At 64.4% G+C, this 52,207-nt stretch carries 43 protein-coding genes and 2 tRNA genes; 20 read left to right on the forward strand and 25 right to left on the reverse strand.

From position 1 onward, the window contains the following. Nucleotides 1-176: 176 nt before the first annotated feature. Nucleotides 177-1,451: a lytic murein transglycosylase gene (locus tag EDF71_RS02050; protein WP_243854125.1), complete on the forward strand. Its 1,275-nt coding sequence runs from the start codon at nt 177-179 to the stop codon at nt 1,449-1,451. Nucleotides 1,452-1,468: 17 nt separating this feature from the next. Beyond that, on the forward strand, nt 1,469-1,789 hold the full coding sequence (locus tag EDF71_RS02055) for a heavy metal-binding domain-containing protein (RefSeq protein WP_133854951.1): 321 nt from the start codon (nt 1,469-1,471) through the stop codon (nt 1,787-1,789). A 212-nt stretch (nt 1,790-2,001) separates the two neighbouring features. On the opposite strand, the gene pbpC is transcribed toward EDF71_RS02055, so the two are convergent. The 4 genes from pbpC to argH all read right to left on the reverse strand — a co-directional run bounded on the left by pbpC (nt 2,002) and on the right by argH (nt 12,897). Then, on the reverse strand, nt 2,002-4,269 hold the full coding sequence (gene pbpC / locus EDF71_RS02060; RefSeq protein ID WP_133854952.1) for a penicillin-binding protein 1C: 2,268 nt from the start codon (nt 4,267-4,269) through the stop codon (nt 2,002-2,004). Then, nucleotides 4,266-10,235 carry an Ig-like domain-containing alpha-2-macroglobulin family protein gene (locus tag EDF71_RS02065; RefSeq protein WP_243854126.1) on the reverse strand — a complete coding sequence of 1,990 codons (5,970 nt, stop codon included), beginning with the start codon at nt 10,233-10,235 and terminating at the stop codon, nt 4,266-4,268. Before EDF71_RS02065 ends, pbpC begins: the two co-directional genes overlap by 4 nt. Before the next feature lie 175 nt (nt 10,236-10,410). Further along, nucleotides 10,411-11,397, reverse strand: a complete 987-nt coding sequence (locus EDF71_RS02070; protein ID WP_133854953.1) for a Bug family tripartite tricarboxylate transporter substrate binding protein — start codon at nt 11,395-11,397, stop codon at nt 10,411-10,413. 42 nt (nt 11,398-11,439) lie between these two features. Further along, nucleotides 11,440-12,897 (reverse strand): argininosuccinate lyase, encoded by a 1,458-nt coding sequence (gene argH / locus EDF71_RS02075; RefSeq protein WP_116927565.1) that lies wholly within the window; start codon nt 12,895-12,897, stop codon nt 11,440-11,442. A gap of 122 nt (nt 12,898-13,019) precedes the next feature. Between argH and EDF71_RS02080 the strand changes: the two genes are divergently transcribed. Together EDF71_RS02080 and EDF71_RS02085 are read left to right on the forward strand one after the other, a co-directional pair. Continuing rightward, the gene (locus EDF71_RS02080; RefSeq protein ID WP_133854954.1) at nt 13,020-14,054 is read left to right on the forward strand and encodes a histidine kinase; all 1,035 of its coding nucleotides are present in this window, start codon (nt 13,020-13,022) and stop codon (nt 14,052-14,054) included. Nucleotides 14,055-14,119: 65 nt separating this feature from the next. Beyond that, the gene (locus tag EDF71_RS02085) at nt 14,120-14,908 is read left to right on the forward strand and encodes a LytTR family DNA-binding domain-containing protein (protein WP_133854955.1); all 789 of its coding nucleotides are present in this window, start codon (nt 14,120-14,122) and stop codon (nt 14,906-14,908) included. A gap of 24 nt (nt 14,909-14,932) precedes the next feature. On the opposite strand, the gene EDF71_RS02090 is transcribed toward EDF71_RS02085, so the two are convergent. Both EDF71_RS02090 and polA read right to left on the reverse strand, forming a co-directional pair. Next, nucleotides 14,933-15,889: a ZIP family metal transporter gene (locus tag EDF71_RS02090; protein WP_133854956.1), complete on the reverse strand. Its 957-nt coding sequence runs from the start codon at nt 15,887-15,889 to the stop codon at nt 14,933-14,935. A 238-nt stretch (nt 15,890-16,127) separates the two neighbouring features. Continuing rightward, nucleotides 16,128-18,932, reverse strand: coding sequence for a DNA polymerase I (gene polA / locus EDF71_RS02095; protein ID WP_133854957.1), 2,805 nt, complete (start codon nt 18,930-18,932; stop codon nt 16,128-16,130). Nucleotides 18,933-18,984: 52 nt separating this feature from the next. On the opposite strand from polA, the gene EDF71_RS02100 reads away from it, so the two are divergent. The 3 genes from EDF71_RS02100 to EDF71_RS02110 all read left to right on the forward strand — a co-directional run bounded on the left by EDF71_RS02100 (nt 18,985) and on the right by EDF71_RS02110 (nt 21,375). Continuing rightward, nucleotides 18,985-19,359 carry a hypothetical protein gene (locus EDF71_RS02100; protein WP_133854958.1) on the forward strand — a complete coding sequence of 125 codons (375 nt, stop codon included), beginning with the start codon at nt 18,985-18,987 and terminating at the stop codon, nt 19,357-19,359. Nucleotides 19,360-19,483: 124 nt separating this feature from the next. Beyond that, nucleotides 19,484-20,440: a homoserine kinase gene (locus EDF71_RS02105; protein ID WP_133854959.1), complete on the forward strand. Its 957-nt coding sequence runs from the start codon at nt 19,484-19,486 to the stop codon at nt 20,438-20,440. A 137-nt stretch (nt 20,441-20,577) separates the two neighbouring features. Continuing rightward, a complete protein-coding gene (locus EDF71_RS02110) occupies nt 20,578-21,375 on the forward strand; it encodes a BPSS1780 family membrane protein (RefSeq protein ID WP_133854960.1) in 798 nt (265 codons plus the stop codon). Between the two features lie 51 nt (nt 21,376-21,426). Here the strand turns inward: EDF71_RS02110 and EDF71_RS02115 are convergent, their stop codons facing one another. Next, nucleotides 21,427-22,560, reverse strand: a complete 1,134-nt coding sequence (locus EDF71_RS02115) for an FUSC family protein (RefSeq protein ID WP_133854961.1) — start codon at nt 22,558-22,560, stop codon at nt 21,427-21,429. Nucleotides 22,561-22,854: 294 nt separating this feature from the next. Beyond that, nucleotides 22,855-25,302 carry a UvrD-helicase domain-containing protein gene (locus tag EDF71_RS02120; RefSeq protein ID WP_133854962.1) on the reverse strand — a complete coding sequence of 816 codons (2,448 nt, stop codon included), beginning with the start codon at nt 25,300-25,302 and terminating at the stop codon, nt 22,855-22,857. Nucleotides 25,303-25,596: 294 nt separating this feature from the next. Here EDF71_RS02120 and EDF71_RS02125 point away from each other — a divergent pair, with 294 nt between their 5' ends. The 7 genes from EDF71_RS02125 to EDF71_RS02155 all read left to right on the forward strand — a co-directional run bounded on the left by EDF71_RS02125 (nt 25,597) and on the right by EDF71_RS02155 (nt 30,849). Beyond that, the gene (locus EDF71_RS02125) at nt 25,597-26,574 is read left to right on the forward strand and encodes a GMP reductase (RefSeq protein WP_133854963.1); all 978 of its coding nucleotides are present in this window, start codon (nt 25,597-25,599) and stop codon (nt 26,572-26,574) included. Between the two features lie 173 nt (nt 26,575-26,747). Further along, nucleotides 26,748-26,823 (forward strand) — tRNA-Lys (locus tag EDF71_RS02130). A gap of 68 nt (nt 26,824-26,891) precedes the next feature. Continuing rightward, a tRNA-Lys gene (locus EDF71_RS02135) sits at nt 26,892-26,967 on the forward strand. A 163-nt stretch (nt 26,968-27,130) separates the two neighbouring features. Then, nucleotides 27,131-27,619 carry a copper chaperone PCu(A)C gene (locus EDF71_RS02140; protein ID WP_133854964.1) on the forward strand — a complete coding sequence of 163 codons (489 nt, stop codon included), beginning with the start codon at nt 27,131-27,133 and terminating at the stop codon, nt 27,617-27,619. Between the two features lie 323 nt (nt 27,620-27,942). Further along, entirely contained in the window at nt 27,943-28,845 is a 903-nt protein-coding gene (locus tag EDF71_RS02145) for a hypothetical protein (protein WP_133854965.1), read from the forward strand. A 20-nt stretch (nt 28,846-28,865) separates the two neighbouring features. Then, nucleotides 28,866-29,408 carry an ATP/GTP-binding protein gene (locus tag EDF71_RS02150; protein ID WP_230772717.1) on the forward strand — a complete coding sequence of 181 codons (543 nt, stop codon included), beginning with the start codon at nt 28,866-28,868 and terminating at the stop codon, nt 29,406-29,408. Nucleotides 29,409-29,610: 202 nt separating this feature from the next. Then, nucleotides 29,611-30,849, forward strand: coding sequence for a multidrug effflux MFS transporter (locus tag EDF71_RS02155; protein WP_133854966.1), 1,239 nt, complete (start codon nt 29,611-29,613; stop codon nt 30,847-30,849). 131 nt (nt 30,850-30,980) lie between these two features. On the opposite strand, the gene EDF71_RS02160 is transcribed toward EDF71_RS02155, so the two are convergent. Both EDF71_RS02160 and orn read right to left on the reverse strand, forming a co-directional pair. Further along, complete coding sequence (locus EDF71_RS02160) at nt 30,981-33,050, reverse strand: DEAD/DEAH box helicase (protein ID WP_133854967.1); 2,070 nt, start codon at nt 33,048-33,050, stop codon at nt 30,981-30,983. Between the two features lie 275 nt (nt 33,051-33,325). Then, entirely contained in the window at nt 33,326-33,946 is a 621-nt protein-coding gene (gene orn / locus EDF71_RS02165; protein WP_133854968.1) for an oligoribonuclease, read from the reverse strand. Nucleotides 33,947-33,982: 36 nt separating this feature from the next. On the opposite strand from orn, the gene EDF71_RS02170 reads away from it, so the two are divergent. From EDF71_RS02170 to rsgA, 3 genes are read left to right on the forward strand one after another with little or no spacing between them, the layout of a single operon-like run. After that, nucleotides 33,983-35,296, forward strand: coding sequence for a M48 family metallopeptidase (locus tag EDF71_RS02170; protein WP_133855024.1), 1,314 nt, complete (start codon nt 33,983-33,985; stop codon nt 35,294-35,296). Continuing rightward, the gene (locus EDF71_RS02175) at nt 35,289-35,633 is read left to right on the forward strand and encodes a 4a-hydroxytetrahydrobiopterin dehydratase (protein WP_133854969.1); all 345 of its coding nucleotides are present in this window, start codon (nt 35,289-35,291) and stop codon (nt 35,631-35,633) included. The genes EDF71_RS02170 and EDF71_RS02175 overlap by 8 nt, the downstream gene beginning before the upstream one ends. Before the next feature lie 5 nt (nt 35,634-35,638). Continuing rightward, nucleotides 35,639-36,622 (forward strand): ribosome small subunit-dependent GTPase A, encoded by a 984-nt coding sequence (rsgA, locus tag EDF71_RS02180; RefSeq protein WP_133854970.1) that lies wholly within the window; start codon nt 35,639-35,641, stop codon nt 36,620-36,622. 12 nt (nt 36,623-36,634) lie between these two features. Here rsgA and EDF71_RS02185 read toward each other — a convergent pair whose 3' ends face one another. After that, nucleotides 36,635-37,615, reverse strand: a complete 981-nt coding sequence (locus EDF71_RS02185; protein ID WP_243854127.1) for a LysR family transcriptional regulator — start codon at nt 37,613-37,615, stop codon at nt 36,635-36,637. Nucleotides 37,616-37,769: 154 nt separating this feature from the next. On the opposite strand from EDF71_RS02185, the gene EDF71_RS02190 reads away from it, so the two are divergent. After that, nucleotides 37,770-38,936 (forward strand): MFS transporter, encoded by a 1,167-nt coding sequence (locus tag EDF71_RS02190; RefSeq protein ID WP_133854971.1) that lies wholly within the window; start codon nt 37,770-37,772, stop codon nt 38,934-38,936. 4 nt (nt 38,937-38,940) lie between these two features. Here EDF71_RS02190 and EDF71_RS02195 read toward each other — a convergent pair whose 3' ends face one another. The 6 genes from EDF71_RS02195 to rpsP form a co-directional block, all read right to left on the reverse strand. Beyond that, a complete protein-coding gene (locus EDF71_RS02195) occupies nt 38,941-39,918 on the reverse strand; it encodes a CobD/CbiB family protein (protein WP_133854972.1) in 978 nt (325 codons plus the stop codon). Between the two features lie 47 nt (nt 39,919-39,965). Then, entirely contained in the window at nt 39,966-40,709 is a 744-nt protein-coding gene (locus tag EDF71_RS02200) for a CoA pyrophosphatase (protein WP_133854973.1), read from the reverse strand. Between the two features lie 90 nt (nt 40,710-40,799). Continuing rightward, nucleotides 40,800-41,183, reverse strand: coding sequence for a 50S ribosomal protein L19 (gene rplS / locus EDF71_RS02205; protein WP_027011119.1), 384 nt, complete (start codon nt 41,181-41,183; stop codon nt 40,800-40,802). Between the two features lie 133 nt (nt 41,184-41,316). Then, nucleotides 41,317-42,093: a tRNA (guanosine(37)-N1)-methyltransferase TrmD gene (trmD, locus tag EDF71_RS02210; protein WP_133854974.1), complete on the reverse strand. Its 777-nt coding sequence runs from the start codon at nt 42,091-42,093 to the stop codon at nt 41,317-41,319. Between the two features lie 39 nt (nt 42,094-42,132). Next, nucleotides 42,133-42,705 carry a ribosome maturation factor RimM gene (rimM, locus tag EDF71_RS02215; RefSeq protein WP_133854975.1) on the reverse strand — a complete coding sequence of 191 codons (573 nt, stop codon included), beginning with the start codon at nt 42,703-42,705 and terminating at the stop codon, nt 42,133-42,135. Between the two features lie 103 nt (nt 42,706-42,808). Then, a complete protein-coding gene (rpsP, locus tag EDF71_RS02220; protein WP_116927508.1) occupies nt 42,809-43,060 on the reverse strand; it encodes a 30S ribosomal protein S16 in 252 nt (83 codons plus the stop codon). A 107-nt stretch (nt 43,061-43,167) separates the two neighbouring features. Here rpsP and EDF71_RS02225 point away from each other — a divergent pair, with 107 nt between their 5' ends. Together EDF71_RS02225 and EDF71_RS02230 are read left to right on the forward strand one after the other, a co-directional pair. Further along, on the forward strand, nt 43,168-43,695 hold the full coding sequence (locus tag EDF71_RS02225) for a GNAT family N-acetyltransferase (protein WP_133854976.1): 528 nt from the start codon (nt 43,168-43,170) through the stop codon (nt 43,693-43,695). A 141-nt stretch (nt 43,696-43,836) separates the two neighbouring features. Continuing rightward, nucleotides 43,837-44,316, forward strand: a complete 480-nt coding sequence (locus EDF71_RS02230; RefSeq protein ID WP_243854128.1) for a TM2 domain-containing protein — start codon at nt 43,837-43,839, stop codon at nt 44,314-44,316. Between the two features lie 18 nt (nt 44,317-44,334). Here the strand turns inward: EDF71_RS02230 and EDF71_RS02235 are convergent, their stop codons facing one another. From EDF71_RS02235 to EDF71_RS02270, 8 genes are all read right to left on the reverse strand, one after another. Continuing rightward, the gene (locus EDF71_RS02235; RefSeq protein ID WP_133854977.1) at nt 44,335-45,270 is read right to left on the reverse strand and encodes an alpha/beta fold hydrolase; all 936 of its coding nucleotides are present in this window, start codon (nt 45,268-45,270) and stop codon (nt 44,335-44,337) included. A 71-nt stretch (nt 45,271-45,341) separates the two neighbouring features. Further along, nucleotides 45,342-46,352: an inorganic phosphate transporter gene (locus tag EDF71_RS02240; RefSeq protein ID WP_133854978.1), complete on the reverse strand. Its 1,011-nt coding sequence runs from the start codon at nt 46,350-46,352 to the stop codon at nt 45,342-45,344. A gap of 31 nt (nt 46,353-46,383) precedes the next feature. Continuing rightward, a complete protein-coding gene (locus EDF71_RS02245; RefSeq protein WP_133854979.1) occupies nt 46,384-47,031 on the reverse strand; it encodes a DUF47 domain-containing protein in 648 nt (215 codons plus the stop codon). A 460-nt stretch (nt 47,032-47,491) separates the two neighbouring features. After that, entirely contained in the window at nt 47,492-48,223 is a 732-nt protein-coding gene (locus EDF71_RS02250; RefSeq protein ID WP_021027916.1) for an ABC transporter ATP-binding protein, read from the reverse strand. Between the two features lie 2 nt (nt 48,224-48,225). Then, complete coding sequence (locus tag EDF71_RS02255; RefSeq protein ID WP_021027915.1) at nt 48,226-49,005, reverse strand: ABC transporter ATP-binding protein; 780 nt, start codon at nt 49,003-49,005, stop codon at nt 48,226-48,228. Nucleotides 49,006-49,020: 15 nt separating this feature from the next. Continuing rightward, entirely contained in the window at nt 49,021-50,097 is a 1,077-nt protein-coding gene (locus tag EDF71_RS02260; protein ID WP_133854980.1) for an ABC transporter ATP-binding protein, read from the reverse strand. Between the two features lie 10 nt (nt 50,098-50,107). After that, nucleotides 50,108-51,037 (reverse strand): branched-chain amino acid ABC transporter permease, encoded by a 930-nt coding sequence (locus EDF71_RS02265; protein ID WP_133854981.1) that lies wholly within the window; start codon nt 51,035-51,037, stop codon nt 50,108-50,110. 435 nt (nt 51,038-51,472) lie between these two features. Further along, nucleotides 51,473-52,207 (reverse strand): FAD-binding protein (locus tag EDF71_RS02270; RefSeq protein ID WP_133854982.1); only part of this gene is annotated, 735 nt, incomplete at its 5' end.

The following is a 52,207-nucleotide window of genomic DNA, read 5'->3' on the forward strand; positions in this document are numbered from 1 at the left end:
GCCGCGCCGGTCTTCAAAACTGTGTACAAGCGTAGTGTGCCGCGCAGCGCCAGCCATAACAAGCCAGCGATAGGCGCTATGGTGCAGCGCATATATTTTTGGGTTTACCCGCATCTTTGCGCCCGGCAAAAACGTAAGCAATGGTCGCGACTTGCGGGTTTACCAGGGCTGCGGCCATGGCAAGCAGGTATATTGCCTGGATGATGTTCCGCCGCCCCCACCCTGCGATGCGCCAGCTCGCCACCGCCGTCAGCCTGGGCCTTGCCGCCTGCGCCGTATTTGCCCAGACCAGCGCACCGCAAGAGCCGCCGAACCTGAGCCAGGCCGAGTTCCAGTCCTGCCTCAGCGAGCTGCGCAGCAGCAAGGCCTTTGCCGCGATCACCCCCGCCACCTTCAACCAGTACACCGCCCAGCTCCAGCCCGATGCCACGGTGCTGCCCCTGCTCAACCGCCAGCCCGAGTTCACGATGCCCGTCTGGGATTACATCGCCGTGCTGGTCGACGAGCAGCGCGTGGCCGAAGGCCGCGCCGCCTACGCCAAGTGGAAGGACACCCTGGACAAGATCGAACAGAGCACGGGCGTCTCCCCGCAGATCGTCATCGGCGTCTGGGGCGTGGAGAGCAACTTCGGCCAGAACCTGGGCGGGCGCTCCCTGGTGCAGTCGCTCGGCACCCTGTCCTGCTTTGGCCGCCGCCAGGCCTATTTCCGGGGTGAGTTCGCCAGCGCGCTGCGCATTCTGCAAGAAGGCCATATTGCCGAATCCAAGCTGGTGGGCTCCTGGGCCGGTGCCTTTGGCCAGACCCAGTTCATGCCCTCGACCTTCTTCCGCAGCGCGGTGGACTTTGACGGCGATGGCCGCCGCGACATCGTCGACAGCGTGCCCGATGCACTGGCCTCGACCGCCATGTTCCTGAAGAACGCCGGCTACCGCCCGGGCCAACCCTGGGGCTTTGAGGTCAAGCTGCCCAGCGGTTTCAGCACCGCCGATGCCGGCCGCAAGAACAAGAAGCCGCTGGATTTCTGGCGCTCGGCCGGCGTCACCTTGGCCAATGGCGATCCGCTGCCGGATTCGCTGCCATCGGCTGGCCTGATGATCCCCGCCGCAGGCGGCCCGGCCTTTCTGGTGGGGCGCAATTTTGATGCGCTCTACAGCTACAACGCCTCGGAAAACTATGGCCTGGCCATTGCCCAGCTGTCCAACCTGGTGGCCGACTCCAAGCAGAGCCAGATCAGCTTTGTCACCCCCTGGCCGACCGATGACCTCGGCCTGTCGCGCGCGCAGAACAAGGAGCTGCAGCAGGCTCTGCTGACCCGTGGCTACGCGATTGGCGAGCCCGACGGCATGATTGGCGCCAAGACGCGCGAGGCCATCAAGTCCGAGCAAAACCGCCTGGGCATGAAGACCGATGGCCGCGCGGGCCAGAAGCTGCTGCGCGCGCTCAGCAACTGATGCGCAGGACTGAAACCATGATCGTCACCACCACCCCCAGCGTTGAAGGCAAGCGCATCAGCCGCTACTGCGGCATCGTCAATGGCGAGGCCATCCTGGGCGCCAACTTTTTCAAGGACTGGTTTGCCGGCATCCGCGACATTGTTGGCGGTCGCTCGGGCACCTACGAGAAAGAGCTGCAAAAGGCCAGAGACATTGCGCTGACCGAGCTGCAGGAGCGCGCCAAGGCGCTGGGCGCGAATGCCGTCGTCGGCATCGACCTGGACTATGAAGTGCTGGGCAAGGACAACGGCATGCTGATGGTGTCGGCCAGCGGCACCGCCGTCGTCGTCGACTAAAAGCCCCGGCCGGTATTGCTGCAGCCCCCTTGCGGGTGGCTGCAGCATCTTTAGGGACCCTCTGCAAACCCTCGCCCGATGGGATGGGCGTGGATCGGGATGAGACGCAAGGCGTCTTTTGCAGTCAATAGCGGGCTATTGACAAGAAAGGCAACGCAGCGAATCGCCCGAGTCCGCGTTCAGACCACGGCAGGGAGTCTTGCAGAGGGTCCTTAGCGCTTGGCCTGTTTAACGCCCGCGCCGCGCACTTCCAGACGGATGCTGTCCAGCACCTCGCCCTGCGCGTTGACCAGCTCGACCTGGTGGCGGCCCGGCCAGGGCAGCCAGGCCCAGCGCGCGCCACGCGCGACATCCTTGCCATCGATGCGCCAGCGCGCAGCGGCTGAATCGGCGACAAACTGCAGGCGCTGGCGATCGGGTGGAATGTCCGGGTCGACCGCGACAATCGTCCCATTGGCGGGGGCAAGAATGCGCACCGCAGGCGGTGCTGCCGAGCCAGTGCCGTCGGCCGATCGCCCGGCAAAGCTGCGGCCGCCCACCATCTCATCAACCCCGGTGGCCTGGCCATCCAGCGCAAAGCGGGGCTGCGCGGTGCCGGCCAGGAACCACTCCTCACGCCGCGCCTCCAGCGCGAATCCGGCGCCTGATTGGCCCGCAGGCGCGGGGCCATAGTCCACCCATTGCTCGCGCAAGCCCGGTGGCGGCTTGGGCGCGCGGCTGGGCTGGCCCTGGTGCAAAAAGGCCATGATGCTGGCCCAGACCGGCGCCGCGCCGCTGGTGCCGCTGACCGAATGCATGGCCTCGCCGCTGGCATTGCCGACCCAGACGCCGACCGTGTAGCGGTCGGACCAGCCGACCGCCCAGTTGTCGCGCATGTCCTTGCTGGTGCCGGTTTTCACCGCCGCCCAGCTGCGCGTGCCCAGCACGCTGTCCATCCCAAAGGTGCGCACGCGGGCATTGCCATCGGCCAGCATATCGCCCACCACATAAGCGGCACCCGCATCCATGGCCTGGCGGAACTGCGGCTTGCCGCCGCGCGCATAGGCCACCGGGCTGTAGCGCCCGCCATTGGCCAGTGCGCGGTAGGCATTGGTCAGCTGCACCAGCGGAATGTCGGGGCTGCCCAGCGCCAGGCTGTAACCAAAATAGCTGCCGCTTTCGCGCATGGGCATGCCCAGGCGCACCAGCTGGTCAAAGAAATCGTCCACGCCCACCATCACCAGGGTGCGTACCGCCGGCACATTGAGCGACGCGCCCAGCGCCGTGCGCACCGACACCCAGCCCTTGAAGCTGCGGTCGTAGTTCTGCGGAATATAGAGGCCGCTGGCCGTCGGAATGCGGGCCGGCGAATCTTCGATCAAGGAAGCAGCCGTCAGCTTGTGCTCGGCAATCGCCTGGCCATAGAGAAAGGGCTTGAGCGTGGAGCCCGGCTGGCGCGGCGCCAGCACCGCATCCACCGCATGTGCCTGGCTCAGTGCGCCCGATGAGCCCACCCAGGCCAGCACCTCGCCGCTGGCGTTGTCCAGTACCAGCACGGCGCCATCTTGCACATTGCTGCTGCGCAAGGCCTGCAGGTGTTGGCCCAGCATATCGACCGCATAGCGCTGCAGCGGCGCACTCAAGGTGGTGCGCAGGCTGGCCATGGTCGCCGGCTTCGCTTTTCCATCCGCGCCTTGCCGCGCCTCGCGCAGCGCAATGCGGCTGAAGTGCGGCGCAATGCCTTCGCTGGCATCAAAGGCGCGCTTTTTCAGCGCAATCTCGGTGAAGAAGACGATCGCTTCGCAGTCCAGCTTGGGATCGCGCCGCATCTCCTTGAGCACACCGCAGGCGCGCTGGCCCACCTGGCCGGGCCGCGCATTGGGCGCGCGCACCAGCGCGGCGGCCACGGCAGCCTCGCGGTCATCCAGGCCATGGGGGGCCTTGTCAAACAGGGTGCGCGACAGCGCATCAATGCCCACCAGCTCGCCCCGGAAAGGCACCAGGTTCAGGTAGGCCTCCAGGATCTGGGTTTTCTGCCAGCGCCGGTCCAGCACCTGGGCGGCCACCGTCTGGCCCACCTTTTGCACCACCGAGCGGCCGCCATTGCTGCGCCGCCAGTCGCCGTCAAGCAGGCCGGCCAGCTGCATGCTGATGGTGCTGGCTCCGCGCGTGCGCTGGTTCCAGAGATTGCCCCAGGCCGCAGCCGTCACCGCCGCCCAGTCCACACCACTGTGCTCGTAAAAGCGCTTGTCCTCGCTCAGCAGCATGGCGGTGCGCAGCGCGGCCGATACATCGCCCAGCGCTACCCAGTCGCCCCGGCGCACCGTGCTGTCGGTGCGCACCCGCTGCAACAGCTCGCCTTCGCGCGACAGTACCCGCGTCTCCGACGAGCTGAAGTCCTGCCGCACCTCGCCAAAGCTGGGCACGGCCTGGGCCAGTGGTGCATGCACCAGGCAGACCAGCGCCAGCAGCCGCCAGCGGGCTATAACTCGCAGCCTCATGGCGCCACGGGCACAACCGTCACCTTGGGATTGGGTGCCATGCCAAACATCTCGGGCGCATACAGCGCCTCGACGCGGGTCGATGGCAGCGCAAACTCACCGGTGTTGTTGACGCGGTAGCTGTACTGCAGGCTGAGCTTGCCCTGTGGCAGGTAGCCATAGTAGGCGCGGTAGCTCTCGAAGGAACGCTCCTCGAAGGCCTTCCAGCCCCAGCCGGTCGATTTCTCGCCGGCAGTGGACAGTGCCGAGTCCCGGCCCAGGCCGCTGCCCAGGATGGTGGCGCCGCCCGGGATCGGATCGGTGATCGCCACCCAGGTCATGTTGGCGCTGGCGTTCACCTCCAGGGTCACACGCAGCACATCGCCCCGGGTGTACTGGCCGGCGGGCAGGTTCTTGTTGGCCTGCTCCACCGCCACCACGGTCTTGCTGATGGTGTAACCGGCCGACAGTGGCTGCTTGAGTGGCACCGCCGCCTGCGACTGCACGGTCAACCAGGGCTTGCCGGTGCCCTTTTGCTGCACCTTCAGGCTCTGGTTGCCACTGGCCCATGGCAGGTCAATGGTGTTGTTCAGCCACTGCGCCACCTGCTCGGTCGGGCCGGGCGTACGCTTGCCGCCTTGTGCCAGCAGCTCGATCGCGTCCTGCGCCTTGGTCACGCGGCTCCAGTCCACGGTGCCGGACTTGCCGGCCATGCTGGCCTCGGTCGTGCCGGTCACGGGCGTGGATTCATAGGTGCGCGAGAAGCGCTCCAGCGCCAGCGCGCCCCAGAGGTTGGCCGTGGTCGTCGTCCAGGCACCGCTCTTTTGGCGGCTGATGAAGCTGCTGGCCAGGCGTGGCATGTCGTCCTTCCAGGCCGGATCGTCCATCACCACCAGCAGGAAACGCGCCAAGGTGGTATCGCCGTTTTGCATCAGCCACCACCAGTAGTCGTTGTTCTCATTGGCGAACAACACCTTGGTGCCCTGGTAGCTCAGGCGCGCGCGCAGGATCTGGTTGGCCTCTTCCAGCAGCTTGCTGCGGTTGGGCACATCCTTCATGTGGCCCAGGATGGACAGCCAGTCCACCACGGTCTGGGTGGGCCAGTCATTGGGCGCAATCTGGATGCTGGTCAGCATGCGCGGCTGCGCCTTGCCATACAGCGCCAAGGCGTTGATGGCGGCGAGCTTGCGCACTTCCAGGTCGGAGCGTGGGCTCCAGAACTTGCGCTCGATACGGCCATCGATGAAGCGGGCCAGCGCGTCCTGCATGCGGCCCAGCGGCGCTGCGGGGATCGCAAAGGCCGGGTCGATGCGCTTCATCTCGAAAGCGGCCTGCAGCAGGTGGGCGGTCAGCGCATCGCTGCCGGTGTTGCTGCTGCCCGGTTGTGGCGGGAAGTAGTTGGCCAGGCCATCGCCATCCAGGTAGGTGGGCAGGCGCTCCATCGTGCTCTTCCACAGCGCTGCATCCTGCATGCCGATGGATTTGCTGGTGGTCTGCTCCAGGCAGGCGTAAGGGTAGGCACGCCACCAGTCACGTACGCCGGGCAGGCCTTCTGCCAGGCGCGGCACCAGCGACAGCTTCAAACCGCCACGGCCGGGCAAGGCATCGGCCGGTGCGCTCACCGGCATATCCAGGCTGCCATCGAGCTGCAGCAAGGTGGCCTGCAGGGTCTCCACCGCCACGGCGGGCACCACACGCTGGCTGACCTTGAGTGCATCCGAGGCATCGCCCTGCTTGTCCTTGGCGCTGATCTCCCAGAGCAGCTCGCCCTGGCGGCTTTGCGACATGTCGGGCGGCGCCGTCACGCTCCAGCTCACGGTGCGGGCCTCATTGGCCGCCACTTCCACCGTCTGCGGCTCCAGCTGCAGCAAGGTGGCCTTGGGGGTCACCAGCACCTGCATGGGCTTGCTGGTGGTGTTGCGCAGGGTGACCTGGGCGTCATAGCGGTCGCCATCGCGCACCAGCGGCGGCAGGCCGCTGATGATCTGCAGCTCCTGCGTGGTGCGGATCTGGGTGGTGCCGGTGCCAAACAGCTCCAGCCCGCTCTCGGCCACGGCCACGATCTTGAAGCTGGTCAGTGCATCGTTGAGCGGCACATCGACCTCGGCACGGCCGTTCGCATCCAGCACCACATTCGGCTGCCACAGCAGCAGGGTGTCAAGCAGCTCGCGGGTCTGGCCATTGCCACCGCCGCCGCCTGCCGCCACGGCCTTGCGGCCGTAGTGGCGCCGGCCAATGATTTCCATCTGGGCGGTGGAGGTCTCCACGCCCCAGGAACGCTTTTGGTACATGGCTTCGAGCAGCGCCCAGGTGTCATTGCTCTTGAGCTCCAGCAAGGCCTGGTCCACGGCCGCCACCGACACGGCAGCGCCCGCAGCCGGCTTGCCATTGGGCAGCTTGGCTTCGATCGTGACCTTGGCGGTGTTGCGGATGCGGTAGCTTTCCTTGTCGCTCTTGACGGTCACGGCCAGCTGGCGGTCGGCAATGCCGACGCGTATCTCGGCCGCGCCCAGGCGGTAGGCGGGCTTGGACAGGTCCACCAGCGCGGTGGGCGCCACATATTCCTTGCCCTCGTACCAGAACGAGGTCCACCATTCACGTGGCGACTTGAAGCCCCAGGTGAAGAAGCTGTACCAAGGCACTTCGCGCAGGCGGCCACGCAGCGCCATCACGCTGACATAGACATTCGGGCCCCAGCCCTCTTGCACCTTCAGGTTGACCGTGGGGTCATCGCCGCGCAAGGTGATCACCTGGCTGGACAGCACGCCTTCGCGCTCCACCGTCACCAGCGCCGTTGCTTCGCGGAAGGGCATGCGCACCTGGAAACGTGCGGTGTCGCCCACCTTGTAGGATTTCTTTTCCGGCAGCAGGTCCATGCGGTCAGTGTCTTCACCGCCAAACCAGAGCTCGCCCTGCTTGGTCACCCAGACCGAGGTCGCGGCCTTGGAGCTGCGGTTCTTGTCATCGGTCGCCTCGGCGATCAGCTCGGTCTCGCCGCCTTCGCTCAGCTGGGTGTCGCAGGCCAGCAGGCCCTTGGCATCGCTCTTGCCGCTGCAGACCACGCCCAGGTCCTTGTAGCTCTCATGGTTCTCGTAGCTGTAGAAGCCGCCCACCATGCGCTTGCGCGTGGAGGTGACCACGCGCGCCACCGCGCGCACCTGCAGCTTGACGCCAGAAACCGGCTTGCCCGACGGCGTCAGCGACAGCGCCTGGAAGCTCAGCTTCTTGTCGGTGGAGGCCCAGTTCTCGGCCTTGATGCCGGCGACCACCGAGGCGGGCCAGATCACGCTGTGGTTGCTGATGGTCTGCACTTCGCCATTCGGGTCGGAGAAGCTCGCCTCCAGCAGCAGATCCTGCGGCGCCACGGAGCTGGGCACCTGCTCGATCTCGGCCTTGCCCACGCCATTGGCATCCAGGGTCAGCGCCAGCTTGTCGGCAATCACGCGGCGGTCATTGCTGTAGTCCTCGCCGTCGTTGCCGGCGCCGGGCAGCTTGCGGCTCAGATAGGGCCGGCCGAACGAGAACGTTTCGTAGTCCTCAAAGCTCACCGCATGCGACTGGATCGCGGCCGAGACCTTGACGGCCTCCTTGGCCGCGGCACCACCCGAGAGGTAGGACAGCTGCACCTGCGCACCCAGCTTGCCGGGTTGCACGATAGGCGCGGGCTGGTCCGGCGTCACACTGCCCTTGAACACCGGCAGACGGTACTCTTCCACCCGGAACGAGCCGGTCTGCATCTCGGTCGAGCCCCATTTGCCCTTGCCGCCCTTGAGCGTGATGTTGTAGGTACCCAGCTTGGCGGACTTGGGAATCTTGAACTCCGATACGGCCGACAGGCCCTGGCCGGGACGCTGCCAGCTCAGCGGCAGCTCAAACTCGTCATTGCTGCCCAGATGGGTGATGACCACCTGGTCGGGCAACTGCTCCTTGCCGGGCAGGCCCAGACCGCCCATGGTCTGGCTGCGGATCAGGTGCTTCATCGACACCGTCTCGCCAGCGCGCAGCAGGCTGCGGTCCAGCACGGTATGGGCGACCACGTCCTGCACCGGGCTGCTGTCGGTCTCCAGGTTGAAGCGCCAGCTCTCGATGCCACGCTGCCAGTCGCTCCAGACAAAGGCCATGTCCTGCTTGCCATCAACCGTGGCGCGCGCGCTCACAAAGTAGGCCGAGCTGGTGTCGCTGTTGGCGCTGGCCTCGCAGCGCACCTGCGCCTGGGTGTCGAGCTTGTCAAAACGGGCCACGCCGTCCTTGTCGGTGGTGCCCTGCACGAGGGTCTTGCCGTCGCAGGTGGAGATGCGCACCTGGGCATTGGCCACCGGCTTGCCCTTGTCCAGGCTGGTCACCCAGGCCATCGCGTTTTCACGCCCCAGCTTGAAGTGCACGCCCAGGTTGGTCACCAGCGCCGAGCTGCGCACATACATCACGCGGCGGGCGCTGTCGTAGTCGGTGTTGAGCAGTGCGTCGCCCAGCATCGGCGAGGCGATCTCGACCACATGGAAACCGGTCTCCAGCGGAATGCCCACCACCTCAAACGGGCGCGGGTCCTTGCTGTCGGTCTTGGGCAGGGCCAGCTTCTTGCCGGCGGCCTGGCCTTCCAGCAGCGACAGCATGCGGGTTTCGACATAGTTCTTGTCGCCATCGGGCAGCACATTGGGCAGCGGGATCTTGCTGTCCTGCGCCGCCTGCTTGCGGCTGATCTGCCAGTTGTCATAGCGCTGCAGCTTGCGGTACCAGCGGATGATGTCGGCATCGCTTTGCAGCTGCAGGGTCGAGACGGTGCCCTTGTCCTCGATCGACAGGCCCTTGATCTGCAGGTCCTGCTCCACATTGCGCAGGGTCACCGGGAACATCGCCGGGCCCTTGTCGCCTTCGGCAAAGCGCTCCACCACGCCAAAGGGCGAGGCGGCAAACTTGGCCAGCGGCGGCATCAGGCCGCTTTCCACCTTCAGCGGGAACAGGTTGGCATTGGCCAGAGGCCGGTCGGATTCGTCCTTGAAGCCCTGGGGCAGCACGATGCGCATCGTCTCCTTCTCGCCGAAGGGTGGCGCAAACTGCAGGCGGTTGACCTCGCTGGCATCCCCGTCATCAGGGAAGCTGGCCTTGACCTTGCCCTTGGAGGTCTCCAGGAAGACGCCTTCAGCCAGCTTGCGGTCCACCGAGGCGCTGAAGAGCACATTCAGCGGCCGGATCGGCAGGCAGCCGGCCTGCGCATTGGCGCGCTCGCAGCTGAACTCGGCCGTGAAGGGTTGGCGCACCTGGTAGTCAAAGCGGCGCTCACGCGTCTGCTTGACGCCGTTGTCCGTGCTCACCCCCGCACCCACCACCAGGCTCATCTGCGCGCCCTCGGGCAGCGCACGCTGGCACTGCAAGGCCACATGGCGGCGTGGCCGCTGCTGCAAGCTATCGCGGCCAAACTGGCTTTGCATGAACTCATCGGACTCCGAGGCGCTGAGGATGCGCACCGGAATGCGCTCACCAATGCCCTTGACCGTGCACCAGGTGCTGGCCTCTACGGTGGAGGTCACGACATCGGCATTGAACTGCAGGCCAAAGAACTGGCGGCTGTCCAGCGCCTGGTAGCTGCCGGGGACAATGCGCGTCACCGAGGGGCCGCCGGTGCCAAAGCTGTACTTGGCAGCGCCCTTGACCGGCTCGCCGGCGGCATCCTTGAGGTTGGCGACCTTTTCGACCGTGCAGCGCACGCCGGGCGGCAGGTCATCGGCCAGGTCAAACACCCATTCGCGGGGGCCTGTCCAGCGGCCTGTTCCCTGGCTCTGGGCCTGTTTGTTGTCGCAGTCCAGCTTGACCGGCGCGGCCGCACGCAGATCGCCCATCGGCACCACGGCCGCATCGAACTTGACCACTATTTGCCGGACCCGGGCCACCTCGCCCTGCGGTGACACCGATGTGATCGTTGTGGCATGGGCCGACAGGCCCAGCGCAGCCCAGCCGGCGCCCGCCAGCCAGCGTTGTAATGTTGTATTCACGGAGCTCTCCCCTAGGATGGTGAGAGCGTACCAAAATTAGCCTGCGCCAGTGTTGGCTGGCCGCCTAGGGCAGCCGGGTGTTTCATTTAGCAACAAGAAGAAGCTATTTATTAGGCTAATAGCTTGCCAAGGCTTTGCCGATGGATGCCTTGCTGTCCAGCAGCGCCAGTGAAGGTCACTGGGGCTGGAAGCCGCTTTCGCGGATGATGCGGGTCCAGACGGCCGAATAGGCACGCTCGCGTGCCAGCAGCTGCTCGGGTGTCATATAGCCCACGCTCAGCCCCATGCCCACCAGCTGCTCATGCACATCGGGGGCGGCCACGGCCTTGGCAACCGCCTGCGATACGGCCTGCACCATATCGGGAGGTGTGCCGGCAGCGGCGTACATGCCGTAATAAGGCATGTCTTCCAGGCCCGGCAGGCCCAGTTCGCTGAAGGTGGGTACATCGGGCAAGGCCTGCTGGCGCTTGCCGCCCAGCACGGCCAGCACGCGGATCTTGCCGGCCTTGTGGCTTTCGATGAAATCCTGTACCGAGCCAATGCCGGCAGGGATCTGGTTGCCCATCATGTCGGCCAGCATGGGCGCACTGCCCCGGTAGGGCACGGACACCAGATCGGTCTTGAAGCGCTGGTTCAGCACCCGCACCAAAAATTCCGGCGTCGATGCCGGCGCTGGAATGCCCACCGCACTCTTGCCGCCCTGCTTTTTGAGCCACTGCAGATAGGCTTCGAACGTGCGCACGCCCAGGCCGTCGGAGACCGCAATCGCATTGACAAAGCTGGCAAAACCAGCCACCGGCACAAAGTCCGCATGCGGGTCAAACCCCGGGTTCTTGACGACCTGGGGCAGGATGGAGATCGTGTGGTCGTGGGTGACGAAGAAGGTCGCACCATCCGCCGGCGAAGCCTTGAGGATCTGGGCCGCAATCTGGCCGCCGGCGCCGGGCTTGTTCTCCACCACGACCGAGGTGCCCAGGCTGTCCTTCATCTTCTCGGCCAGCAGGCGCGCGATCACATCAGTGCCGCCGCCTGGTGGAAAGCCCACCAAGAGCCGCACCGGCTTGCCCTTGTTGTAGCCCGCCGCCCAGCTGGGGCTGGCCAGCCACCCGGCCGCAGCAGCGGCCAGCAGTTGTTGGGAGAAATGGCGGCGGCGCAAGGACATGCTGGGCTTTCAGGAATCGAAGAAGAACCGTTCAAGCAAGGCTTATGCCAGGCGCGTGCGGTGCTTGGCCAGCTGGGCACGCACCTGTACGGGCGCCGTGCCACCCAGGGTGTTGCGCGCGTTCAGCGAGCCTTCCAGGCTCAGTGCCTCGAAGACATTGGCTTCGATATTGGGGTTGAAGGCCTGCAGCTCGGCCAGCGGCAGCTCGGTCAGGTCCACGCCCTTTTGCGAGGCCAGCTTGACGGCATGGGCCACGGTCTCGTGGGCATCGCGGAAAGGCAGGCCCTTCTTGACCAGGTAATCGGCCAGGTCGGTGGCGGTGGCATAGCCCTTCAGCGCAGCGGCACGCATGTTGTCGGCGTTGACGGTGATACCGCCTTCCTTGGCGCCGGTCGCAGGGTTCACCTGGCCGCCGATCATCTCGGCGAAGATGCGCAAGGTGTCCTTCAGGGTGTCGACGGTGTCGAACAGCGGCTCCTTGTCTTCCTGGTTGTCCTTGTTGTAGGCCAGCGGCTGGCCCTTCATCAAGGTGATCAGGCCCATCAGGTGGCCGACCACGCGGCCGGTCTTGCCGCGCGCCAGCTCGGGCACATCGGGGTTCTTCTTCTGCGGCATGATCGACGAGCCGGTGGTGAAGCGGTCGGCAATGCGCACAAAGCCAAAGTTCTGGCTCATCCAGATGATCAGCTCTTCGGACAGGCGGCTGATGTGCACCATGCACAGCGAGGCCGCTGCGGTGAATTCAATCGCAAAGTCGCGGTCGCTGACGCCGTCCAGCGAGTTCTGCGACACGCCTTCCATGCCCAGGGTCTGGGCGACACGCTCGCGGTCCAGCGGGTAGGTGGTGCCGGCCAGTGCAGCGCTGCCCAGCGGCAGCACATTGACGCGCTTGCGCACATCCAGCATGCGCTCGGCATCGCGCTTGAACATTTCCACATAGGCCAGCAGGTGGTGGGCAAAGCTCACCGGCTGGGCCACTTGCAGGTGGGTAAAGCCGGGCAGGATCACATCGACGTTCTTCTCGGCCACTTCCACCAGGGACAGCTGCAGCTCGCCCAGCAGGCCTTCGATCAGGTCGATCTCGCCGCGCAACCACAGACGCACATCGGTGGCGACCTGGTCATTGCGGCTGCGGCCGGTGTGCAGGCGCTTGCCGGCATCGCCCACCAGCTGGGTCAGGCGCGCTTCGATGTTCAGGTGCACGTCTTCCAGGTCCAGCTTCCACTCAAAGCTGCCCGCTTCGATCTCCGAGGTGATCTGTGCCATGCCCTGCTCGATGGAGGCCAGGTCCTGCTCGCCGATGATCTTCTGGGCGCAGAGCATCTGTGCATGGGCCAGGCTGCCCTGGATGTCTGCCTGCCACAGGCGCTTGTCGAAAAACACACTGGAGGTGTAGCGCTTGACCAGATCGCTCATGGGTTCGGAGAACAGCGCCGACCAGGCTTCGGACTTGGAATCGAGCTGGTTGTGCGAAGGAGACGAAGCTTGTGGTGTAGACATGAAGGTCGCAATATTCGGGTTAAGCTGCCAGTTGCGCTGCGGAAACACAGCCTCCGGTGCTGTGCCTGTGGCCCGCCGAAGCCCTGGGCGAAAAACCAGGATTTTATCGACCCTGCACGACCATGCCAGCAACATCAACTAATCAAGCCCCGCGCGAAGCCATCGTCGGCACGGCCTATGTGTTTGATGCCTGCACCGCCAGCGTGATCGGCCGCACCGTGGCCCTGGTCGAGACCGTGGTGGCGATTGCCGCTGCCTTTGGCGCCAACGGCTTGGCCGATTGGTTCTTTCAGCTGGCCCTGCTCACCGCCGTGGTGCTGCCCGCCAGCCTGCTGTGGCTGGTGCTGGCCTGCCAGCAAAAAAAGCAGCTGCAGCGCTGCAGCACGCGGGTGCAGTACCTGGCCGGGGCCGCGCTGGGCGTGGCCTGCGGGCTGCTGGCGGCCATGCTCTACCAATGGGCCACCTTGTCCGCACAAACCGCCTGGCTGGCCAGCGCCGCGGCTGGCGGCTTTTTGGCGGCGATGGTGGTGGTGGGCCTGCAATGGCGTGCCCAGGCCCGCACGCCAGCGGCCACCACCGCGCGCCTGGCCGAGCTGCAGGCGCGCATCCGCCCGCATTTTCTCTTCAATGCGCTCAACAGCGCCATTGCGCTGGTGCAAGACCACCCGCATAAGGCCGAGGCCATGCTGGAGGACCTGAGCGACCTGTTCCGCCATGCGCTGACCGAAAAGCGCGAGGCCTCCACCCTGGCCGAGGAGGTAATGCTGGCGCGCCGCTACCTGTCGATCGAGCAGATCCGCTTTGAAGACCGCATGGCCGTGCGCTGGAACCTGGACTCGCGCGCCGATGCCGCCACCGTGCCGCCGCTGTTTCTGCAGCCGCTGGTGGAGAACGCCGTCAAGCACGGCATCGAGCCCAGCCACGGCCATGGCCGCATCAGCATTGCCACGCGCCGCAGGGGCAATATGGTGCAGATCCAGATCATCAACACCACGCCACGCCCCTTCAGCGCCCCGCAGCCCGAGCGGCGTGCCGGCACCGGCACGGCCATCCTGAATGTGAAAAAGCGCCTGCGCCTGCTCTATGACCTGGAGTACGACTTCAAGGCCACGAGCAAGGACGGCATCTACATGGTGCGCATCAGCATCCCCGCTTGAGCGGGCGCAAATACACGACGGCCGGTGTTGGCAGCCAGGCCCGGCCTCCGCTAGCATAGGCGCCCATGCGAGTATTGATTGTGGATGATGAAGCCCTGGCCCGCAGCCGGCTGCGGCGCTTGCTGGTCGAGATGACACCAGCGCCAACCGCCGTGCACGAGGCCGCCAATGCGCCCGAGGCGCTGCAGGCGCTGGCCAGCGCCGCCGCTTTGGGCCATGCCTTTGATGTGCTGCTGCTGGACATCCACATGCCCGGGCTCAGCGGGATGGAGCTGGCGCGCCAGCTGCAGCAGCAGCCGCCGGCCCCTGCGGTGGTCTTTGTCACCGCCCACCCCGAGCATGCGCTGAGCGCCTTCGAGGTCAATGCCGCCGACTACCTGACCAAGCCGGTGCGGCGCGAGCGCCTGGCGGCCGCGCTGCACAAGGTGGCCCTGGTTGCCCAGGCCCATGCACTGCGCCAGGCCCCTGCTCAGCCCGAGCCCGATCTGGACGCCGACACCCTGCTGATCACCGACCGGGGCCGTACCGAACGGGTGCGCCTGGCCGATGTGCTGTACTTCAAATCCGAGCTGAAATATGTGACCGTGCGCACCGCCACGCACGAGTACCTGTGGTCCGGCAGCCTCAACGATCTGGAAACGCGCTTTGCCAAGCGCTATCTGCGCGTGCACCGCAATGCACTGGTGGCGCCGTCTGCCATCCGCTGTCTGGAAAAAGCCTGTGATGTGGACGACAGCGATGGCTGGCAGCTGCGCCTGTTTGGCATTGCAGATGTGCTGCTGGTCTCGCGGCGTCAGCTGCCGGTGGTGCGGGCCTTGCTGGCCAACAAGGGCAGTGGCCTGCGCGCAGGTTGACCCTACCCTTCCGCTTCTTCTGTCTCAGTGCTTGTGACCGTCGTGGTCACCATGCGCATCCTGCGCGCCATGGGCCTCATGCTGCTCGGCCGGGCCGTGTGCATGGCCATGGTGGTCATGGTCGCCATGCGCCCAGGTGCTGACCGCGCTCACCACCACCATGCCGATGGCCAGCCAGACCACCTGCTGCACCGTCTGCTTGGCCGTCAGCTGGCGCTGCAGCTGCGGGATCAGATCGGCCAGCGCCACATAGATGAAGCTGCTCGATGCAATGGCCAGGAAGTACGGCAGAAAGTCTGCCAGTGAGCTGACCAGGAAATAGCCAACCACGCCGCCCAGCGCCGTCACCGCACCAGCCAGCGACAGCTTGAGCAAGGCGACCTTGCTCTGGCTGCGGCTGCCATTGCCCGACAGCACCACCAGGTCGCCCATATGGTGGGGCACCTCATGGGCCAGCACCGAGATGGCCGCCACAATGCCCAGCCACATATCGGCCATGAAGGCCGACGCAATCAGGATGCCGTCGCCAAAGCAGTGCACGCTGTCGCCGGTCAGCAGCGACCAGCCGCCCGCACTGTTGTTGTGCGTGTGGCCGTGGTGGTGGTGGGCATGGCCATGCTGGCCATCGGCGTGCTCGGCATCTGCATGCTCGCCATGGGCATGGCCGCGCTCTTCGGGCAGTGCATGGCGGTGCTCATGGCCGTGGTGCCACAACTCGGCCTTGTCCAGCAAGAAGAAAAACACCAGACCCAGCAGCAGCACCACAAACAGCGCCTTGGGGTTGATCTGGCTCTCGAAAGCCTCGGGCAGCAAATGCACAAAGGCGGTGGCGAGCAAGGCGCCTGCGGCCAGGCTCAGCAGGTGCTGGGCACCAAAGCGGCTGCCCTGGCCGCCAATGCCTGTGCGCATCAGCGCTGCGGCCACCCACACGCTGCCCAGACCGGCAGCAAGGGTCGCCAGCACGATTGCGATCAAAGTCATGAAACCATCCTTCAGCGGGGCCGGCTCAACAAAAAAATGCCGTCTATCCGGTGCAGCAACCACGCGCCAGCGCAGCCACCGGGCACCCGTGCCCCATCCAACATGCCGCGCATGGTAGCACTTTGTTGCAACGCAGTTGCATTAACCGCCCCAAATCCTGGGCGGATGCCAGGGCTTGGGGCGGTCCATCTGGAACCTCAGCGACTGCCTGCGTCAGGCAGCGCTAAAGGCATCAGCCTCAGTGCGCTTTTTCCCAGTTCGGGCCAAAGCCAATCTCGGCGATCAAGGGCACCTTCAGGTCAGCCACACTGGCCATGATGGCCGGGATCTCCGTGCGCAGCCATTCCTGCTCGGCGGCTGGCAGCTCGAACACCAGTTCATCGTGTACCTGCATGATGACCAGCACCTCGGGCTTGTCCGCGTCGAGCTTGGCCTGCACGGCCACCATGGCCTTCTTGATCAGATCGGCCGCCGTGCCCTGCATGGGGGCATTGATCGCGGCGCGCTCGGCGGCTTTCTTGCGCGGGCCATTGCCGCCATTGATCTCGGGCAGAACCAGGCGGCGGCCGAACACGGTCTCGACATAGCCTTGCGTATGGGCCAGTTCCACGGTCTGGTCCATGTAGCGCTTGACGCCGGGGTAGCGCTGGAAGTACTTGTCGATATAGGCGGCAGCGGCCTTGGTCTCGATGCCCAGGTTCTTGGCCAGGCCAAAGCTGCTCATGCCGTAGATCAGGCCAAAGTTGATGACCTTGGCATAGCGGCGCTGCTCGCTGCTGACCTGGTCCAACGCCACACCAAACACCTCGGCGGCGGTGGCGCGGTGCACATCCAGCCCATCGCGGAAGGCGTTGAGCAACGCCTCGTCGCCCGACAGATGCGCCATGATGCGCAGCTCGATCTGCGAATAGTCGGCACTGGCAATCAGCTTGCCCTCGGGCGCGACAAAGGCCTCGCGGATGCGGCGGCCCTCGGCCGTGCGCACGGGGATGTTCTGCAAGTTGGGGTCGTTGCTGGACAGGCGGCCGGTGACGGCCACCGCCTGCGCATAGTGGGTATGCACGCGGCCATCGCTGGGCAGCGCCATCTGCGCGAGCTTGTCGGTATAGGTGCCCTTGAGCTTGGACAGCGAGCGGTGTTCCAGGATCTTGGCCGGCAGCGGGTAATCCTCGGCCAGCTTTTCCAGCACTTCTTCATCGGTGCTGCGCGCGCCGGTGGCGGTTTTCTTCACCACCGGCAGGCCCAGCTTGTCAAAAAAGATCTCGCCGAGCTGCTTGGGGCTGCTCAGGTTGAACTGCTGTCCAGCGATCTCATAGGCCTCGGCCTCCAGCGCCAGAATGCGGCGGCCCAGGTCATTGCTCTGGCGCGCCAGCTCGGGCGCATCAATGCGCACACCATTGCGCTCGATGCGGAACAGCGCCTCGCTGGTCTCCATCTCCAGCGCATAGATATGCGCGAGACCAGCGTTGGCTTCGATGCGCGGCCACAGCACGCGGTGCACATCCAGGGTCTGGTCCGAGTCTTCGCAGCTGTACGCGGCGGCCTTGTCCACCGGCACCTGGGCAAACGGGATCTGGCCCTTGCCCTTGCCGCAGAGGTCTTCGTAGCTGATGCCCGTGCGGCCGGTGTGGCGCAGCGCCAGGCTGCCCAGGTTGTGGGGGCGGTCGGCCTCCAGCACATAGGACTGCAGCATGGTGTCATGCGCATAGCCTTGCACGCGGATGCCATGGTTGGCCAGCACATGCTGGTCGTATTTGACATGCTGGCCCAGCTTCTTTTTGCTGGCGTCTTCCAGCCAGGGCTTGAGCTTGGCCAGCACCAGGTCCATCGGCAGCTGCTCGGGCACATCCAGGCCTTCATGGCGCAGCGGGATGTAGGCCGCCTCTCCTACCTGCACACTGAACGAGATGCCGACGATGCGGGCCTGCATTTCGTCGAGCGAATCGGTTTCGGTGTCCAGCGCCGTCAACTCGGCTGCCTGCAGCTTGAGCAGCCAAGCGTCCAGATCGGCCTCGGTCAGGATGGTGTGGTAGACCACATCGCGCTGCTGGGCCTCGATGGCGACCTCGGTCACCGCCGCATCGGCGCTGTCGAACAGACCCGCCTGGCCGCCAGGGGCAGCAGCCGCCGCCTTGCCCGCAGCGGACGCTGCTGCAGAACCCAGCGACCGGGCCAGGCCCTTGAAGCCATATTGCTCATAGAAAGGCGCCAGGCCGGTGGCATTCGGCTCGCCCAGGGTGATGCCATCAAAGGCGGGCAGGCCCTGGATGTAGTCGCCCAGCGCGCAATCGGTCTTCATCGTCACCAGCTGGCGGCTCAGCGCCAGCTGGCCGCTGGCGATCGCATCGCGCAGGTTCTGGCCAGCAACGCCCTTGATCGTGTCGGCTTTGGCAATCAACTGGTCGAGTGAGCCATGCTCCTCCAGCCACTTGGCAGCCGTCTTGGGGCCCACCTTGCTGACGCCGGGCACGTTGTCCACCGTATCGCCCACCAGGGCCTGGTACTCGACCATCTGCGAGGGCGGCACTCCAAACTCGGCGGTGACGCCGGCCACATCGCGGCGCTTGCCGTTCATCGTGTCGATGATGGTCACATGCTCGTTGACCAGCTGGCTCAAGTCCTTATCGCCGCTGGAGACGATGACCTGGATGCCCTGCTGCGAAGCCATCTGCGCCAGGGTGGCGATGACGTCGTCAGCCTCGACGCCGGGCACGGCCAGGATCTTCCAGCCCAGCAGCTGCACCACCTCGTGGATGGGGGCGATCTGCGAGCGCAGGTCGTCGGGCATCGGCGAGCGCGTGGCCTTGTATTCGGTGTAGAGCTCGTCGCGGAAGGTGGGGCCGCTGGCATCGAAAACACAGACCGCGTAGTCGGCCTGTATGTCTTTACGCAACGCCTGCATCATATTGATCATGCCGCGAATGGCCCCGGTAGCCGGGCTGGCAGAGTCGCCGGGAACCGCACGAAGATCGGGCATGGCATGGTAGGCACGGTACAGATAGCTGGAACCGTCCACCAGCACTAAAGTAGGAGGATTACGCATATTGACATTGTGCCCGGTACGCAAACACCGGGCGACAACTTACAATTGAGTCATGCGCGCAATTACCACTTCTTTCATCGCCCAGGCCCTGGCACTGGTGCTGGCAGCCCCTGCGCTGGCCCAGCAACCCGCGGCGCCTGCCGAGCAGCCAGCAGCCCAGCCGGCCGCACAGCCCGCAGCCCCTGCCGACGCGGCGCCGGCGAACGACAAGTACAACCAGAAGGCCGAATACATCCGGGTGGAAGACGCGGGCAGCCGCATCGACGAGGTGCGCATTGGCGGCCAGACCCAGAGCATCCATGTGCAGCCCAAGATGGGCAATATGCCCGGCTACGAGGTCAAGCCCACCGATGGCGCCCGCGCCCGCCCCGACGGTTTTGGCGACACGCAGAACAAGAAGCGCGTCTGGAACATCGGCAATTTCTGAGCCGGATACCACAGCAATTAGCCTGTGCTCACGCAGGCTTGCGATAATCGCCTCTTTGCACCCGCCTTGCGGGCCAGGCCAGCCACTGCGGCTGGCCTTGTTTTTGTATTGACGATCTATATCCATGGCTGTTTTCACCGAAGTATCCGACAAGGCTGCCAAGGCCTTGCTCAAACGCGTCCCGCTGGGCGATTTCGTCTCGTTGCGCGGTATTGAAGGCGGTATTGAAAACACCAACTACTTTCTGACCACCAGCCAGGGCGAGTATGTGCTGACCCTGTTCGAGCGCCTGCGCGCCGACCAGCTGCCGTTCTACCTCTACCTGATGAAGCACCTGGCCAAGGCCGGCGTGCCCGTGCCCGAGCCTCAGGCCGATGGCAAGACCGGCGACATCCTGCTGCAGGTCGAGGGCAAGCCCGCCGCCATCGTCGGCAAGCTGCCCGGCAAGAGCCAGCTGGCGCCCCAGGCGGCGCATTGCCAGTCACTGGGCGAGGTGCTGGCCAGGATGCACCAGGCCGCGCTCGACTACCCGCGCCAGCAGCCCAATCTGCGTGGCCTGCCCTGGTGGAACGAGACCGTGCCCGTGGTGCTGCCCTACCTGGACACCGCCACCGCCGAGCTGCTGCGCAGCGAGCTGGCCTACCAGAACCATGTGGCGCAAAGCTCGGCCTATGCGGCGCTGCCACGCGGCCCGGTGCATGCCGACCTGTTCCGCGACAACGCCATGTTCGAGGGCGAGACCCTGACCGGCATCTTTGACTTCTATTTCGCCGGTGTCGATACCTGGCTGTTCGACATTGCCGTGGTCATCAACGACTGGTGCATCGACCTGGCCACCGGCGTCATCGACAAGGCGCGTGCCGATGCGCTGCTGGCCGCCTACCAGGCGGTGCGCCCACTGCAGGCCTGCGAGCGCGAGCTGCTCAATGCCATGCTGCGTGCAGGCGCGCTGCGCTTCTGGATCTCGCGCCTCTGGGACTTCTACCTGCCACGTGAAGCCTCGCTGCTCAAGCCGCACGACCCGACCCACTTCGAGCGGGTGCTGCGTGCGCGCCTGGCCACGCCTTACCAGCTGGTCTAAGAACCTGTTCCAAGCCACCGGGGCAGGCCCGCGCACCCCATGCCCACATGGGTACCTGCGCCTTGGGCGCATGGGTTACAGTGCGCCATCCCCTTTGATTTTTTATCGCTGCAGCCCGCGCTGCAGCGCGCTGGTGCATGAAACTTCGTATCGCCACTGCCCGCCAGGGTGTAACCTGGGTGCAAGACGGCTTCAAAACCTTCAAGACACAGGCCCTGGCCCTGACCTCGCTGTTCTTCCTGTCGATGATGGTGATGTCCCTGATCGGCGCCATCCCGATTGCCGGCACCTTTATCGCGCTGGCGCTGCTGCCCGTCTCCACCCTGTGCATGATGATTGGCGCCGCGTTGACGGCCCAGGGCACGCGCCCGACCTTGCCGGTGGTGCTGGCTGCGCTGCGTGTCGATAAGGAACGGCGCAGCTCCTTCGTCGTGCTGGGCGTGTTCTATGCGCTGTCCTTCTTGCTGGTGCTGGGCTTTTCGGCGTTGTTCGATGGCGGCCAGTTCGCCCGCCTCAACCTAATGGGCGGCGAGATCACGCGCGAGATCGTCGAGCAACCTGCCTTCCAGCAGGCCATGTTTGCCACCATGCTGCTGTACATCCCGCTGTCGCTGCTGTTCTGGCATGCGCCTGGCCTGATCTACTGGCACCGTGTGCCCGCGATCAAGGCGGTGTTCTTCAGCCTGATCGCCTGCAGCCGCAATATTGGCGCCTTCACAATGTTTGGCCTGGCCTGGATGGCTGTGGGCATCGGCTTTGGCATCGGCATGGCCTTGCTGTCGGCGCTGCTGGGTACCCTGCTGGGCGCCTGGGCAGCGGCGGCCATCGCCATTGCTGGCTCGCTGATGCTAGCGACGATGTTCCTGACCTCGGTGGTGTTCAGCTTCCGCGACTGCTTTGAAGCGCCGGAGCAAGCGGACAGCGTCGCGCTCTGAGATTTACTGAATAACCCAAGCCCGGCCTGTGCCCCACAGCCCGGGCTTTTTTCATGGCCGCGGGCCTTCGCCGTGGTGCAGGCGGTGCAGGTGCGCCCGGTCTTCCAGGCTGGACAGTGCCAGCGCAAACAGGATGCCCAGTGCGGCGCCCAGCACGGTATCCAGCACCCGCTCCAGCGGCATCGCCAAAGGCGCCAGCGGCGATGAGGCCAGATGCGTCATCAGCAAGGCCATCGGCGTGACCGTGATCTGGCCCAAGGCGTAGTTGTAGCCAATGCTCACCTCGGTGATGAACTGCAGCGCGACGATGCAGGCGGCGATCCACCAGAATGACGGCTCCAGCGACAAAATCAGACCAGCGACCAGCGCACCCAGCATGGTGCCCACCATGCGCTGCAGCGCGCGGTTCATCGTGATGTGCAGATGGCTGCCCTGCATTACCGCCGTGGCGCCAATCGCTGCCCAGGCTGGATGCTGCCAGCCTGCCGCCTGGGCCACCCAGGCCGCCAGGCCAGCGCCCAGCACAATGCGGCCGGCAGCAGCCAGCTCGGCCGGCCAGGGCCGCTGCGGCTGTGCGGGCAGCTGCACGCGCTGCACAGCCTGGTGGCGCAGGCCATCGGTGGCCCAGCAGACCAGGGCCGCCAACAAGCCGCCAGCCAAGGTGCCCAAGGTCCGCTCCAGCAGCTGCTGCCCGCTGTGCACCGGCGCCAGCGAGGCACCGGCGCCAAACACCACAATCACCGCGCCCGGCCCACCCAGGCGCCAGTGGCTGACCGCCAAGGTGGCCGCGCCAGCCACCAGCGCCAGCACCCAGACCATGCCCTGGGCGGGCAACCCGGCCCAGGACGCGAGGGAGGGCAAAAACACCGCCGCGCACAGCATGGCCGCGCAGATGCCGACGATGCGCATGCGCCGGCCCGGCGCCGCAAAGCGGCCAAACAGCGCCGCCAATGCGCCCAGCCCCAAAGGGCCGACCAGCTGGGGCCAGGGCGACAAACGGGCCACCACCAAGGCCAGCAGCACCGCCAGTGCCGCCTGCATGGCCGCGACCAGAGCAATGTGCAGCGATGGCAGCGGCTGCAGACGGGTGCTGTCGCGCAGCTGGCGCGGCGACAGCAGATGGCACAGCGCCTGGTGGCGGCCAACGGCCGGGGTGGAGATATCGATCTTGCGGGCAGGGGTCATGGGCATCCTCATCGACCCAGCGACTGGCCAACGCGCAGCCTGGCCGGCTCAGCGGCCAGCCAGTGTGGCTGGGATAGGAAAGTGGAGGCTCAGCAGCGGCGAAGCAGCAGGGGCGCCGGCCCCTGCGCGTACAGGGACGGCTCGCGCAGGTCCTGGCAGGGGTGCCAGACCGGGACGCGGCAAGGCTGCGCCTGCCGATGAGCAGCCGATATAGTATCCTATGCAACTATTAAATGCAAGCCCGAGGTTGGTGGCCACTATCCCAGCAACCGCTGCCAGGCTTGCGCTGCAGGCTTACACCACCGTCAGCTTGGCCACCGACAGCGCCAGCCACTTGGTGCCATGGCGCGGAAAGTTCACCTGCGCGCGGGCATCGTCGCCCGTGCCTTCCACTGCCAGCACCTTGCCTTCGCCAAACTTGTTGTGGAACACATTGGCGCCCTTTTTGATGCCATGCGCGGGCTCGGCCTTTTGCACCGGCACGGGGGTTTTGCCCCACATGCTGGGCGCGGAATCGCCATAGCCGCCACCCGACGAACGGCCGCCGCCACCGCCGTAAGCCAGGCTGCCCATGCCACTGCCAAAGCCGGAATGCTTGGGTGTGAGCCATTTGAGCGCGCCTTCGGGCAGCTCATCCAAGAAGCGGCTGCGCACGTTGTAGCGCGTGGTGCCGTGGAGCATGCGCGTCTGCGAGGTGCTCAGGTACAGGCGCTTGCGCGCCCGGGTGATGGCCACATACATCAGGCGGCGCTCTTCCTCCAGCCCGCCGGTGTCTGTCATCGCGTTCTCGTGCGGGAACAGGCCCTCTTCCAGGCCGCCGATAAAGACCACGTCAAACTCCAGGCCCTTGCTGGCATGCACGGTCATCATCTGCACGGCATCCTGGCCGGCCTGGGCCTGGTTGTCGCCGGCTTCCAGCGCCGCATGGGTCAAAAAGGCCACCAGCGGCGACAAGGTCTCGCCGGTATCCGGGTTCACCATGGCCGGGTTGGCCGCATCGGGCAGCGGGGTGTCGAGCAGAGGTGCATCCGAGTCCAGGCCCTGGCTGACCGGGCTTTGCCCACTGGCTGGCACGCCCATGGCCTGCTGCTCGTCGATCGGAATGGCCACGGCATCCTTGCCAAAGCCTTCCTGGGTCACAAAGCTCTCGGCTGCGGTCACCAATTCGCCCAGGTTGTCGATGCGGTCGGCACCTTCCTTTTCGGTCTGGTAGTGCTCGATCAGGCCGCTCACCACCAGCATGCGCTCGATGGTCTCGCGCAGGGTCTTGCCCTGGGTTTCCTCACGCAGCACATCGATCATCGCCACAAAGGACTGCAGCTTAGTGCCCGCCTTGCCGGCTACGGCCGTCACCGCGTCGTACAGCGAGCAACCGGCGGCCTGCGCTCCTTCCTGCAATTGCTCGGTGGTGCGGGCGCCAATGCCGCGCGGCGGAAAGTTCACCACCCGCATGAAGCTGGTGTCGTCATGCGGGTTCTCCAGCAGGCGCAGATAGGCCAGCGCATGCTTGATTTCCGCACGCTCGAAAAAGCGCAGGCCACCATACACGCGGTAAGGCACACCGGCATTGAACAGGCTGGTTTCCAGAATCCGGCTCTGGGCATTGCTGCGGTAGAGCACGGCAATCTCGCTGCGCGCAAAGCCATCGCTCTTGATCAGCGACTTGATCTCCTCGACCATCCACTGCGCCTCGGCCATGTCGGTGGCGCTCTCGGACACCCGCACCGGCTCGCCCGGGCCCTGGTCGGTGCGCAGGTTCTTGCCCAGGCGGTTGCTGTTGTGGCTGATCAGCGCATTGGCGCTGTCGAGGATGTTGCTGTAGCTGCGGTAGTTCTGCTCCAGCTTGATCTGCTGGCGCACCTCGAACTCACGCACAAAATCCTGCATATTGCCCACGCGCGCACCGCGGAAAGCATAGATGCTCTGGTCATCGTCGCCCACGGCAATCACGCTGCTGTGGGACTGGAACTTGCCGCCGACCATGTCGCCCGCCAACTGCTTGAGCCAGAGGTACTGCAGACGGTTGGTGTCCTGGAACTCGTCGACCAGCATATGGCGGAAGCGGTGCTGGTAGTGCTGGCGGATCGGCAGGTTGTCGCGCAGCAGCTCGTAGGAGCGCAGCATCAGTTCGCCAAAATCCACCACGCCTTCGCGCAGGCATTGCTCTTCGTAGAGCTGGTAGAGCTCGACCTTCTTGCGCTCGGCCATGTCGCGGGCCTGCACATCGGAGGGGCGCAGCCCCTCTTCCTTGCAGCCGCTGATGAAGTACTGCAGCTGCTTGGGCGGCAGTGCTTCCTCATCGACCTGGAACTGCTTGCACAGGCGCTTGATCGCCGAAAGCTGGTCTTGCGTGTCCAGGATCTGGAAGGTTTGCGGCAGGTTGGCCGACTTGTAATGTGCGCGCAGCATGCGGTTGCACAGCCCGTGGAAGGTGCCGATCCACATGCCGCGCACATTGATGGGCAGCATCGCCGACAGGCGGGTGAGCATCTCCTTGGCGGCCTTGTTGGTGAAGGTCACCGCCAGAATGCCGCCGGGCGTGGCGCGGCCCGTCTGCAGCAGCCAGGCAATGCGCGTGGTCAGCACCCGGGTCTTGCCCGAGCCGGCACCGGCCAGAATCAGCGCATGGCCGCCCTCCAAGGTGGCAGCGGCCAGCTGTTCGTCGTTGAGGCCATTGAGCAGCGGCAAATGCCCAGCACCACCCGCATCGGGCGGCAGCGCAAACAAATCATTCGAATCCATCCCAGCATTGTAGGGAGATCGGCGGACCGGCGAGGCGCCCGCCAGCCAAGCGCCCGGCGACCTGGGGCACTGGCTGCACATACTGCAGCGGCCGGCAAGGCTTTTGCAAAGCCGGTGCATGCTGCTAGAATCAGTCACCGGGCCCAAGTTTCTTGTGACCCGGTTTTTTTGTGTCTGCAACAGCGCAAAAGAGGGTTCTTCCGACGCGAAGCGCCCTGCCCGACCGGTCTCCAAGCCAAGCGCCCCATCGCTGCGAAATAGTTCGCTGCGACCTTTTATGGAGCTTGGAATCAAATGGAAATCTTCGACTACGACAACATTCTTTTGCTGCCCCGCAAGTGCCGCGTGGAAAGCCGCTCGGAATGTGACACCAGCGTTGTCCTGGGCAACCGCACCTTCCGCCTGCCGGTGGTGCCTGCCAACATGAAGACGGTGCTGGACGAGAAGATCTGCAAGTTTTTGGCGCAACACGGCTACTTCTATGTGATGCACCGCTTTGACATCGACAACGTCGCCTTCACCAAGGCCATGCAGTCGCAAGGCCTGTTCGCGTCGATCTCGCTGGGCGTCAAGCAAGCCGACTACGAAGTGGTGGACCGCTTTGTGGCCGACGACATCTGCCCCGAATACATCACCATCGACATCGCCCATGGCCATGCCGACAGCGTGAAGAACATGATCGGCTATCTGAAAGAGAAGCTGCCTGAAGCCTTTGTGATCGCCGGCAACGTGGCCACGCCTGAGGCCGTGATCGACCTGGAAAACTGGGGCGCCGATGCCACCAAGGTGGGCGTGGGCCCGGGCAAGGTCTGCATCACCAAGCTCAAGACCGGCTTTGGCACCGGCGGCTGGCAGCTGTCGGCACTCAAGTGGTGCGCGCGCGTGGCTACCAAGCCCATCATTGCCGACGGCGGCATCCGCAGCCATGGCGACATCGCCAAGAGCATCCGCTTTGGCGCCACGATGGTGATGATCGGCTCGCTGTTCGCTGGCCATGAAGAATCGCCCGGCAAGACCGTCGAGCTCGATGGCGAGCTGTTCAAGGAATACTACGGCTCGGCCAGCGACTTCAACAAGGGCGAGTACAAGCACGTCGAAGGCAAGCGCATCCTCGAACCCATCAAGGGCAAGCTGCAGGACACGCTGATCGAGATGGAGCAGGACGTGCAGTCTTCCATCAGCTATGCAGGCGGCAAGCACCTGATGGACATCCGCAAGGTGAACTATGTGATCCTGGGCGGCGACAACGCCGGCGAACATCTGCTGATGTAAGCCGCGCGCCGCAGCAGACAGGCTCGGCCCGGCAGCGTCCGGGCCGTTTTTGCCTCTGCGGAAACCGGCCTGCCGGAAAAATCAGGGTTGATATTGGTATTTTTCCGAGCAGGCGTAAAAATTAGTGCATAATACAAGGCTTGCTGCAGCGCACTGCTGACAGCAAAAAATGTGGGCTCTTAGCTCAGCTGGTAGAGCAGCGGACTCTTAATCCGTTGGTCGAGTGTTCGAATCACTCAGGGCCCACCACATTTTTATGGCTTGCGAAAAAGCGCGCAGGCCGACGAAACAAAGCATTTCCAAGGTGCGACAGTTTCGGGCTCTTAGCTCAGTTGGTAGAGCAGCGGACTCTTAATCCGTTGGTCGAGTGTTCGAATCACTCAGGGCCCACCACTCTTGACGGCCTAGGCTTCCCGCCTAGGCCGTTTTTTATTTTCTCCTCGCGCATATCCCTCACCCTAGCACCCAGCCGCAGCGCTAGCCGGCCAAGATGGCCCTGCGCTTGTAGAATGCAGGAATCCGTTTTATCCCTCCGACATTTCTCTCAGCACCTACCATGCGCCCCCTGCTCCCCTCCTTGCTCGCCGCCTTTGCGTTTGCAACCGCCTCCAGCGCTTTTGCCCATGTCACGGTCAGCAATCCCTGGGCGCGTGCCACGGTCGCACAGCAGCAGGCCTCCGGCGTGTTCATGGATCTGCGCTCGGCGCATGACGATGCCCAGCTCGTCGGCGTGAAGACCGATGCCGCCAGCACCGCCGAAGTGCACGAAATGCGCATGGAAGACAACGTGATGAAGATGCGGGCCGTGCCCAGCGTCAAGCTGCCCAATGGCCAGGCTGTGAGCCTCAAGCCCGGCGGGTACCACATCATGCTGATGGGCTTGAAAAAGCCGCTGGTTGCCGGCGAGAACGTCGACCTGACCCTGGAAGTGGTGCATGCCGATGGCGCCAAGGAAAGCATTGCCGTGAGCGCCACCATCCGCGCACTGGCCCCGGCAGCCGCTGGCCAGCCAGCCGCTGCAGGCGGTCACCAGCACCAACACTGAGCGAATACAGCAACAGGCCTGAGCAGGCCTGTTGTTTATTTGAATACTAAATAAGCCTTGGCATGCATCTCTGCGGTGTACCAAGCGCTTCGCCACATGGCTGCCAAGAAAGCTAGTTACACTTTTCAGGCACGCGTGCGCTACATCTGGCACAGAGATCGCAACATAGTTGCGATCCATCAATAGCGCATTATTAATATATCTGAGATATTGACATATTATTACAAGCTTTGAAAATGGAACAACGTCCATGCTAGGCACCCGCTTTGCACGAACTACTGCTTCTGCAAAGCTTGAAGGTGAATGTGCCAGGGAGAGTTGTTATGTCCGAGTTGATCCTGCATGCCGCCCATTTGAGTGAAGCCCATCAACTGCGCTTTAGCTATTTGTTTGAAGTCGCCGCCAAGCACTGGCGCGACAAACAGCCTTCTCAGACCGCCAAGCCCGCCACTGAGTTGTGGGTGATCGACGCCCATAGCGCGCCCGGTGCCATCCAGAACCGCTCGCACAACTCCTTTGTGCTGCTGATTGCCACCGATGACCAGGCCCAGGCCGCACGCGCCCAATGGCCGGACCAGATCGACGCCCAACTCCCACCCGACTACAGCGTGGGGCGCCTGACCCAGCTGCTGGAACATATCAGCGTGCAGGCCCACGGCAAGCGGCTGCGCGAAACCCTCAAGACACGCCGCCAGCACGGCATGAGCCTGGGCCATGATGTGCAGGTGAAGACGCCGGACGCCGCCTTCCTCAAGGCCACCGACCTGAGCCAGCCAACCCTGGTGGTGGCCGAGCCTCAGCCTGAGCCCGTGGTAGAAGCCCCGATCGCGACCACGGCAACCCCTGCCGCAGCGCTGGGCAACCTGCCCGCTCCCGGCACCCGTTTTCGCATCAAGCGCTGGACCCAGCTGACCGGCAGCATGGCCGGCCAGGCCCACCGACAGCTGCTGGCGGCGATGATCTCCGGCGACCGTGGCCTCGATGAATTGGCCGAACGCACCCAGCTGGAGCGTGGCGAGATCCTGCGCGTATTGCAGGTGCTGCGTGGCAAGGGCGTGCTGGTAGAGACCGCGCCAACTGCAACGGCTGAGCCGGTGGCCATGGCCACCCCTGCGTCCCCAGCCCCCCACGCCGCCGAGCCCAGCCCGGCAGCCGCGGCCAAGCTGGGCCTTTTCCGACAACTGAGCCGCTGGATCCACCAGAACCGGGCCAGCGACCCGCACTGAACCACTGACGGGAGGACCTCATGCACCACCCCATCAAACGCATCGTGCTGCTGGGCCCCATGGGCATCGGCAAGACGACAGCGATCCGCAGCCTCTGCGGCAGCCTGGCCATCGAGTGCGATGTCCCCAATCTGGACAAGCAGGCCCACGCGAAAGAGACCACCACGGTGGGCCTGGATTTTGGCGAAATCAAGCTGGACGATGAGGACACCCTGCAGGTCTACGGCTGCCCCGGCCAGGAGCGCTACGACTTTGTGCGTGAATGGGCGCTGTCGCTGGCCTTTGGCGCCATCGTCATGGTCGATATCCACGAGCCCCATGCGATGGAGCAGACCATCGACCTGATTCAGCAATGCCATGCGGCACCCAATATCCAGGCCATCGTGGTGCTGATTGCGCGCCCGGCATCGGCTGCGCAGCAGGAGATGTTCACCGTGCGCCTCTCTGCCCATGCCGAATGCGCCGTGCCCGTGCTCAGCGCCGATCCGCGCAACCCCTCGCAAATGCTCGACACCCTGGACATCATCGCCGCGATGCTGCCCGACGAAGTGCAGCCGCGCTGAGGCGCAGCCCCCAGACCCATACCGCAGCGGCTGCATGGCGCAGGCGCTTGGGTTAAGCTCAGCGGCTGCATGGCGCAGGCGCTTGGGTTAAGCTCAGCGCCTGCTGCTTGCGCACTGGACCCACCCAAGGCTGCAGCAGCCCAGGCTCTTTACCCCCCTTATTTGACGACGCCCCCTGCCCACGGCCGGTGGCGCGCTGGCCATGAACCCACCACGCCCCGCAGACGCATCCGCCCAGCCCACACCCCAATGGATTCTGGCGGTCATGCTGGCGCTGCTGGGCATGCTGGGGCCGTTTTCGATCGACACCTACCTGCCCGCCTTTGACGGCATTGCGGCATCGCTGAACGCCTCGCCGCTGCAGATGCAGCAGACGCTGTCGGCCTATCTGTTCGGCTTTGCGTTCATGAACCTGTTCCATGGCGCGCTGTCGGACAGCTTTGGCCGCCGCCCCATCGTGCTCTGGGGCCTGGCCGCCTTTGCGCTGACCTCGGCGGGCTGCGCGCTGGCCCAGACCCCTGGCCAGCTGATCCTGTTCCGCGCACTGCAAGGCTGCACCACGGGCGCCGGTATTGTGGTCTCGCGCGCGGTGGTGCGCGATCTGTTCCCGCCCGCCCAGGCCCAGCGGGTGATGAGCCAGATCACCATCTACTTTGGCATCGCGCCAGCGGTGGCCCCGATGATTGGCGGCGTCTTCATTGCCTACGCCAGCTGGCAATCGATCTTCTGGCTGCTGACGGTGATTGGCGCGCTGCTCTGGGCCTACAACTGGCGCCTGCTGCCCGAGAGCCTGCCGCCCGAAAAGCGCCAGGCCTTTGATGTGCGCAACCTCATGCGCGGCTACTGGCAGCTGTGCAGCAGCCCACGCTTCTTGCTGCTGGCCGCCGCCAGCGGCGTGCCCTTCAACGGCATGTTCATCTATATCCTGTCGGCCCCCACCTTCCTCGGCACCCATATGCGCATGCAGCCGACCCAGTTCTTCTGGTTCTTTATCTGCACCATCGGCGGCATCATGCTGGGCGCCTGGGTCAGCGGCAGGCTGGCGGGCAAGATTCCGCCCAAGCGCCAGGTGCGCCACGGCTTTCTGATCATGTTCCTGACCTCCTGCATTTACCTGCTGCTGAACCTGGTACTGCCCCCGCACCCAGCCTGGGCCTTGCTGCCGCTGGGCATCTACTCCTTTGGCTGGGCCTTGATGACCCCGGTGGTCACCCTGCTGGTGCTGGACCTGCACCCCGAACGCCGGGGCCTGGCCTCTTCGCTGCAGGCCGTCGTCACCTCGGTCGCCAATGGCATCGTCGCGGGCGTGCTCGCGCCTCTGGTCATGCAGTCCACCGTGGCACTGGCCATTGCATCGATGGGCCTGATGCTGACCGGCCTGTTCAGCTGGATCTATTTCCACCACCGCTGGCCCGATATCGGCCGCCACAATGCGGTCTGAGCACCTGTTCAAAGTCTGACGGATGCGCCCAAGGGGGCGCTCAGCACTCACCATCCAGCAGCCGCCTTGTGCAACAGGCATAAAAAAAGAGCTTCCCTCGGGAAGCTCTTTGTCATTGCGCGATGCGTTGATTAACGGCTGCGCTCGGTGCGCTTGCGGTCACCACCAGCGGGGGTGTAGGGACGGCCACCGCGCTCACCACCAAAGCGGTTTTCACCGCCTGGACGGCGCTGGGCGAAGTCACCACCACCGGCGTGGCGGGGGGCTGGGCTGCGTGGGCCGCGGCTGTCAGCACCACGGTTGTCGCCGCCAAAGCGGTCGCCACGGCGCTCAGGGGCGCGGTCAAAGCTACGGCCTTCGGGGCGGGGTGCGCGGTCCTGGAAGCGGTCTGCACCACGGTCCTGGAAGCGATCAGTGCCACGATCCTGGAAACGGTCCGGGCCACGGTCCTGGAAGCGGTCGCCACCACGGTCAGGGCGCTGCTCAAAGCGTGGCGCGCGGTCATCGCGCTGCTCGAAACGCGGACGGCTGTCGCCACCACGTGGAGCGCCACCAAAACCAGCGTTCTCGCCAAAGCCTGGCTTGCGGCCATAGCCTTCGCCATCACGGCGGCCACCAAAACCACGGTCGGCACCAAAGCCGCCACCACCACGGCGCTCGCCACCACGGCCAGCACCTGGACGGCCACGGTCACCACCACGGCCAGCGCCGCGAGGGCCTTCGCTGCGTGCGGGGAAGCGTTGCTGCGGCTCCATGCCTGGAATCACTTCCGGCTTGAACTGCTGCTTGGTGTAAGCCTCAATATCGAACACACGGCGGCGGTCGCGGAACTCGGCGAAGGTGATCGCCAGGCCCGAGCGGCCAGCACGGCCGGTACGGCCAATGCGGTGGGTGTAGTCTTCGGCCTTCATCGGCAGACCGTAGTTGAACACGTGGGTGATCGTGGGCACGTCGATACCACGGGCAGCCACATCGGTCGCCACCAGGATCTGCACCTGGCCATTGCGCAGTGCCATCAGGCGGCGGTTGCGCAGGCCTTGGCTCAGCGCGCCGTGCAGTGCCACTGCAGAGAAGCCTTCTTGCTGCAGGTCGTTGGCCAGGCCGTCACATTCCACCTGGGTGGATGCAAACACGATGGCCTGGTTGATCGAGGCGTCGCGCAGCCAGTGGTCCAGCAGCTTGCGCTTGTGCTGGGAGTTGTCGGCCCAGAACAGCACTTGCTTGATGTTGGCGTGCTTTTCCTGGGGCGAATCGATGGTGATCTTCTGCACGCTGGCGCCGTTGTCATGCATCACGCGCATGGCCAACTGCTGGATGCGGGGCGCGAAGGTCGCGCTGAACATCATGGTTTGCTTGCGTTGGGCGGTCAGCTGGTTGACTTCGGCCAGGTCGTCGGAGAAGCCCAGGTCCAGCATGCGGTCGGCCTCGTCCACCACCAGGAACTGCACCTTGTCGAGCTTGATCTGCATCGAGCGCTGCAGGTCCAGCAGACGGCCAGGCGTTGCCACGACCAGATCGGCGTTTTGCAGCTTGGCGATTTGCAGTTGGTAAGGCATGCCACCGACGATATTGGCCACGCGCAGACCACGGCAGTGGCGCACCAGCTCAATCGCGTCGTGGGCCACTTGCTGGGCCAGCTCACGGGTGGGGCAGAGCACCAGGGCGCCAGGTTGGGCGGCCTTGAAGTTGCGGGGGCTCAGCGGGTTCTTGCGCTTGGCGCGCTTGGGCGCTTGCTCACCACGGGCCAGGGCTTCTGCGACCAGGCGTTCGTGTTCAGCGCGCTCTTCGGCTTCGGCCTGGCCTTGTTGCTGGATCAGGGTGTGCAGCACGGGCAGCAGGAAGGCGGCGGTCTTGCCGGAACCCGTCTGGCTCGACACCATCAGGTCGGTGAAATGCTGGTTGTCGTCGCCTTCGTCAATCATCGCCAAAGGAATGGCGCGCAGTTGCACAGCGGTAGGCTGGGTGTAGCCCAGATCCTTGACGGCTTGCACCAGTTCGGGCGCCAGGCCCAGCTCGACAAAGCCATTTGGCTCTTCAGGCAGCGCTTCGGCTTCGGCCTCAGCCACCAGCTCGGTGTTGCCTTCTTGCGAAGCGTCGATGGCTTCAGCGGACAAGGGGGAGGTATTGACGATCTCTTGGTTAGCGTCAACGGTGTTTTGCGCAGGCGCGGTTTCGCCCTGCAGATGGAGGTCTTGCGTCATTTTTGAACAATAGCAATAGGCCGGCCACTGCGCGTTTCGCGACGCAGTTCCGTACCGTTCATGGTTTAAAAACATCAACCATCAAACGGTAACGGCCATACAGATTGCCGCGGGCTTGTTCAAATCGGCCATGCTGCGAATCGCATGGCCTGGACGCCCAGAGAATGAAGGGAGATGTGCGTATCAACCGCCAGTTTTGGCGGGGAAGCGCGAATTATCGCACGATCTGGGGTTTTCCCGCAGACCCAAGGGTCAATGCCCCGAAAAAACCACGTTCAAGCGGCGGCCTGTGGGGCAGCGGGCGCGAGCTGCAGAAAGTGCTCGCGGTAGTACCGCAGCTCGTCAATCGACTCATGCACATCGGCCAGCGCGGTGTGCTTTTGCGCCTTCTTGAAGCCGCTGACCAGCTCGGGGCGCCAGCGGCGTGCCAGCTCCTTGAGGGTGCTCACATCGACATTGCGGTAATGGAAGTAGGCCTCCAGATCGGGCATGTAGCGCGCCAGAAAACGGCGGTCCTGGCCAATGCTGTTGCCACACATGGGCACCTTGGCCTTGGGCACATAGCGCTTCATGAAGCGCAGCACCTCGGCCTGCGCCGCGGCCTCGTCAATCGCTGAGGCCTTGACCCGCTCGGTCAGCCCGCTGCGGCCATGGGTGCCCCGGTTCCAGGCATCCATCTTGGCCAGCTCCTCGTCACTTTGGTGGATCGCAATCACGGGCCCTTCCACGCGCACGCTCAGATCGGCATTGGTGACCACCAGCGCGATCTCGATCACACGGTGCTCCAGCGGGTTCAAACCGGTCATTTCGCAGTCCAGCCAGACCAGGTTCAGATCGGACTTGGCCAGCTCGGGCACGGGGTTGGGTGGCGTATCCAGGGTGTTCTTGTTTTGCATGGGGGCGATTGTCGCCTATGCCCTACACTGTCCGGTATTCGCCCACCAACACCCCCACTTGTGACTCCATCGCTGCTGTTCACCCTGATATTCGCGATTGCACTGGCTGCCAGTGTGCTGATCAAACTCTGGCTGGCCAGCCGCCAGATGCGCCATGTGGCTGCCCACCGCGATGCCGTCCCCGCCCTCTTTGCCGACCGCATCAGCCTGGAGGCCCACCACAAGGCGGCCGACTACACGATTGCCAAGACTCGCTTTGGCCTGCTGGGCCTGGCGATTGGCACCATCACCTTGCTGGCTTGGACCTTGCTGGGCGGGCTCGATCTGCTCAACGCCAGTCTGCTGGATGCAATGGGCGGCGGCATGTGGCAGCAGCTGGCCCTGGTTGCCGCATTTGCGCTGATCAGCGGCCTCATCGACCTGCCGGCCAGCTACTACCAGACCTTTGTGCTGGAGCAGCGCTTTGGCTTCAACAAGATGACGCCAGGCCTGTGGCTGGCCGATTTGCTCAAAGGCACGGCCATGGGTGCGCTGGTGGGCCTGCCCATCCTGGCGGTCATCCTGTGGCTGATGGGATCGGCCGGCCAGTGGTGGTGGCTCTGGGCCTGGGCCTTCTGGGTGGGCTTCAACCTGCTGCTGATGGTCATCTACCCGGCCTTCATCGCACCGCTGTTCAACAAGTTCCAGCCGCTGGAGGACGAGAGCCTCAAAGCCCGCGTGCAGGCCTTGATGCAGCGCTGCGGCTTTGCGGCCAAGGGCCTGTTCGTGATGGATGGCAGCCGCCGCAGCGCCCATGCCAATGCCTATTTCACCGGCTTTGGCGCCAGCAAGCGCGTGGTGTTCTTCGACACCTTGCTGCAAAAGCTCAATGGCGACGAGGTCGAAGCCGTGCTGGCCCATGAGCTGGGCCACTTCAAGCACAAGCACATCATCAAGCGCATGCTGGGCCTGTTTGGCCTGACCCTGCTGGGCTTTGCGCTGCTGGGCTGGCTGTCGCAGCAGGGCTGGTTCTATACCGGCCTGGGCGTCACGCCCAACCTGAACATCCCAGGCGTCCCCGGCTCCAGCCCCAACGATGCGCTGGCGCTGCTGCTGTTCATGCTGGTGATACCGGTGTTCAGCAGCTTTGTCTCGCCGCTGATGGCGCAGTCCTCACGCAAGCATGAGTTCGAGGCCGATGCCTATGCGGTCCAACAGACGCGTGCCGCCGATCTGCAGTCGGCCCTGCTCAAGCTCTACGAGGACAATGCCTCCACCTTGACGCCCGATCCGGTCTATGTGCGCTATTACTATTCGCACCCGCCTGCCGTAGAGCGTATCCGCCACATGCAACAATTGGCCCATGACTGAAACCCATCTGCCCAAACAAGACTGGTCCACCCAGAGCCGCCGCGCGCTGTCCGCCTCCGAGGTGGTGACACAGCTGAGCCAATTGACCGGTTGGGTGCTGAGCGGTGATGGCGCCGATGTGGCCATCGAGAAGACCTTCCGCTTTGCCAACTACTACGAAACCATGGCCTTTGTGAACGGCGTGGCCTTGGTGGCCCATACGCAGGACCACCACCCGGACCTGTCGGTGCACTACAACCGCTGCATGGTGCGCTTCAACACCCATGATGTGCATGGGCTGTCGGTCACCGACTTCGAATGCGCGCGCCGCATCGAAGCCATGCTGCAGCTGGCCTGAGAGCCATGGCAAAACCTGCAAGACGCGCCAGCGCCCCCAGCCAGAGTGGTACCCAGACCGGCCTGGTCGTCGCCAGCTATGGCCGCCACTGCGTGGTGGAAACCCCGGACGGCGTGCGCCGCATCTGCCACCCCCGGGGCAAGAAGAGCCAGGCCGTCGTCGGCGACCAGGTGCGCTGGCTGGCCCCGCCGCCCGGCCAGGGCGATGAGGGCACAATCGAGAAAGTGCTGGAGCGCCGCAATGTCTTCTACCGCCAGGACGACATCCGCACCAAGACCTTTGCCGCCAACCTGGACCAGCTGCTGATCCTGATCGCGGCCGAGCCCGTCTTCAGCGAGGTGCAGTTGGCACGGGCGCTGATCGCGGCCGAGGCGGCGCACATCACGCCGATCATCGCGCTCAACAAGATGGATCTGGGCGAGCCCTTTTTGCGCGCCTGGGAACGGCTGGAGCCTTACCGCACGATGCGCGACCAGGCCGAAGACCCGCCGCACTACATGGTGCTGCCCTTCGCGCTGGAAGGCGCCGACGAGGAAGACCGCGATGCCATCTACGGCCTGCTCGAAGGCAAGACCACCTTGGTGCTCGGCCCCTCGGGTGTCGGCAAGAGCACCTTGATCAACCTGCTGATACCAGGCGCGAATGTCGCGACCAACGAGATCTCGCAGGCGCTGAACACCGGCAAGCACACGACCACCAGCACCACCTTGTACTGGGTGGATGAGGCGCGCAAGACCGCGCTGATCGACTCGCCCGGCTTCCAGGAGTTTGGCTTGTACCACATTGCGCCCACGCAGCTGGCCGCCTGCATGCCCGACATCGGCGCCCATGCCAAGGAATGCAAGTTCTACAACTGCAGCCATCTGCATGAGCCCGGCTGCGGCGTGATCAACGCCGTGCAAAACGGCCATGCCGAGCTGCCGATCAGCGAAAACCGCTACCGCATCTACAGCGAGCTGTTTGACGAGCTCAACCTGAGCGCCTACTGAAACTGTTGATCCTTAGCCCCGGCACCACTGCTTGGGCAGGGTCTCGGCATGGCCCAGGTCGACATGGGCTTTCAGAAAATCAAGCACGGCGCGGGTGCGCGACGGCAGACGCTCGGGCTTGCCCAGGTAGACCGCATGGATGGGCTCCAGTACGCCGGTGTTGAAGGGCTCCAGCACCACCTGCAGCCGGCCGGCGGCAATATCGTGCCAGGCATGGAACAGCGACAGCCGCGCGAGGCCCACGCCTTCGACCGCCAGGTTGCGCATCACATCGCCATCGTTGACGCGCAGCAGCTCACCAATCGGCACCTCCACATCCTGCCCCGCCACCCGAAACGGCCAGTGCGGCACCGTGCGCTGGTAGTTCCAGCCAATGCGCACATGGCCGCCCAGCGTATCGGGGTGTGTAGGCACGCCATGCGCATCCAGGTAGGCCGGTGCCGCCACAATCACCTGGCGGGTATGGCCCAGCAGCCGCGCCACCATGTCCGAGGCCGGCAGCTTGCCCCAGCGGATCGCTATATCGGCCCGCGCTTCCATCAGGTCCACCACCTCGTCGGTAAAGCTCAGGTCCAGCACCAGGCCAGGGTACTGCTGCATCAGCCGGGCCATCAGCGGCACCAGGATGGCCTGCCCGGTCGATGAGCTGGAGTTGATGCGCACAACGCCCTTGGGGGTGCTGCGCAGCGATGCGGCCGCTTCGGCCTCCTGCAGATCCGCCAGCACGCGCTGGCCACGTTCGTAGAGCTGGCGGCCCTCTGGCGTCAGCTGCACCCGGCGCGTGCTGCGCAGCAACAGCTGCGCGCCCAGGCGCGCCTCCATGCGCGCCACGATCTTGCTGGTGGCCGACGGCGACACGCCCAGGTGACGGGCTGCAGCCGAGAAGCTGCCGTGCTCGGCCACTTGCACAAACACCTCCAGCTCACCGGAGCGGTTGGTCTCAAAGGTCGGGCTGGCGGGAAAGGCGGGGTTGCGCATGGTCAAAAGCGTCATAGCTGCAGATGGTGGTGGCAAATTCTGCACCTATTTATTCCATATGGGAACAAATACCTTTCCACTGTTCCGACTACACAAGAATCAGGCGGCGCTTCACAATCCATCTCCTCAACAAGGCCACCGGCCATCGCATCACACAAGGAAAACTCTCATGCCTGTCTCATTGCTGGCGCTCGCCGCCGGTGCCTTTGGCATCGGCACCACCGAATTCATCATCATGGGCCTGCTCACCCAGGTCAGCCAGGACCTGGGCATCAGCATCCCCACGGCCGGCACCCTTATCTCCGGCTATGCCTTTGGCGTGGCAATTGGTGCGCCCGTGCTCACCTTGGCCACGCGCCACTGGCCGCGCAAATGGCTGCTGCTGGGCCTGATGCTGATCTTTATCGCCGGCAACATCGCCGCGGCCATGGCCCCCAGCTACGGCTGGCTGATGGGCGCGCGCATGCTGACCTCGCTCACCCATGGCACCTTCTTTGGCGTAGGCGCCGTCGTGGCCACCGGCCTGGTGGCCAAGGACAAGCAGGCCTCGGCCATTGCGCTGATGTTCTCGGGCCTGACCCTGGCGACCTTGCTGGGTGTGCCGGCCGGCACCTGGATCGGCCAGCATTTTGGCTGGCGCATGGCTTTTGCGGCTGTGGCCGTGATCGGCGTGGTTGCGCTGGGCATTCTGGCCGCCTTTGTGCCCAGCAAGCTCCAGCAGGCTGCGCCCGCTGCACTGCGCGATGAGCTGTCCATCCTGGCGAGCACGCCCTTGTGGCTGGGCCTGGGCATGACGGTCTTCGGCTTTGGGGGTGTGTTTGCGCTCTACACCTATGTGGAGCCACTGCTGTCGCAGATCACCCAGATGGGCAACACTGGTGTGGCCGTGAGCCTGCTGCTGTTTGGCGCCGGCTCGGCCCTGGGCAATATTGCCGGCGGCAAGCTGGCCGACCGCGGCGTGGTGCGCGCACTGTGGATCACCCTGGGCGCCTTGGTCGCCGTGTTGCTGGCAGGCCGCTGGGCCTTTGGCATCTCGGCCGGCGTGGCCATGGCCTATGTGACGGTGCTCGGCGTGGTCGCTTTCGCCACCGTGGCCCCCATGCAGATGCGGGTGATGCAAGGCGTGGGCAGCCAGGGCGCCACCCTGGCCTCCAGCCTGAACATTGCGGCCTTCAACCTGGGCAATGCATTGGGTGCCTGGGTCGGCGGTAGCCTGATTGCCGGCGCCGGCCTGCTGTCGATCATCTGGGGCGCTGCAGCGCTGTCGGCCATCGGCCTGGTACTGGTGGCAATGGGCCAGCGCCGCAGCCCTGCCGCTGCGCTGCAAACTGCCTGATCTACTAACCCAACAGACGCGCCAAGGTCAGCAGCGCCAGCAGCAACATCCAGACCACGACGGAGCGCCACACCAGGCCCACCACGCTGCGCAGGTGGGCCACTTCCGGGTCACGGCCCGGGGTGGTGGCGCCATCGCCCTGGATCTGCAAGGGCGCTGCCGTATCGATATCGACACTGCGGGCGCGCAAGGCCACACCGCCCAGGCGCACATCGATGGCGCCGGCGGTGGCGGCCAGAATCACGCCATCGTTGTCATTGGGAAAATGCTGGGTCTGAAAGCGCCAGCCGTCGATGGCCTCTTCAAAATTGCCCACCACGGCAAAGCTCAGCGCGGTTAGCCGGGAGGGCAGCCAGTCCACCACGGTCCAGGCCTTGGCGGCAACGGTCTCGAAAGCGCCTTGCACCAGGGCGACGGGCTCCGGCGACTGGCGCGCAAAGCGCGAGGCATATTCGGCCATGCGGAAAAACACCGCGCCAGCCGGCCCCAGGCCCAGGGCCGAGCCAATGGAGTAGCAGGCCAGCACGCCAAACACATGGCGGTGCGCGGCCAGCACCGAGTATTCGATCACATGGCGCACGATCTCGCGGCGCGGCAGGTCATCGGCATTGACCTGCTGCCAATCGGCCAGGTACTGGCGGGCCTGCTCTTCGTCGCCGGACTCCAGCGCATGGCGGATGCGGGTGAAATGGTGGCTGAACTGGCGAAAGCCCAAGGTCACATACAGCACCAGCACATGCCAGGCCATGGCCAGCGGCCAGCCCACCAGGGCGACCAGCAGCCAGTGCATGCCCATGGCCAAGGCGGTAGGCAGCAGCACGGCCACGCTCCAGGCCAGCCAGCCGTGGCGTTGCTCGCCAGCATCCAGATTGCGGCTGAGCCATTGCACCCAGGCCCGCACACCGGCATAGACCGGGTTGTCACGAGATAGGGATTTGGCCTGCTCCAGCAGCAGGGCCATCAGCGTGGCGAAAAAACTCATGGACAGTGATCATACCGGCTGTGATGTATCACACAAGCCGTTACAAACTACAAGACAGGTGGAAACGCCAAAAACCGGTACAAATTGCGCAGCATGCTGGCCGTAGCCCCCCAGATAAAGCGCTCGCTGCCCGACTCCGGGTCCTCATAGGGCATGGACAGCCAGCGCCGGCTGAACTCCGGCGTGTCCAGCTGCTGCCAGTGGTGGTGCGCCGGGTTCATCAGGAAGGACAGCGGCACCTCGAACACCTCATCCACCTCGCCCGGATTGGCCTGCAGGTGGAACGGTGGCTGCACCAGCCCGACGATGGGCGTCACCTCAAAGCCCGAGCCGGTGGCGTACTCGGGCAGGCGACCAATGATCTCGACCCGCTCGCGCGCCAGCCCCACCTCTTCCCAGGCCTCACGCAGCGCGGTGTCGTTGATATCGCGGTCCTCCGGATCCTGGCGGCCGCCGGGGAAGGCAATCTGCCCGGAATGGTTGCTCAGGCTGGCACTGCGCTGGGTCAGCAGCACATGCATCTCCTGGCGCTGCACCAGCGCCACCAGCACGGCGGCCTTGGCGGGCGGGCGGTCCGTCCAGCTGCGCTCGCGGAAGATCTCCGGCTCACCGCCATGCGGATGGGCAACAAAAGCCTGGCGCAGCGAATCGGCCAGCAACAACCGCGGCGCAACCGCCGGCAGGGCCGAATCGATCTGCACCACCGGCGCGCGGCGCGGATCCATGATGGACGACACCCGGGCCGTGACAGCCGGGGATGGGGAAGGCGAGGGAGAGGATGCGTTGGACATAGACGGAGGCAGCAAGCGGCGACCCATGTAAAAAAGCCGCCACAGCTTGCACTGTAGCGGCTTTCAGCACTGGGCTCTGTCGCAGCGTTATTACGCAGCTGCCACAGGTGCTGCCTTCCGTGCTGGCAGCTTTTCCTTGATACGAGCCGACTTGCCGCTGCGTTCACGCAGGTAGTACAGCTTGGCACGGCGCACATCGCCGCGACGCTTGACTTCGATACCGGCGATCATAGGGCTGTAGGTTTGGAACGTACGTTCCACGCCTTCGCCGCTGGAGATCTTGCGCACGGTGAAGCCGCTGTTCAGACCGCGATTGCGCTTGGCAATCACCACGCCTTCGTAAGCCTGCACGCGCTTGCGCGTACCTTCAACAACGTTCACGCTCACGATCACGGTGTCGCCAGGGGCAAATTCAGGAATGGTCTTGTTCAGGCGAGCAATTTCTTCTTGCTCGAGAATCTGGATCAGGTTCATGGTTTCATCCAACGATCATACGCGCGCCATGAATTTGGCAGCCGCGCCCAGCACGGTGTACGGGGCATGTGCGGCATGTTGCTTCTCTCACCATTGAAAAAAGCGGCCGTGTAGAGGATCGTAAAACCGGCAATTATAGCGGTTTTGCCAAATTTACCAAATCGTCACTGGCCAGCAGCTGCTCATCCTTGCGGCTGAGCTGCTTGCGGCTGCGCGCCTGGTCCAGCAGCTCAGGGCGGTGGATCGCCGTGTTGCGCAGGCTTTGCTCGCGGCGCCAGCGCTCGATATTGGCATGGTGGCCCGACAGCAGAGCCGCAGGCACCGACTCGCCCTCCCAGACCTCGGGCCGGGTGTAGTGGGGACAATCCAACAGGCCGTCGAGCGCGGGGTTGAAGCTGTCGAACTGGTGGCTGCCCTCGTCATGCAGCACACCGGGTTGCAGGCGGGCCACCGCATCGAGCAAGGCCATCGCGGCAATCTCGCCGCCGGAGAGCACAAAATCGCCCAGGCTCAGCTGCACATCGACATGGCGGTCAATAAAGCGCTGGTCCACACCTTCATAGCGGCCGCACAGCAGGATGGCACCCTGCGAATCGGACCAGCCCTGCACCTGGGCATGGTCCATGCGCTCGCCAATCGGCGAGAACAGCACCAGCGGCGCAGGCTCGGCCTCGGCACGCGCGGCGCGGATGGCGGCCAGGCAGTCGGCCAGCGGCTGGGCCATCATCACCATGCCGGGGCCGCCACCAAAGGGGCGGTCATCAACGCGGCGGTAGTTGCCGGGGGCGTAATCGCGCGGGTTCCAGCACTGCACCGCCACCTGGCCGCTGCTGTAGGCGCGGCGCGTTACGCCTACCTCGACAAAGGGGCTGAACAGCTCGGGGAACAAGGTGATGATGTCAAAGCGCATAGAGATTCTCCCCGCTGGCGGCCTGTGTGCCCGGCACGATCAGTAGTCCGGCTGCCAGTCGACAGTGATGCGCTTGTTGGGCAGCGAGACCTCGTCGACAAAGGCGTCGACGAACGGGATCAGGCGCTCCTGCGTTTTGCCGTCTTCTTCGTAGTTCAGCACCAGCACGGTCTGGGGGCCGGAGGCCATCAGGTCGCTCACGGTGCCCAGTGCCACGCCTTCGCGGTTGACCACGGCCAGACCCAGCAGGTCCACCCAGTAGTACTCGCCGTCTTCGGTCTTGGGGAAATCGGCGCGCGAGATGAAGACCCGCGCACCCTTGAGCTTTTCCGCCTGGTCGCGGTCATCCACGCCCTGGGCCCAGCCCACCATGCCATCGCCATGGAAGCGCGCCTGGCGCATCTCCAGCTGGGCAACGCCCTGGAAGTGGCGCGCGCCCTTCTCAGGCGGCTGAATGAACCACAGCTTGGACTTGAGCAGCGCCTGCGGGTCGGGGCTGAGGGCAATCACCTTGAACCAGCCCTTGACGCCCCAGGCATCGGCGATGCGCGCCACTTCAATGGCGTCATCGGGCAAGGTGGCAGGGCTTAACAACAACTCGGTAGCGGGCATGGCAGTTCAACAGGGCAATAAAAAACGGGCCGCAGTGCTCATCGCAGCAGCGGCCCGCATGCACGAATGGTACCGGAGCACCATCCATGATGAGAGAGGCAAATTAAGCAGCCTTGGCAGCAGCTTGCTTGACCAGACGGTCCACGGTGGTGGAAGCCTGAGCACCAACGCTCTTCCAGTAAGCCACGCGGTCCAGAGCAACGCGCAGGCCTTCAACGCCTTCCTTGGCCAGTGGGTTGTAGAAACCCACGCGCTCGATGAACGAGCCGTCACGGCGCACGCGCTTGTCAGCAACGACGATGTTGTAGAACGGACGGGCCTTGGAGCCGCCGCGGGAGAGTCGAATAACGACCATAATAATCCTTCGGGTGGTTAGTTTTCTTACCACGTTTGAGACACGCAACTAGCCACCCGGCCAGCGACACGCAGTAAAGCCGCAAATTATACAAACTTCTTTCAACCATGCCAAGTGTTCGTGCCAGCACCCCCCAGGATCTTCCCGCCATCACCCGCATTTATGCCCACCATGTGCTGCATGGCACGGGCAGCTTCGAGACCGAAGCCCCCAGCGAAGCAGAAATGACCCGACGCCGCGACGAGGTATTGTCGCGCCAGCTCCCCTACCTGGTAGCGGAGGACGCCGACGGCCAGATCCTGGGCTTTGCCTATGCGAACTGGTTCAAGGCCCGGCCGGCCTACCGCTTCTCGGCCGAGGATTCGATCTATGTGGCAGATGGGCAACATGGCCGGGGCCTGGGTCGCCTGTTGATGAATGCCTTGATCGAACACTGCGAAGCCGCCGGTGTGCGCAAGCTCATCGCCGTGATCGGTGACTCCAACAACCTCGGCTCGGTCGGCGTGCACCGCGCAGCCGGTTTTAGCCAGGTGGGCGTGATGCGCTCGGTGGGCTGGAAATTTGGCCGCTGGTTGGATATTGTGATGATGGAAAAAACCCTGGGCGATGGCGACAACAGCGCCCCCACCACCTAAGAGACGCCAACACGACCCAGCAAACCGAAGGTTTGCGGTTGAGACGAGGCGCCAAGCCGCAGGCAGTACTGTAGTACGACAAGGCTTGGCAACGACGTATCAAGGGTTGTGTTCGCGGCTCCAACCAGCCCCACCAGCCTTATGAGCCACCCCATCACCCACGCAATGCCGCGCAGCAAGAGCAAGACCTTGGCCACCTGGCTGGCTTTTCTGGGTGGGCCTTTGGGCCTGCACCGCTTCTACCTGCATGGCCTGGGTGACATGCTCGGCTGGATGCTGCCCATCCCCACGGCGCTGGGCCTGTATGGCATGGAGCGCATTGCCAGCCACGGCATTGACGACCAGCTCAGTTGGATGCTGGTGCCGCTGCTGGGCTTCACCATTGCGGCCTGCGCGCTGACGGCCATCGTCTACGGACTGATGGCGCCCGAGAAGTGGAATGCCCGCCACAACCCCAGCCTGCCCGAGGACGCCCTGCCCGGCCGCACCAGCTGGACGACGATTTTCGGCATTGTGGCCTCGCTCCTGATCGGCACTACGATCCTGATGGCCAGCCTGGCCTACAGCTTTGAGCACTACTTCCAGTACCAGATCGAGGAAGCGCGCAAGATTTCGCAATAAGCGGATGGCGGTGCAAGCTCAGCGCAATTGCACATTCGCCTGCAGATGCGCGCTGAGAAAACCAAACACCTGCGCCTCATAGGCCTGCGGCGCGAACTGGTGCAGGTCCACATGGGCCGCGCCCGGCACCAGCCATAGCGGCTGCGCTGACTGCTGCGCCTGGCTTGCGGCATCCGCCATCTGCCGGGTTTCAGCAGGCGGGGTATAGCGGTCTTCGGTGCCGCCCAGCACCATCACCGGCCGGTTCCAGGCTGCCAGGCGGTCCATCGGCCGCAGCTGGTACGGGTCCAGGCCCAGCCGCAGCGGCATCTGCCACAGCAACAAGGGCGTGGCGATCCGCGCCAACGGGGCCAGCGGGCCCAGCACCGCACGCACCCGGTTGTCCACGGCGGCCTCCATGCTGGGGAACACCGCTTCCAGCACCAGCGCATCGGGCGGCTGCAGCAGATCGGCCACCAAGAGCGCGGCGCCACCCAGCGAGGCAGCAATCACGCCCACCTTCTCAGAAGGCTGCTGCGCCTGCAGCCAGGCCAGCGCCCGGGCCACGCCCAGGCCCTCGCGCGGCCCGAAGGACAGCATCTCGCCATCGCTTTGGCCATGGGCCGGCAGATCGATCAGCAGCACCGCATGGCCGCGCGCATGCAGCGCCAGCGCCCGGGGCAGCATTGCGCGCCGGTCTGCACGCACGCCGTGCAGCAGCAGCACGGCGCCCTGGCCAGGGGTGCCGGGCGCATACCAGCCGCGCACCATGCCTTGCGACGTGGCGATCTCCACCGCAGTGGCACCCAGCTCTTGCGGTGCTGCGCCCATCGCTGGGCGGTACGGTTTACTCAACCAGCCGGCCAACAGCCAGGCCAGGACCAGCACCGCCAGCAGCAGTGCGGCCAACACAGCCGCAGCCCAGGCCAGCGGGTGCAGCGAGAAGATCGACGGGGTGATTGCGGGTTCAGTCATGCCTGCGCCAAAAACAAAACGGCTGGCAGATCATATCCGCCAGCCGTCTTCAGGCTATCGACAGGAGGCGCTCAATAGAGCTGCAGGCTCACCCAGTAGGCAAAGGCCGCCACAAAGGCGCTGGCCGGAATGGTCAGCACCCAGGCCCAGACGATGTTGCCAGCAACGCCCCAGCGCACCGCGCTCATGCGCTGGGTGGAGCCCACACCAACGATGGCACCGGTGATGGTGTGCGTGGTCGAGACAGGGATACCCAGCGCCGTGGCGATGAACAAGGTCATCGCGCCACCAGTTTCGGCGCAGAAGCCGCCCACGGGCTTGAGCTTGGTGATCTTCTGGCCCATGGTCTTGACGATGCGCCAGCCACCAAACATGGTGCCCAGGCCAATGGCCGCATAGCACGAGATGATGGCCCAGGTCGGTGGGTCGGCATCGTTGGGCGAGGCATAGCCGGTGGACAGCAGCAGCAGCCAGATGATGCCGATGGTCTTTTGCGCATCATTGCCGCCGTGGCCCAGGCTGTAGGCACCGGCAGACACCAGCTGCAGGCGGCGGAACCACTTGTCGACCCGGCCCGGTGTGGTGCGGCGGAACAGCCAGGCCACGATCACCATCATGATCGAGCCGAGCAGGAAGCCCAGCACCGGAGAGACGAAGATGAAGGCCACGGTCTTCCAGATACCGCTGGCCACCAGCGCGCCGGAGCCCGCCTTCGCAATCACCGCGCCCACGATGCCGCCGATCAGCGCATGCGAGGAGCTCGACGGAATGCCGTAGTACCAGGTGATCAGGTTCCAAGCGATCGCGCCCACCAGGGCGCCAAAGATCACATGTGTATCGACAATGCCCGGGTGAACAATGCCTTTGCCGATGGTGGCCGCCACGCTCAGGTGGAAGACAAAGATCGCCACAAAGTTGAAAAATGCCGCAAACACCACCGCCTGGGTGGGCTTGAGCACGCCGGTAGAGACAACGGTCGCAATCGAGTTGGCCGCGTCATGAAACCCGTTCATGAAGTCGAACAAGATGGCCAGCGCCACCAGCACGACAATCACCCACAGGGCTGTTTGCATCGGTTCCATGGAAGTTCAGTCTCCTGCTTGCTGCAACGGATCAGGAGTTTTCCAGGATGATGCCTTCGATGTGGTTGGCCACATCCTCGCACTTGTCGGTGATGGTTTCGAGCAGCTCGTAGATGGCCTTGAGCTTGATCACCTCGCGCACATCGGGCTCCTCGCGGAACAGCTTGCTCATCGCCGAGCGCATCACGCGGTCGGCGTCGCTCTCCAGGCGGTCAATCTCTTCGCAGGTCTTGATGGCCGCCTCGGTCGTGGCCGGGTCGGCAATGCGGTCGAGCATCTTGACGGCATCACGCACGCGCTCGCAGCACTTGACGCTCAGGTCCGTCAGGCGGGTGATTTCTTCGGTCATGTGGCGCACGTCGTAGAGCGCCATGGTCTCGGCCGAGTCCTGGATCAGGTCGGCCACATCGTCCATGGTGTTGATCAGCGAGTGGATCTGTTCCCGGTCGATGGGGGTGATGAAGGTCTTGTGCAGGGTGCGGTTGACCTCGTGGGTCACACGGTCGGCAGCGCGCTCGGCGTTGTCCACATCCTGGTTGTACTTTTCGCGCAGGTGGGGATCGTTGTAATTGGCCACCAGCTGGGAGAACGCGTGGGCCGCTTCTACGATGCGGTCAGCGTGCTGGTTGAAGAGTTCGAAGAAATTGCCTTCGCGCGGCAAGAGTTTGCCAAAGAGCATGGGTGCACCTATTCGGTTTCAATGCAAAAAAGGAAAAAACCTGCGCACCCCTGGCCGGACACTGGCTTGCCAGCCCGGTCCCCAGGGTACCGTCGCTACCCTGCAACTCCTTGAATTGTCAGCGGTGTCAGCGGTTTGCCGTGCGCAAAATCTGTCATTCACGGCGCATTGCTGCACTGCAAAATTCACCAATTTTAAATGCAATTGTCATTTCTTTGTCGCATTTGAAGCCGCCGCGCCCAAAACCGCACCGCCTGCGCCCTGCCCGCCGCAGCCTCGCCAGAGGGAAAAAGACACTCTGGCGCCGTCTCCCCAAATACGTCTACCGCCCTGTTCCGACACCGCTTTGAGCAGTGTCTTTGCGGCGCGATGGCAGCAGGCGCCCCCCTCAAAAAAAACGGCCACCATGAAAAAAGCACTGCCGAGGCAGTGCTTGTGGGGAGCTGGATGCGCGCGGTGGCTATTCGCCCAGGTAGGCCGCACGCACCTTGGGGTCGGCCAGCAGTTGCTGGCCCGGGCCGGTCATCGTGATGATGCCCGACTCCATCACATAGCCCCGGTCGGCAATGGCCAACGCGCGGCTGGCGTTCTGCTCGACCAGCACGATGGTCACACCCATCGCATAGACATCGCGCACCACCTCGAAGATCTTGTCCACCATGATGGGAGACAGGCCCATCGACGGCTCATCGAGCAGCAGCAGCTTGGGCTGGGCCATCAGCGCACGCGCCATCGCCAGCATCTGCTGCTCGCCACCGGACATGGTGCCCGCCAGCTGGTCCTTGCGCTCCCGCAGACGCGGGAAGATGTTGAACATCTTCTCGATGTCGGCCTGGATGCCGGCCTTGTCCTTGCGCAGGTAAGCGCCCAGCATCAGGTTGTCGGTGATGGTCTGGCGCGTGAACACGCCCCGCCCTTCGGGCACCATCACCAGGCCCTTGGCCACCAGATCCCAGGCGCCCCGGCCCTTGAGGTTCTCGCCCAGAAACTCGATCTGCCCGTCATTGATGGCCTGCGTGGCCGTCACCGCCTTCATCGTCGTGGTCTTGCCCGCGCCGTTGGAGCCGATCAGGGACACCAGCTCGCCCTCGTGCACCTCGAAATCGACGCCCTTGACTGCCTGAATGCCCCCATAGGCCACTTTCAGCCCGCGTACCTTCAGCAGTACGGGGTTGGATGTCTTGTCAACCATGCTCAGTGTCCTCCGGTGCCCAGATAGGCCTCAATCACTTTTTCGTCTTTCTGCACCTCGGCGGGCGAGCCCTCGGCCAGCCGCTTGCCGTAGTCGAGTACCGTCACCCGGTCGCACAGGCCCATCACCAGCTTCACATCGTGCTCGATCAGCAAGATGGTGCGGTTGTCCTTGCGGATGCGGTCGATCAGCTCGCGCAGCTGCACCTTCTCGGTCGCATTCATGCCGGCGGCGGGCTCATCGAGCGCAATCAGTTGCGGGTCGGTGGCCAGCGCGCGGGCAATCTCCAGGCGGCGCTGGTCGCCATAGGACAGGGTGCGCGCCTTGTAATCGGCATAGCGCTCAATGCCCACATAGGCCAGCAACTCGCGGGCGCGCTCGGCAATCGCGCGCTCCTCGGCCTTGAAGCCCGGCGTGCGGAAGATCGCGCCCAGCAAACCCGAGTGGCTGCGCACATGGCGGCCCACCATCACGTTCTCCAGCGCCGTCATGTCGGAGAACAGACGGATGTTCTGGAACGTCCGCGCAATACCGGCCTTGGCCACCAGGTGCACGGCCTTGGGCTCGTAGGGCTTGCCGGCCAGCTCGAAGCTGCCGCTATCGGGCGTGTACAGCCCGGTGATCACATTGAAGAACGTGGTCTTGCCGGCGCCATTGGGGCCGATCAGGCCATAGACCTGGCCGCGTTCAATGGTCAGACCCACATCCGAGAGGGCCTGCAAACCGCCAAAGCGTTTGGAAATACCTGCCACCTTCAGTGCAGGAGCTTGTGTGTTCGTCATGCTCGTCTCTCCTGCTCAGTCTTTCTGGATCGCGCTCTTGCCATGCTCGGGTGCGGGCCACAGGCCGCGTGGGCGCAGCAGCATTACCACGATCATCGCCACCGCAATCAGCAGCTGGCGCAGGATGGAGGCATCCAGACGGCCATCGGTCATCTGCTGCAGCGGGCCAGCCACATAGCGCAGCACCTCGGGCAGGGCCGACAGCAGCACGGCTCCCAGAATGACGCCGGGAATATGGCCCAGGCCGCCCAGCACCACCATGGCGACGATCATGATCGACTCCATCAGACTGAAGGACTCGGGCGAGACAAAGCCCTGGAAGCCAGCAAACATCGCGCCGGACACGCCGCCGAACGTGGCGCCCATGCCAAAGGCCATCAGCTTGAGGTTGCGGGTGTTGATGCCCATGGCCTTGGCGGCAATCTCGTCCTCGCGGATGGCCATCCAGGCGCGGCCGATGCGCGAATCCTGCAGGCGGTAGCAGATCACCACGCTGGCCACGACCAGCAGCAGGAACAGGTAGTAGTACAAGGTCACCGACGAAATCGTGTGTCCGGCTATCTCCAGCGGCTTGCCAAAGTCAAAGCCAAAGATCTTGATCGAGTCGATCTGGCCCAGGCCCTTGGGCCCGTTGGTGATGTTGACCGGCTGGTCCAGGTTCAGCATGAAGATGCGGATGATCTCGCCGAAACCCAGGGTCACGATGGCCAGGTAGTCCCCGCGCAGCTTGAGCACCGGGAAGCCCAGGATCATCCCCGCTATCGCCGCCAGCAAGGCGGCCAACGGTATCACCAGCCAGATGGAGGTGTGCAGGCCATTGGGGAACATGGCCTTGAAGCCTTCAAAGGTCTCGGCCAGGTGCGGCGAGGCCATCAGGCCCAGCATATAGGCGCCCACGGCGTAGAAAGCCACATAGCCCAGGTCCAACAGGCCGGCAAAGCCCACGACGATGTTCAGGCCCAGGGCCAGCAGTACATAGAGCAGCGCCAGGTCGGCAATGCGCACCCAGGCGTTGCCAAAGGACTGCAGGATCAGCGGCAAGACCAGCAGCGCAATTGCGCCCAGGATGAACTGTATTTTGTTGTTCTTCATGCGGTTCCCCTTAAGCCCGATCGGCCACCCGCTCACCCAGCAAGCCCGAGGGGCGCAAGGTCAGCACGATGATCAGCACGATGAACGAGAAAATGTCGACATACTGGCTGCCCAGCACACCACCGGTGAGCTGGCCGATATAGCCCGCGCCAATGGCTTCCACCAGGCCCAGGATCATCGCGCCCACCACGGCGCCCGCCAGGTTGCCGATGCCGCCAAACACCGCCGCAATAAAGGCCTTGAGGCCAGGCAGGAAGCCCATGGTGTGCTGCGCCGTGCCGTAGTTCGAGGCCCAGAGCACGCCGGCAATCGCCGCCAGCACCGCACCGATGACAAAGGTGGCCGAGATCACCATGTCGGGCTTGATGCCCATCAGCGCCGCCACGCGGGGGTTCTCCGCCGTGGCCCGCATCGCGCGGCCCAGGCGGGTGTAGTTCACCAAGTACATCAGCACCGCCAGCACCACGGCCGTCACGCCCAGCACCAGGATCTGGGTCGGCGTGATCACCGCGCCGGCCAGGTCAAAGGGCTCCATCGGCAGCAGGGTCGGATAGGGCTTGTAGTTGGGCTTCCAGATGATCATTGCCAAGGTCTGCAGCAAGATCGACATGCCGATCGCAGTAATCAGCGGCGCCAGGCGCGGACTGTTGCGCAGCGGCCGGTAGGCCAGCTTCTCGATCGTGAAATTGAGCACCGCCGCCACCACACAGGCGATCAGCGTCGCTATCAGCAAGATGATCCAGCCCGGCGTTCCCGGCATGGCCTCCTGCATCACGCCGATGATGCTCCAGCTGGTCAGCACCCCGATCATCAGCACTTCGCCGTGCGCGAAGTTAATCAATTGAATAATGCCGTACACCATGGTGTAGCCCAAGGCTATCAAAGCGTACATGCTGCCCAATACCAGACCATTAATGATCTGCTGCAGCAAAATATCCATACAACCAACCCTTCAGCTTTGAACCACTACAGCGAAAACTGCATGAAACGGGGGTCTCCCGGGATGCAGCCGCCTCTAACCGCGATAACAGTTTTATGCGGATCGAAACAATTTTATAGACGCCCCCTTGGTTTTTTGGCGACTATCGCTCTAGCGCTTTCCCTAGTGACCCATGCGCAAACCGCATGAATACGGGGAGGGCCGCTGGGCACACCTAGGGAATTTACTAGGTATAGATTCAGCAAATCGCCACAGGTTTTTAATAATTAATGCATCTACCTCAATAATCAAACAGGCGCTCCGTCTCGCGGGCGGGACACTGGTGTAAATACCTATATCGGTTTACGGTTGCATAAACAACCAAATAGCCGCCGCTTCGGGCGGGCATAAAAAAACGCGGCCGGGGCCGCGTTTTGTCAAAGGCTGGAGCAGCGTTTAGAGCTTGCTGGCCATCTCAGGCACGGCTTCAAACAGATCCGCCACCAGGCCGTAGTCGGCCACGCTGAAGATCGGCGCTTCTTCGTCCTTGTTGATCGCCACGATCACCTTGGAGTCCTTCATGCCCGCCAAGTGCTGGATGGCGCCGGAGATGCCCGCTGCCACGTACAGCTGGGGCGCGACGATCTTGCCGGTCTGGCCCACTTGCAGGTCGTTGGGCGCGTAGCCCGCGTCCACTGCAGCGCGGCTGGCGCCAATGGCTGCGCCCAGCTTGTCGGCCAGCGGGGTCATCACTTCGTTGAACTTCTCGGCGCTGCCCAGCGCGCGGCCACCGGAGACGATGATCTTGGCGGCCGTCAGCTCAGGGCGGTCGTTCTTGGTCACTTCGCGGCCCACAAAGCTGCTCTTGCCGCTGTCGGCAACGGCTGCTGCGTTCTCAACCGCGGCCGAGCCACCGGTGGCAGCGGCGGCATCAAAGCCGGTGCCGCGCACGGTGATGACCTTGGTGGCATCGATCGATTGCACGGTGGCAATGGCGTTGCCCGCGTAGATGGGGCGCTCGAAGGTATCGGCGCTCACCACCTTGGTGATGTCGCTGATCTGGGCGACGTCGAGCTTGGCTGCGATGCGTGGGGCCACGTTCTTGCCCGAGGCAGTGGCGGGTGCCAGGATGTGGCTGTAGTTGCCGGCAATGGCCAGCACTTGCGCGGCCAGGTTTTCAGCCAGACCGTC

It is taken from the genome of Comamonas sp. JUb58 (genome assembly GCF_004364775.1).
Classification (GTDB): Bacteria; Pseudomonadota; Gammaproteobacteria; order Burkholderiales; family Burkholderiaceae_C; genus Comamonas.

Excerpts from the sequence above, each read along its gene's own strand:
- EDF71_RS02050 (WP_243854125.1), top strand. The coding sequence starts at position 177 with ATGGCAAGCAGGTATATTGCCTGGATGATGTTCCGCCGCCCCCACCCT.
- EDF71_RS02055 (WP_133854951.1), top strand. The coding sequence starts at position 1,469 with ATGATCGTCACCACCACCCCCAGCGTTGAAGGCAAGCGCATCAGCCGC.
- pbpC (WP_133854952.1), bottom strand. The coding sequence starts at position 4,269 with ATGAGGCTGCGAGTTATAGCCCGCTGGCGGCTGCTGGCGCTGGTCTGC.
- EDF71_RS02070 (WP_133854953.1), bottom strand. The coding sequence starts at position 11,397 with ATGTCCTTGCGCCGCCGCCATTTCTCCCAACAACTGCTGGCCGCTGCT.
- argH (WP_116927565.1), bottom strand. The coding sequence starts at position 12,897 with ATGTCTACACCACAAGCTTCGTCTCCTTCGCACAACCAGCTCGATTCC.
- EDF71_RS02080 (WP_133854954.1), top strand. The coding sequence starts at position 13,020 with ATGCCAGCAACATCAACTAATCAAGCCCCGCGCGAAGCCATCGTCGGC.
- EDF71_RS02085 (WP_133854955.1), top strand. The coding sequence starts at position 14,120 with ATGCGAGTATTGATTGTGGATGATGAAGCCCTGGCCCGCAGCCGGCTG.
- EDF71_RS02090 (WP_133854956.1), bottom strand. The coding sequence starts at position 15,889 with ATGACTTTGATCGCAATCGTGCTGGCGACCCTTGCTGCCGGTCTGGGC.
- polA (WP_133854957.1), bottom strand. The coding sequence starts at position 18,932 with ATGCGTAATCCTCCTACTTTAGTGCTGGTGGACGGTTCCAGCTATCTG.
- EDF71_RS02100 (WP_133854958.1), top strand. The coding sequence starts at position 18,985 with ATGCGCGCAATTACCACTTCTTTCATCGCCCAGGCCCTGGCACTGGTG.
- EDF71_RS02105 (WP_133854959.1), top strand. The coding sequence starts at position 19,484 with ATGGCTGTTTTCACCGAAGTATCCGACAAGGCTGCCAAGGCCTTGCTC.
- EDF71_RS02110 (WP_133854960.1), top strand. The coding sequence starts at position 20,578 with ATGAAACTTCGTATCGCCACTGCCCGCCAGGGTGTAACCTGGGTGCAA.
- EDF71_RS02115 (WP_133854961.1), bottom strand. The coding sequence starts at position 22,560 with ATGACCCCTGCCCGCAAGATCGATATCTCCACCCCGGCCGTTGGCCGC.
- EDF71_RS02120 (WP_133854962.1), bottom strand. The coding sequence starts at position 25,302 with ATGGATTCGAATGATTTGTTTGCGCTGCCGCCCGATGCGGGTGGTGCT.
- EDF71_RS02125 (WP_133854963.1), top strand. The coding sequence starts at position 25,597 with ATGGAAATCTTCGACTACGACAACATTCTTTTGCTGCCCCGCAAGTGC.
- EDF71_RS02140 (WP_133854964.1), top strand. The coding sequence starts at position 27,131 with ATGCGCCCCCTGCTCCCCTCCTTGCTCGCCGCCTTTGCGTTTGCAACC.
- EDF71_RS02145 (WP_133854965.1), top strand. The coding sequence starts at position 27,943 with ATGTCCGAGTTGATCCTGCATGCCGCCCATTTGAGTGAAGCCCATCAA.
- EDF71_RS02150 (WP_230772717.1), top strand. The coding sequence starts at position 28,866 with ATGCACCACCCCATCAAACGCATCGTGCTGCTGGGCCCCATGGGCATC.
- EDF71_RS02155 (WP_133854966.1), top strand. The coding sequence starts at position 29,611 with ATGAACCCACCACGCCCCGCAGACGCATCCGCCCAGCCCACACCCCAA.
- EDF71_RS02160 (WP_133854967.1), bottom strand. The coding sequence starts at position 33,050 with ATGACGCAAGACCTCCATCTGCAGGGCGAAACCGCGCCTGCGCAAAAC.
- orn (WP_133854968.1), bottom strand. The coding sequence starts at position 33,946 with ATGCAAAACAAGAACACCCTGGATACGCCACCCAACCCCGTGCCCGAG.
- EDF71_RS02175 (WP_133854969.1), top strand. The coding sequence starts at position 35,289 with ATGACTGAAACCCATCTGCCCAAACAAGACTGGTCCACCCAGAGCCGC.
- rsgA (WP_133854970.1), top strand. The coding sequence starts at position 35,639 with ATGGCAAAACCTGCAAGACGCGCCAGCGCCCCCAGCCAGAGTGGTACC.
- EDF71_RS02185 (WP_243854127.1), bottom strand. The coding sequence starts at position 37,615 with ATGACGCTTTTGACCATGCGCAACCCCGCCTTTCCCGCCAGCCCGACC.
- EDF71_RS02190 (WP_133854971.1), top strand. The coding sequence starts at position 37,770 with ATGCCTGTCTCATTGCTGGCGCTCGCCGCCGGTGCCTTTGGCATCGGC.
- EDF71_RS02195 (WP_133854972.1), bottom strand. The coding sequence starts at position 39,918 with ATGAGTTTTTTCGCCACGCTGATGGCCCTGCTGCTGGAGCAGGCCAAA.
- EDF71_RS02200 (WP_133854973.1), bottom strand. The coding sequence starts at position 40,709 with ATGTCCAACGCATCCTCTCCCTCGCCTTCCCCATCCCCGGCTGTCACG.
- rplS (WP_027011119.1), bottom strand. The coding sequence starts at position 41,183 with ATGAACCTGATCCAGATTCTCGAGCAAGAAGAAATTGCTCGCCTGAAC.
- trmD (WP_133854974.1), bottom strand. The coding sequence starts at position 42,093 with ATGCGCTTTGACATCATCACCTTGTTCCCCGAGCTGTTCAGCCCCTTT.
- rimM (WP_133854975.1), bottom strand. The coding sequence starts at position 42,705 with ATGCCCGCTACCGAGTTGTTGTTAAGCCCTGCCACCTTGCCCGATGAC.
- rpsP (WP_116927508.1), bottom strand. The coding sequence starts at position 43,060 with ATGGTCGTTATTCGACTCTCCCGCGGCGGCTCCAAGGCCCGTCCGTTC.
- EDF71_RS02225 (WP_133854976.1), top strand. The coding sequence starts at position 43,168 with ATGCCAAGTGTTCGTGCCAGCACCCCCCAGGATCTTCCCGCCATCACC.
- EDF71_RS02230 (WP_243854128.1), top strand. The coding sequence starts at position 43,837 with ATGAGCCACCCCATCACCCACGCAATGCCGCGCAGCAAGAGCAAGACC.
- EDF71_RS02235 (WP_133854977.1), bottom strand. The coding sequence starts at position 45,270 with ATGACTGAACCCGCAATCACCCCGTCGATCTTCTCGCTGCACCCGCTG.
- EDF71_RS02240 (WP_133854978.1), bottom strand. The coding sequence starts at position 46,352 with ATGGAACCGATGCAAACAGCCCTGTGGGTGATTGTCGTGCTGGTGGCG.
- EDF71_RS02245 (WP_133854979.1), bottom strand. The coding sequence starts at position 47,031 with ATGCTCTTTGGCAAACTCTTGCCGCGCGAAGGCAATTTCTTCGAACTC.
- EDF71_RS02250 (WP_021027916.1), bottom strand. The coding sequence starts at position 48,223 with ATGGTTGACAAGACATCCAACCCCGTACTGCTGAAGGTACGCGGGCTG.
- EDF71_RS02255 (WP_021027915.1), bottom strand. The coding sequence starts at position 49,005 with ATGACGAACACACAAGCTCCTGCACTGAAGGTGGCAGGTATTTCCAAA.
- EDF71_RS02260 (WP_133854980.1), bottom strand. The coding sequence starts at position 50,097 with ATGAAGAACAACAAAATACAGTTCATCCTGGGCGCAATTGCGCTGCTG.
- EDF71_RS02265 (WP_133854981.1), bottom strand. The coding sequence starts at position 51,037 with ATGGATATTTTGCTGCAGCAGATCATTAATGGTCTGGTATTGGGCAGC.